Below are 57,671 nucleotides of genomic sequence, written 5' to 3'. Positions count from 1 at the left end.
CGATGTGCCTGAACACATCTACCAGAAGTACACCCTGCAGGGATGGGTCAAAACAGTCTTTTCGCGCTCATGAAATGACATCGCAGGCAGCTCCCACATTAGATCGGTGTCGTACCGTTATTCTGTGGCCGACTTCAATTCTGTAGGAGCTGCCGCAGGCTGCGATCTTCTGACCTTCAGGTACCGCGCGGTTTGGCCCGTGCGGTGGCTTCGGCCACCAGCGGATCATCCGGCCAGTAATGCTTCGGGTACCGCCCCTTCAAATCCTTCTTCACCTCGGCATAGGTGCTGCGCCAGAAGTTGGCCAGATCCTGCGTCACCTGCACCGGCCGCCGCGCTGGCGATAGCAGATGCAATTTGACCACCTGGCGCCCACCGGCAATTCGTGGCGTGTCCGCCAGCCCGAACAGTTCTTGCAAGCGCACCGCGAGAATCGGTGGAGACTCGCTGTAATCGAGTCGAATCGACGACCCCGACGGCACGCTCAGATGATGTGGCGCCAGCTCATCGAGCTTTTGCGGCAACGGCCACGGCAGCAGATTACGGACGATGCTCGACAGATCCAGATTGGCAAAATGGCTGAGCCGCGAAACCTTGCCCAGATAGGGCATCAGCCAGTCTTCGAGGGTGTTGAGCAACGTTGCATCGCTGACATCCGGCCACTGACTTTCATCCTGCGAATTCAGATCAAGCTGTCGCAACAGCGCCACCCGCGCCTGCCACTGACGCAATTCCGGCGTCCACGGCAGCAGCTCCAGACCTTTGCGCCGCACCAGATTGACCAGCGCCCGACTGCGCGCATTTTCGTCGAGACCGGTCAGCGGTTCGCGGCTGAGAATCAGCTCGCCTACTTTGCGCTGACGCTCGGCGCGCAGCACGCCTTCGCGTTCATCCCAATCGAGTTGATCGACATTGCGCACCTGTTCGGCGAGCACGGAATCGAACAGCGCCGGATCGAAATCCGCTGCCAGATAAATCCGTTCTTCGCGCTGGCCCTGACGGCTGCCGAGGTCGGCGATGACGATCCACGGCTCTTTCATCAGGCTGTCCGCCTCAGCGAACAATGCCGCGCGACCGTTGGCCAGACGATACTCAGCGCCACCGGCACGCCGCTGTTGCGCGACGCGATCGGGATAGGCCAGCGCCAGCAACGCACCGAGCCAGCGCGGATGATCAGGATCGCTGACCGGCTCGCTCGCCTTGCCACGCAGGTAACCGCGATATTGCCGCGCCAGTTGCTTAGCGCGCTGCACCCCGCCCTGCGCACCACGGGCGGCACGCTCTTCGCCAGAAAGCAGCACAAGCCGACTGTGCAAATCCGCCCCAGCACCGCGCACGATATCGCGCTCACCAAGCAATGCGGCGACGTCGCAGGCCATGTTGGCCAAACCCAACGCCTGTCCGCGCAACAGCAAATGGCCGATGCGCGGATGCGCAGGCAACTCAGCCATGGCCTGACCATGAGTGGTCAGCGCCTCACCTTCCAGCGCACCCAGCCGTTGCAGCAAATCCTGCGCCTGGGCATAAGCCGCCGCTGGCGGAACATCGAGCCAGACCAGTTCGCCCGGCGTGACGCCCCAACGTCCGAGTTGCAGGGCGAGGCTGGCGAGATCCGCCGAGAGAATTTCCGCACTGCCATACGCCGCCAATTGCTCGTGCTGATCCTGCGACCACAAGCGATAGCAAACCCCCGGCTCCAATCGCCCGGCGCGGCCTGCACGCTGGGTGGCGCTGGCCTTGGAAATCCGCTGGGTATCAAGACGCGTCATGCCGCTGCCCGGGTCAAAACGCGGCACCCGCGCCAGCCCGGCATCGATCACCACACGCACGCCGTTGATGGTCAGACTGGTCTCGGCGATGTTGGTCGCCAACACCACTTTGCGCTGGCCGGGCGGCGCCGGATCAATTGCAGCACGCTGGGCATTGAGATCGAGTTCACCGTGCAACGGGCACAGCAACACGTCGCTGCGCTCACCGATCGCGTCGGCCAATTGTTGATGCACACGACGAATTTCCGCCTGCCCCGGCAGAAACACCAACAGGCTGCCGCTTTCATCGTGCAGCGCTTCGAGCACGGTTTGCGTTACACGCTGATCGATGTATTCGCCGGGCTGAAACGGACGGCCCCAGCGCATCGTCACCGGATACATGCGGCCTTCGCTGCGCAGGATCGGCGCGTCGTCCAGCAACCCGGCCAGACGTTCACCTTCGAGCGTGGCCGACATCAGCAGAATCTTCAGCGGTTGTTCAGCCCGGAACAGCTCGCGACCGTTCAGACTTAAGGCCAACGCCAGATCGGCATCGAGGCTGCGTTCGTGGAATTCGTCGAAGATCAGCAGGCCCACGCCTTCCAGCGCCGGGTCGTCCTGCAACCGCCGGGTGAGAATGCCTTCGGTGACTACTTCGATGCGTGTGTTGGGGCCGACCTTGCTGTCGAGACGAATGCGATAACCAACGGTTTCACCGACCTTCTCGCCCAACTCACTGGCCAGACGTTCCGCCGCTGCGCGCGCGGCCAGACGGCGCGGTTCGAGCATCAGAATGGTCTGCCCGGCCAGCCACGCCTCATCGAGCAAGGCCAGCGGCACGCGGGTAGTTTTACCAGCGCCGGGCGGTGCTTCGAGCACAGCTTCGTGGCGTGTCGCTAGGGCTTCACGCAGGGCGGGTAAAACTTCATCGATTGGCAAAGAATTCATGCTGGCTCCCAAACAGAGCGGCGAGTATAACGGCGAACTGGCGGGCGTTCGTCAGGGTCTTAACTTCACACGACGACGCTTCGTTCTTAGATCAATCAGGAGATTTTCCCATGCGCTTACCTTTTCGCCTGATCGGCGGTGCACTGGTCGCCACCCTGCTCACGCAAATCACCGCGTGCGGTTCGATTTTCTACCCGGACCGTCGCGGTCAGATCGACGGCAAGATCGACCCGGCGATTGCCGTGCTCGATGCTGTGGGCCTGCTTTTCTATGTCATCCCCGGCCTGATCGCGTTCGCCGTCGACTTTGCCACCGGCGCGATCTACTTCGAACCGGGCCACACCGCGCAGATCGACCCGGCCAAACTCAAGCAAGCCATCGGCCCGGACGGTCAGGTCGATAATCACAAGCTGCAGGCTATTCTCGAAAGTGAACTTGGGCGGGACTTTCCTCTGGATGACCCGCGCCTGATTCAACACAAAGGCAGCACTCAACAACTGGCGATGTTCGGCCTGCAACCCGCCGCTTAAAAAGGAAGTTAAATGACATCCAGCCCCGAACACGCTCGCCTGCTACGTCTGGCGACCCGCGCCTCGGTGGCGGTCGCGTGCACGCTGATCGTTGCCAAAGCCATCGCCTGGTGGCTGAGCGGTTCGGTGAGCATGCTCGCCGGCCTCACCGACTCGGCGCTGGATGGCGTCACTTCGATGCTCAATCTGCTGGCGGTGCATTACGCGCTGCGCCCCGCCGATGACGATCACCGTTATGGCCACGGCAAGGCGGAATCGCTGGCGGGGATGGCGCAGGCGTTGTTCATTGGCGGCAGTGCGGTATTGATCGCGTTTCAGGCTTACGAGCGACTTCATGATCCACAACCGCTCGGGGCGCCGTGGCTGAGCATCGGTGTGATTGTGTTTTCGCTGCTGCTGACCGCGGCGCTGCTGGTGTTGCAGCATCGGGTGATCAAGCAGACCGGCTCCAACGCCGTGCGCGCGGATTCGCTGCACTATCGCTCGGACATGCTGCTCAACGGCAGCATTCTGCTTGCGCTGATCCTCGCCGGGTTTGGTTTTGAGCAACTGGATGCGTGGTTCGGTCTGGGCATTGCTGCGTACATTTTGTGGAGCGCAATCCAGATCGCCCGGGAAAGCTTTTCAGTGTTGATGGATGAAGAGCTGCCGGCGGATGTCAGTCAGCACATGCTTGAACTGGCCTGCGGTGTGCCGGGCGTGTTGGGCGCGCATGACTTGCGCACACGGATCTCCGGCAACCACTGGTTCGTGCAATTGCACCTGGAATTGCCGGGGGAATTGACCTTGTCAGTGGCGCACGGCATCAGTGATCAAGCTGCCGATGCCATTCACAAGGCCTACCCGCGAGCCGAAGTGCTGGTGCACGCCGACCCGATAAAAGCAGCTACAAGCCGCGAGCCGCAAGCTTCAAGCTTGTAGCTCGAAATTTGCAACTCGTAGCTGCTCTTACTGGACCTGATAACCGCGACTGCTCAGGCAATTGCCCTGAGCCTGGCGATACGCCTGAACCACTTCAGGCGCTGGCTGATAGGTCGCGGTGCGCGGATCGAAACCGCTTTGCTGCACGGCGTACTGATAGCACTGATAACCGTCCTGCTGCACCTGCTCCGGCGACTGGCCGTTGGCCGGGTACGCTTCGACGTCATAGCCTTGTGATTGCGGCTGCGGTTGTTGCTGCACCGGCGGCTCGACGACCACGTAATCCTGCGTCGCTTCCTGATAGGCGTAGTAGGAACCGGCGGCGAGGAATAGCAGCGCCCCCCCGATCCACACTTCACGGGCGTAATCGGGCAAATACTGGATGCGGATCCCGCGCGGTGGCTGCACGACGATGTAGCGCGGGCCTTGCGGGCGATACCAGTAGCCACCGGAGAAAAAGTAATCCTGCCCGCGATACGGCACGCGATAGTCGCGATCCGGGAAGCGGTCGATCACATGCCCCGGGCGATATTGCGGACCCGAGCCCCAACCGTTGCCGTGACCGTCCGGACGCCCAGGCCAGCGATTGTCATTGGGCCGGTTACCGGTCTGCCATTGCTGGTTGTGATAACCATTTTGTGGACGCTCGTCGCGGTAGTAGCCCTGACGCGGCTCCTGGGTCTGGCGCACGGCGTCGGGCCGTGGCTGGATCGGCAGGCTGTTGGCCGGCAGTTGTGGCGGCGGTGGCGGCTGGCGCACCGGGTTGGGATTGTAGGCTGGACGGTTCTGGTCGTGGTTTTGCCACTGACCATTATTGTTGTGCTGCTGGCCGTTGTGCTCGAACTGGCGGCTGTTGTCGCCACGAATGATCTCGTTGTTCTGCGGGCGCGGCTGATTCTGCTGTGGCTGATTATTCTGCGGACGCGGCTGATTGTTGCCGCCATGGCCCTGATTATTGCCCTGATGGTCCTGGCCATGGCCACCGCCCTCCGGCCCGCGATTCTGCGGTTCATCGGCAAGCGCTTGCGCACTGACACTCACACACAGCAAACCAACACCGGCCAGACGCCAAATGCGCGACTTCATGCTTTTTCTCACTGCGGGGCCTGTAAATGTAAGAGGACTTGTAGCTAAGACCGGGAATACACACACCGGGTTCTGCAACAGGTTATCAGTCGCGCAACTTATTTATTGAGCGTCTGGCATGAAATCGCAGGCAAGAAAAAAGGGAGACCCGTCGGCCTCCCTTCTAGAGAACTTCGTCCTGGCTCGACGCTTTTGACGTCGGCTCACCTCACGCCGTCTTCTGGACAGTGTGCAGCTCGGGGGCCGGCACAACCCCGATGGGGGTGGCGGCCGCGGCAGGCCGGATAGGGCGGGCCGCGTGGACTGTGTTACCGAGCAGTGATTCTGGTGATAAGAATAGGCCTGAGGTCGCGACAGAGGATTGCGAAGATTGCTGAAATAAACACCACTTGCGCAATTTTTAACCCTGGATAGATAATCTGCCGCAATAGTTACAACCAAGGACAGATTGATGAGCAAACTCGACCGTTACGACCTGAGTATTTTGGCGGAATTGCAGCGCGACGCCCGCATCTCCAACCAGGAATTGGCCGAGCGTATCGGTCTGTCGCCTTCCCCGTGCTCGCGCCGGGTCAAGCAACTGGAAGACGACGGGTATATTTCGCGCCAGGTGGCATTGCTCGATCGCAAAATGCTTGGGTTGAGCCTGACGGCTTATGTGCTGATCGGCATGGACCGGCATACACCGGAGCGTTTCGAGAATTTCGAAGCGGCGATTCGGACGTTGCCGCAGGTGCTGGAGTGCAGTCTGGTGACTGGGGTGGATGCCGATTACCAGTTGAAAGTGGTGGTGCCGGATATGGATCACTATCAGAAGCTGTTGCTGGGGCACCTTACCCGGATCGAGGGCGTGACCAGTGTGCGATCGAGTTTTGTGCTGAATCAGGTGCTCAACAGCACCGAACTGCCGCTGACTCATTTGCGTAGCTGATCAAAGGCACCCTCACCCCAGCCCTCTCCCGGAGGGAGAGGGAGCTGACCGAGGTGTCTGGCGTCATGCATCGACCTGAAAGATCGAGTCGATTGTGGATTCACAACAGAGCGTTCAGGTCGGCGTATTCCTTGAGCATCCCCCAATCAGTCCCCTCTCCCTCTGGGAGAGGGCTAGGGTGAGGGCAAAAGGCTTCGGATCAGACCCAGATCAATGCCACCCCACACACCTTGGCGTATACTCGCCGCGCCCTTTTAGCCGCGCGCGTGTCGGAGAAACCCAATGGATCCTGCATTATTAGAAGAGTGGATGATGACCGGTCTGGTCAGCATCCTGATCATTTTCATGGGTTTCATCGTCTGGGATCTGGCGAAGAAGTCCAAGGCCGGGCGCTTTGGCTCGTTCATTCTGTTCTTCGTGCTGGGCCTGGGCGTGGCCGCCTTTATCATCAAGAGTGTGGTGATCGGCCTGATCGAATCCGGCGCTTTATAAGCGCGCCGGCACTTCTTTCCACTGGCCCTGATCAAGGCCATCGATCGTCCAGTCGCCAATCCTGACCCGCACCAGCCGCAACGTCGGCAGACCGACCGCCGCCGTCATGCGCCGTACCTGACGGTTACGCCCCTCGCGAATCACCAGTTCCAGCCATGAAGTAGGTATGGTTGCGCGAAAGCGCACCGGCGGATTGCGCGGCCACAGCTCAGGTTCATCCAGTTGCCGCGCTTCGGCGGGCAAGGTCATGCCGTCATTTAGCTCAACGCCGTCACGTAAACGCTGCAGCTGTTCGGCCGTCGGCACGCCTTCAACCTGCACCCAATAGGTCTTCGCCAATTTGTGTTTCGGATCGGCGATGCGCGCCTGCAACTGCCCGTCGTTGGTCAGCAGCAACAAGCCTTCACTGTCGCGATCCAGGCGTCCGGCCGGATAAATGCCGGGCACATCGATGTAATCCTTGAGCGTCGCCCGCCCTTCGCCGTCGCTGAATTGCGTCAGCACATCGAACGGTTTATTGAACAGGATCAGTTTCGGCTCGCCCGGTGGTGCCTTGGCAACACGGCGCGGGGAAGCAGACTGAGGCTTCGCGCCAGGACGGCGGGAAGGTGGACGTGGAGGACGGGACATGGCGAAAAGAACATCTAACGGTCAGGGCTGCCAATGCTAGTAGCCTGACCGTTAAATGACCATCAACAAATCAGCGGAACGGCGGCTCGTCGAAGCTGCGCAGTTTGCGCGAGTGCAGCGAGTTGAGTTCGGTGCGCAGCAAATCGACCGCTTCGATGCCGATCTTCAAGTGCTGGCTGACCGCGCGCTCATAGAAGGCGTTAGCCGAACCCGGCAGCTTGATTTCGCTGTGCAGCGGTTTGTCCGAAACGCAGAGCAACGTGCCGTACGGCACTCGCAAGCGATAACCCTGCGCGGCAATCGTGCCACTCTCCATGTCCACCGCGACCGCGCGGGACAGGTTGATCAACGGCCGTTCCTGAGCCCAACGCAGTTCCCAGTTACGGTCGTCGTAGGTCAGCACGGTGCCAGTGCGCAGGCGTTTTTTCAGGTCGTCGCCCTTCTCGCCAGTGACATTGGCCGCAGCCTGTTGCAGGGCCATTTGCACTTCGGCCAAGGCCGGGATCGGAATGTTCGGCGGCACTACGCGATCAAGAATGCCGTCGCGACGCATGTACGCGTGCGCCAACACGTAGTCGCCAATGGTCTGCGACTGACGCAGGCCACCGCAGTGGCCGATCATCAGCCAGCAATGTGGACGCAGCACCGCCAAGTGGTCGGTGATGTTCTTGGCGTTGGACGGGCCGACGCCGATGTTCACCAGGGTCACGCCGTGGCCATCGCTGGCGATCAGGTGATAGGCCGGCATCTGATAGCGGTGCCAGACCACACCGGCTGCGATCGCCGACGCTTCGCCGTGATCCATGCCTTTCTCGATGATCACGTTACCCGGCAACACCATGCGCACAAAACGCGGGTCGCTGCGCAGTTGCTCCAGACCATGGACGATGAACTGGTCGACGTAGCGGTGATAGTTGGTCAGCAGAATCCACGGCTGCACATGGCGCCAGTCGCTGCCGGTGTAGTGAACCAGACGGCGCAGCGAGAAATCCACGCGCGCAGCGTCGAACAAGGCCAGCGGCAGCGGATCGGTGTTTTCCCAGTCGTAGAGACCGTCGGCGATGCCATCGGTGGCGGCGGACAGATCGGTACTCGGGAACACTCGCGCCAGCACGGCAGCGGTGACGCCGGAACCAGCGAGTTCATCGCCCTGCTCGACCACATACGGATACGGAATGTTTTGCTGGCTGACGCCGACTTCCACGGTCACGGTGAAGTCGTGCATCAACGGCACAAGCTGTTCGAGCAGATATTTGCGGAACGCTGCCGGGTGGGTGACGGTGACGCTGTAAGTGCCTGGCAGTTGCACCTTGGCGTAAGCGCGGGTGGTCTGCGGGACTTCGCCCTGGCAATGGTAGGTCAGACGCAGTTCGGGATAACGAAACAGAGCACGCTGCGCAGCGTCGGGTTCGACGCGATCTTTCAGGTAACGCTTGAGCGCCGAGTTCAGCGCAGTGGTGGCCCGCTCATGCAGCTCGGCCAGACGATCCACGGCTTGTTCGGCGGTTTGAACGACAATAAACGCTTCGGTCACGATCAGCTTCCTGTGTTCTGACTTGCAGAGCTTCATCTTGCCTGCATCGTGGCGTCACGGGAACAGTGGCATGTTGGCAACCGCACAATATATGGGTCACCCCAATCCTTGTAGGAGCTGCCGAAGGCTGCGATCTTTGGATCTTGTTGTTTAGAAGATCAAAAGATCGCAGCCTTCGGCAGCTCCTACAGGGGATGTGTGGTGGGTCAGAGAATCTGTGGGGTTGAGCGGGCGACGATGGCTTCGACGTCCAGCCCACGCGGCAAGGCGCCGTAGACCCGGCCACCACCGCTCAGACGGCTGGCAATGAAAGCATCGCTGACGGCTGAGTTTCCCCCCTCCAACAGAAGCTTGGCCTGCAAACCAAGCGCAATGTCCTCAGTCAACTGCCGCGCCCGATATTGAATGTCGCCCGTATCCTTGAACTGCGCCTGCAACTGCTGAATGTGCGCAGCCAAGCGCTTGTCGCCATGCCCATCGCCCAACTCGCTGAACAACACATCCAGCACACCCGGCTCTTTCGACAACGCGCGCAGCACGTCCAGGCATTGCACATTGCCGGAGCCTTCCCACGTCGAGTTCACCGGTGCCTCGCGGTACAGGCGCGGCAGGATGCTCTCTTCGACGTACCCGGCGCCGCCCATGCACTCCGCCGCTTCGTTGATCATCCCCGGCGCACGTTTGCAGATCCAGTATTTGCCCACCGCCGTCACCAGCCGGGCAAATTGCGCTTCATGGCGATCGTCCAGATGATCCAGTGCCTTGCCCATGCGCAGACTGAGCGCCAGTGCAGCTTCGCTTTCCAGGGCCAGATCGGCCAGCACGTTTTGCATCAGCGGCTGTTCGCTGAGCAGTTTGCCGCCGACCTTGCGATGCGCGCAGTGGTGGCTGGCCTGGGTCAGCGCCTGACGTATCAACGCGCTGGAACCGACCATGCAATCGAAGCGAGTCATTGCGACCATTTCGATGATAGTTGGCACCCCGCGCCCTTCCTCACCGACCATCCACGCCAGCGCGCCACGAAACTCCACTTCGCTGGAGGCGTTGGACTGGTTGCCGAGTTTGTTTTTCAAGCGCTGGATATAGAACTGATTGCGCGTGTCGTCCGGACGATGGCGTGGCAGCAGGAAACAGCTCAAGCCCTTGTCGGTTTGCGCCAGCGTCAGGAAGGCATCGCACATCGGTGCCGAGCAGAACCACTTGTGCCCGACCAGTTCATAGGCCTGACCCGGACCGCTGGCGCCGACCGGATAAGCCTTGGTGGTGTTGGCGCGCACGTCGGTGCCGCCCTGTTTCTCGGTCATGGCCATGCCGATGGTAACGCCGGCCTTGTGCGCCATGCCGACGTTGCGCGGATCGTATTCAGTGGCGAGGACTTTCGGCAGCCATTGCTCGGCCAGATTCGGCTGCAAACGCAGGGCTGGCACGCTGGCGAAGGTCATGGTCAACGGGCAACCGCTGCCCGCCTCGGCCTGACTGTGCAGATAAGTCATCGAGGCGCGGGCGACGTGGGCGCCATCCTGTGGATGCGCCCATGGCAGCGAAGTCAGGCCATGCTCGATCGCCGTGCGCATCAGCTCGTGATAAGCCGGGTGAAATTCCACCAGATCGATGCGATGGCCGTAGCGGTCATGGCTGGCGAACACAGGTTTGTTCTGATTGGCGAGGAACCCGGCTTCCATCAGCGGTCCACCGGCGAGCGCGCCGTAGGCATCGATTCGCGACTCGGCCCAACCGGCACCAAAGCGCCGCGACCACTCCTGCAATGGCAGGTCGATGCGGTACAGGTTGGTACCGTCCAGCGACGGTGGCTGGTTGGTGACTTCGTGGGTTTCGGCGAACTGATGCAGGTTCATGACGGGGCTCCTTAATGCAACCAAGGAACTCAGTTAAGCACCGCACTGCAACCGGTCAAAGTGTCATATCAGCCGAATTTGCGGCGCTTTTACCTTGTCAGCAGCACAGCACCCGCCGTGCCAGCGCAGATTGCAGGTCTTCGAATTTCACCGGTTTGTTCAGGTAATCGATCGCTGCACCGGTGGTGCACAGCTCTCGATCAGCGTTCAACGCCAGCATGAACACTGGCAGGTTGGCGCATCCGGGTAAGGCATGAATCTGGCAGCACAATGACGCGCCTTCATGGCTCGGCAACTGGCAGTCGATCAATACTGCATCCACCGTTTCACGCTGCAGGCATTCGAGCGCCGCCGCACCGTTGTCGGCACTGCGCACGCGGAAGCCGAGCTTGAGCAACATGCCGCGCATCACCAGTTGATTGACGCTGTTGTCGTCCACCAACAACACCGTGCAGTCCTGCGGTGCACGTACGCAATCGTGCGAAGGCGCAGAGATCGGCGCAGTTTCCACCACCGGCAGTTCGAACTCGACATCCAATTGGAAGCGGCTGCCGCGCCCAGGTTCCGAGCGATGAGTGAGTTTGCCGCCGAGCAACTCGACCAACTGTCGGCAGATCGCCAGACCGACGCCCAGCCCGCCGTATTCGCGGGTCATCGAGCCGTCGAGCTGGAAGAAGCGCTGGTACATCGTCGCTTCGCCCAAATCAGTGAACCCGATACCGGTGTCGATCACCGCAAACGACAGCGCCAGACGATTGCCCGTCGACGGTTTGCCCGTCACGCGCAACGCCAACCCACCAACACGGGTGAACTTGATCGCATTGTCGAGCAGGCATTCCAGGCATTGCGCGAGTTTGGCGCTGTCGCCGTGCAGGCGATCCGGCAGGGTTGGCAGTACTTCAACCTTGAAGTCCAGCGACTTGCTCGCCGCGTTACCGTCGAACTGTACGCGCAACGCCTCGACCACTGCGCGCAGACTGAAACTGCCCGGCGCAGCCTTGAGTTTGCCAGCCTGCAATTCAGTGAGGGTAAGGATGCCGTTGACCATACGCATCATGTCTCGCGCGGAACCGGCGGCCGTCTGCTGGTATTGCTCCAGCTCCGGATCAAGCTCGACCGTCTGCATCAATTCCAGCGAACCGATCACACCGTTCATTGGCGTGCGCAGTTCGTGGGTCAGGGTCGCCAAGAACTCATCTTTGAGCTTGTTGCTATGGGCCAGTTGCTGGTTGAGCACTTCGAGTTTCTGCCCGGCGTCGTACAGGGTCTGCGCCTGTTGCTCACGCATGGCGTTGATGCGGTCGGCCAGTGCCAGTGACAGCAATGCCACCTCAATGGCCGAACCGATCTGGCTGGCGTACATGGTCAGGAACACGTTCGGCAGCAATCCCAGCACCATCAGCGTGTTGACGATGCCGCCGAGCAGAAACGCCGACCAGGCGATGATGAAATAGCGCGCCACGCGCAAGCCGCGCCACCAGGCCAGAATCCCGGCGGCAAAAATCACCACGGTAAAGGTCAGTGCCAGCGTTGTTGCCAGGCGCAGGGCCAAGGCGTAACTGGTCATCAGCGACAGACCGATGACCAACGCACCGAATGCAATGAGTCCGATCAGCAAACGATCGAGCCAGCGGCTGTGGGTTTTGGTTTGCAGGAAACTGCGGGCGAACTGGCTGCCGAACAAGCCCGCGCAACCGATGAAGAACGGCGTGGCGGCGTTGGCCCACCATGGATTGTCCGGCCAGAAATACTCGACGGCGGCGCCATTCACCGACAACTGATAAAGGCCAAACGAGGCAATATAGAAGATGTAGTAGAGATAGCTGGTATCGCGCACGCTAAGGAAGATGAACAGGTTGTAAACCACCATCCCCAGCAGAACGCCGTAAATGATGCCGAGCACATACAAGCGCACCGGCTGATCTTCGAGGTAAGCCGTGCTTGACCATAACGTCACCGGCGCCTGGATTGACCCTTCGCTGGCCAGTCGCAGATACACGGTCTGCGTTTGATCCGGCTTGAATGAAAGGTCGAACAGATAGTTGTTCTGGCGAATCTCGCGGCTGGCGAACGGCAAGGCATCGCCGGTTTGCCGGACGAGGCGGTAGTCGCCATTGGCGTCGGCCGTATAGAGATCGAGATGGTCGAGCGGTGGATAAGCCAGTTCCAGCAGCCAGGTGCGCTGGGCGGCGGGATTGCTCGGACGATAATGCAGGTCAATCTTCAGCCAGAACGCCGAGCGTGAATAACCGGCATTGAGCGTGGCTTTATCGTGAGGTTTGAAATTGCCGGCGGCAGCTTGCGCACGAACATCGGCAATGCTCGCCTGACCGCTCGGGTCTTCGAACACTTGCAGCGACCGGCCCAGAGGGAGGCTCTGGGTAAATTCGTCGAATTCGACGGCGCTCGCCATAAGGGGCAAGCAGAACAACAACATCAGCAAATAGCGCATTGAAGCCCCAGCGTGGCTCGTCCGGTTGTGTCAGGAAGCCCCCCATTCCCTTTGAGTAGACGTAAAACCGGTATTACCTGTTATTGGTTTGGATCCAGACTAGCATAGCCGTTGATGGCCATTGAGCACCATTGAAATTTTTCCTACAAAGGCTCTAGAACGGGCGTTCCAGAGCAAAGCAGCGAGCTAGAGCTGTTGAGTTGGTCAGCTTGTGACAGAGCGGTCGGATTCTCCTGCCAGATTATCGGCCCGGGACAACGGCACTGAACCCGAAAATCAGCTTTGGTGGTAAGCTCGCGCACCATGAATATCTACAGCTCCCGCCCCGTTGTCCTCTGTCTCTCCGGCCACGACCCAAGTGGTGGCGCCGGCTTGCAGGCAGATATCGAAGCCTTGCTCGCGCAGGGTTGCCATGCGGCTCCGGCCGTCACCGCCCTGACCGTGCAAGACACCGTCAACGTCACTGACTTCCGCGTCCTCGACCGTGAGTGGGTACTGGCTCAGGCCAATGCCGTGCTCAACGACTCCGAAGTCGCTGCGGTCAAACTGGGCATGCTCGGTTCGCTGGAAATGGTCGACACCGTTGTCGAACTGCTTTCGGCGCACCCGCACTTGCCGGTGGTCTGCGACCCGGTGCTGCGCGCCGGTGGTGGCGGTCGCCTGGGCAAGGACGAGGTCGGCTATGCGATGCGCGAGCGTCTGCTGCCGCTGTCGATCATTGCCACGCCTAACCTTCCTGAAGCGCGCATCCTCGCCGAATTGCCAGAAGGCACCGCAGACGAGTGCGCTGAAAAACTCCTGCCGTTCGTCAAAAACCTGCTGATCACCGGCGGCCACGGCGACGAAACTGAAATCCATAACCGCGTGTACAGCCGCGATGGTCTGCGTGAAACCTTTATCTGTCAGCGTCTTCCGGGCAGCTATCACGGTTCCGGTTGCACGTTGGCCAGTGCTTTGGCCGGTCGCCTGGCTCAGGGCGAACACCTCGCCAGCGCCGTGCGCAGTGCATTGGATTACACCTGGCGCACCCTGCGCGATGCCGAACAACTGGGCAAAGGCCAGTTCGTCCCGCGTCGCCTGCCGCTGGATTTCTGCTCGTAACGTCGTGAGGTCTGCCCGATGAAACTACGTGGCCTGTATGCCATTACCGACAGCGCACTGCTGGCGGGCAAGTTTCTGTCTTACGTGGAGGCGGCGCTGGAAGGCGGCGTCACCCTGCTGCAATACCGCGACAAGAGCAACGACGAGGCCCGCCGTCTGCGTGAGGCCGAAGCGCTGCGTGATCTGTGTGAGCGCTACAAGACGCAGTTGATCATCAACGATGACGCTGAACTGGCGGCGCGCCTTAACGTCGGCGTGCACCTCGGCCAGACCGACGGCCCGCTATCGCCGACCCGCGCCCTGCTCGGTTCAAAAGCGATTATCGGTTCGACCTGCCACGCGCAACTCGCGCTGGCCGAACAAGCGGCCAAAGAAGGCGCGAGCTATGTCGCCTTCGGCCGCTTCTTCAACTCCAACACCAAACCCGGCGCGCCGACCTGCAGCCTCGATCTGCTCGACGACGCCAAGCGCACGCTGCACCTGCCGGTCTGCGCGATTGGCGGCATCACCCTCGACAACGCCGCACCGCTGGTGGCCCACGGGGTCGACCTGCTCGCCGTGGTTCACGGACTGTTCGGTGCCGAGAGCAGCGCCGAAGTGACCCGCCGCGCCCGCGCGTTCAATGAATTACTGAAAGTCTGATTTGAGAGCCCGATCATGTCTCGTTCCGAAACCCTGTTTGCCAATGCCCAGAAACATATCCCCGGTGGCGTGAACTCGCCCGTTCGCGCGTTCAAGAGCGTTGGCGGCACGCCGTTGTTCTTCAAGCACGCTGAAGGTGCCTACGTCACTGACGAAGACGACAAGCGTTATGTCGATTACGTCGGCTCGTGGGGTCCGATGATCCTCGGCCACAGCCACCCGGACGTGCTCGACGCGGTGCGTAATCAACTGCAACACGGCTTGTCGTACGGCGCGCCGACTGCGATGGAAACCGAGATGGCCGACCTGGTCTGCTCGCTGGTGCCGTCGATGGACATGGTGCGCATGGTCAGCTCCGGCACCGAAGCGACCATGAGCGCGATCCGTCTGGCCCGTGGCTACACCGGCCGCGACAGCATTATCAAGTTCGAAGGCTGCTACCACGGTCACTCCGACAGCCTGCTGGTCAAGGCCGGTTCCGGCGCACTGACCCAAGGCGTACCGAGTTCGGCCGGCGTGCCGGCGGCATTCGCCAAACACACCCTGACCCTGCCGTTCAACGACATCGACGCTGTGGAAAAGATGCTCGCTGAAGTGGGCGAGGACGTGGCGTGCATCATCGTTGAGCCGGTTGCCGGCAACATGAACTGCGTACCACCGGCACCAGGCTTCCTCGAAGGCCTGCGTTCGCTGTGCGACAACCATGGCGTGGTGCTGATTTTCGACGAGGTGATGACCGGTTTCCGCGTTGCCCTCGGTGGTGCTCAGGCGTACTACGGGGTCAATCCTGATTTGACCACCTTCGGCAAAATCATCGGCGGCGGCATGCCGGTCGGCTGTTTCGGCGGCAAGCGCGAAATCATGCAGCGCATCGCGCCGCTGGGCCCGGTGTATCAGGCTGGTACGCTGTCGGGTAACCCGCTGGCGATGGCCGCTGGTTTGACCACGCTGCGTCTGATCAGCCGCCCGGGTTTCCACGCCGAGCTGACTGACTACACCACGCGTCTGCTCGACGGTCTGCAACAGCGCGCTGATGCCGCTGGCATTCCGTTCGTGACCACCCAGGCTGGCGGCATGTTCGGTCTGTACTTCAGCGGCGCCGACGACATCGTCACCTTTGAAGACGTGATGGCCAGCGACGCTGCACTGTTCGGTCGCTTCTTCCACCTGATGCTGGAAGGTGGCGTGTACCTGGCACCGAGCGCCTTCGAAGCCGGTTTCACCTCGATCGCCCACGGCGAAGCCGAGTTGAAACTGACCCTGGACGCAGCCGAACGCGCCTTCGCTGCACTGAAGTAATCGCCGTACCGCTGACGTTGGCTATGGCCAGCGTCAGCATTCACCTACACCCGCGCTGTTTTTCCGATGCTCCTGCTAAAAATCTCCCCTAAAGTGGGCGATATATTCCCCGCGCAGCAGAAAAACGAGTAAAGACTTTGTAAGGTTGGCCCTGCTTATTTCATAATGCGCGCTTATTGGATCCCTCGATGGGTCCGCGTGCCCTTCAGAGGTAAGTCGATTCCCATGAACCGCACCGGCCGCACCCTTGCCTTGGGCTGCCTGTTGCTCCTTCAGCCCCTGCTCGCGCATGCACAAGCAGGCGGCAACTCGTTGTTGATCCCGGCGATGGGTCGTTGCACCCTCAATACTCAGCCGCAAGACGTCACGCAGGCACTGGCCGCCTGCCAGAAAGCGGCGGATGAAGGGGATGCGCAAGCGCAATACGAGTTGGGTGAGTTCTACTACGACGGCAAAAACGCGCCGCGCGACCTCAATCAAGCCCTGAGCTATTTCGAAAAAGCCTCGTTGCAAGGCCACGCTCAGGCTCAGTTCAAGCTCGGCACGATGTTCTTCCACGGTGAAGGCGTGCAGGCCAACAACATTCAGGCGTATATCGTGCTGAAGATGGCCGCGGTCAACGGCGCTGAAGATGCGCTGGATACGGCTGACGAAGTTTCCGAAAAAATGTCCCGCGAAGATCTCGAGACTGCCACGCAAGTGCTCGGGCAAATTTTCCGTAAATACCTGATGGAATTGCAGAGCGCCGATGGGCGTACGCCGTTTTCGCCTCTTCCCTGATTTTTGCGCCGACCTTTCCGGCCCCTTCGCGAGCAGGCTCGCTCCCACATTGGAATGCATTCCCCTGTGGGAGCGAGCCTGCTCGCGAAGAGGCGACTCGGTGTTAAGGCTTACTTCTCAGGCATCGGCATCGGAAACGGCATCACATTGCCGACCGCGCCGCGGGCTTCGCTGATTTTCGGGGTGCCCAGACGCTCCACTTCGTCGATGCGCACAATCGAATGCATCGGCACAAAGCTGCGCACCACGCCTTCGAACTGCGCCTTGAGCTTTTCTTCGCTCGGATCGACGACCACTTGCGTGCGCTCGCCAAAGACGAACTCTTCCACTTCCAGAAAGCCCCACAGATCACTTTGATAGATCTGCTTGGCGTACATTTCGAACACCTGGCCCTGGTTGAGGAAAATCACCTTATAGATTGGAGCTTCGCGTTTGGTCATGGCGGGGGGATAACATCGGGGATAAAAATGAGGGCGCAAACTATAGCATAGCCACCGGACGCGCAGCGGTAGGAACCTGAAGGCTTGTTCCCTATAATGCGCGGTTCTTTGAATCACGTGATGACCCTAATCCATGGCCAAGAAGCTTTACATCGAAACCCACGGTTGCCAGATGAACGAGTACGACAGCTCGCGCATGGTCGATCTGCTGGGTGAACATCAGGCCCTGGAAGTCACCGCACGTGCCGAAGACGCCGACGTGATTCTGCTCAACACCTGCTCGATCCGCGAGCGCGCACAAGATCGCGTGTATTCGCAGCTCGGCCGCTGGCGCGAACTGAAACTGGCCAACCCGGAGATGGTGATCGCCGTCGGCGGTTGCGTGGCCAGCCAGGAAGGCGCGGCGATCCGCGATCGCGCGCCGTACGTCGACGTGGTCTTTGGCCCGCAGACCCTGCACCGCCTGCCGGAAATGATCGACGCCGCGCGCATCACCAAGATGCCGCAGGTCGACGTCTCGTTCCCGGAAATCGAAAAATTCGACCACTTGCCCGAACCGCGCATCGATGGCCCGAGCGCCTACGTGTCGGTGATGGAAGGTTGCAGCAAATACTGCACATTCTGCGTGGTGCCTTATACCCGTGGCGAAGAAGTCAGCCGGCCGTTCGACGACGTGATCGCCGAAGTCATTCACCTCGCCGAAAACGGCGTACGTGAAGTGACGCTGCTGGGGCAGAACGTCAACGGCTATCGCGGTACGACCCATGACGGTCGTCTGGCTGATCTCGCCGAATTGATCCGTGTTGTCGCCGCCATCGACGGCATCGACCGCATTCGCTACACCACTTCGCACCCGCTGGAGTTCTCGGACAGCCTGATCCAGGCCCACGCCGATGTGCCGGAGCTGGTCAAGCACCTGCATTTGCCGGTGCAATCGGGTTCCGACCGGATTCTCGCGGCGATGAAGCGCAACCACACCGCGCTGGAATACAAATCCAAGCTGCGCAAACTGCGCGCTGCCGTGCCGGGCATTTGCATCAGCTCGGACTTCATCGTCGGTTTCCCCGGCGAGACCGAGAAAGACTTCGAACAGACCATGAAGCTGATTGCCGACGTCGGTTTCGATTTCTCTTATTCCTTCGTCTATAGCCAGCGCCCGGGCACCCCGGCTGCCGATCTGGCGGACGACACCCCGGAAGAGCTGAAGAAGGAACGCCTGAACGCGCTGCAGCACCGTCTGAATCAGCAAGGTTTCGAGATCAGCCGACAAATGGTCGGTTCGATCCAGCGCATTCTGGTGACCGATTATTCGAAGAAAGACCCGGGCGAACTGCAAGGGCGCACCGAGAATAATCGTATCGTCAACTTCCGCTGCGACAATCCGACCTTGATCGGCCAGTTCGCCGACGTGCATATCGACGCGGCGCAGCCGCATTCGCTGCGCGGCTCGCTGATCCAATAAATGCAAAAGATCGCAGCCTTCGGCAGCTCCTACATGGATTACATTCCCCTGTAGGAGCTGCCGAAGGCTGCGATCTTGACGGTCTCGACGCCAAGAATATTTAAGAGCTTTCGCACCCACGCCTCTGGCGTTATCCTTGATTTCATCTTAATTGCCCCAGGGCGGCTAAATACGACCTTGAACGCACCCATAGAACCACATCGTTTTATCCTCGAGCCCTTTGAGGCTCGCCGCTTCGCCAATCTGTGCGGGCAATTCGACGAGCATTTACGCTTGATCGAACAGCGCCTGACCATCGAGATCCGCAACCGCGGAAACCAGTTCGAGCTGATCGGCGACCCCAAACTCACCACGTCTGCGGAAAATCTGATTCGTCGCCTGTACCGGGAAACCAAGGGTTCAGAGCTGTCGCCAGATACGGTGCACCTGTTCCTGCAGGAATCGTCCGTCGTCGAGCTGGACAACCACGCCCCCGCCGAAGCCTCCGTCGCCCTGCGCACCAAGAAAGGCATGATTCGCCCGCGCGGCTTGAATCAGTTGCGCTACGTGAAGGAAATCCTCGGCAACGACATCAACTTCGGCATTGGCCCGGCCGGTACCGGCAAGACTTATCTGGCCGTTGCTTGCGCTGTCGATGCACTGGAGCGTGAGCAAATTCGCCGCATCCTGCTGGTGCGTCCGGCGGTTGAAGCGGGTGAAAAACTCGGCTTCCTGCCCGGCGACCTGTCGCAGAAGATCGACCCGTATCTGCGCCCGCTCTACGACGCGCTCTACGAAATGCTCGGCTTCGAATACGTGGCCAAACTGATCGAACGTCAGGTGATTGAAGTTGCGCCGCTGGCCTACATGCGCGGTCGTACGCTGAATAACAGCTTCATCATTCTCGACGAGAGCCAGAACACCACCGTCGAACAGATGAAGATGTTCCTGACCCGGATCGGCTTCGGTTCCACCGCCGTCATCACCGGTGACATTACCCAGGTCGACCTGCCGAAAGGCACCAAGTCGGGTCTGCACCATGTGATCGAAGTGCTCAAAGACGTGCCGGGTATCAGCTTCACTCACTTCCAGCCTAAAGACGTCGTGCGCCATCCTTTGGTCCAGCGGATCGTCGAAGCCTACGAGCGCTTCGAAAACCGAGACGAAGCCCCCAAGGACACCTCGCGAAATGCTTGAGCTAGACCTGCAAATCGCGACTGAAGCAAACGCGCCGAGTGAAGCCGACTTCCGTTTGTGGTGCGAACTGGCCCTGCGCCAGCGCACCGCCGACTCGGAAATGACCATTCGTCTGGTCGACGAGGAAGAAGGCCGCGAGCTCAATCACACCTGGCGTCACAAGGATTACGCGACCAACGTCCTGTCGTTCCCGGCCGAAGTGCCCGACGAGTTTCTCGACATCCCATTGCTTGGCGATCTAGTGATCTGCGTGGCCGTGGTCGAACGCGAAGCCGCCGAACAGGGCAAGGAACTAAAGGCCCATTGGGCGCATCTGGTCATTCACGGCTGCTTGCATCTGCTTGGTTACGACCATATGGATGACGAGGAAGCCGAAGAAATGGAAGCACTGGAACGCGAGTTGCTTGCCGAATTGGGCTATCCCGATCCGTACGCGGACGACGAAACCGAAACATCCCCTATCGTTACAACAAAGGATTCAGAGTAATCGCTATGAGCGAAGATCGATCGAGCAACGGGCAGAAGTCATGGCTGGGTAAACTGACCCAGGCTTTTGCCCACGAGCCGAAGAACCGCCAGGAGCTCCTCGAGCTGCTGCGTGATGCGCATCAGAACAAACTGCTGGACAGCGAAGCGCTGGCCATTGTCGAAGGCGCCATTCAGGTGGCTGACCTGCAAGTACGCGACATCATGGTGCCGCGCTCGCAGATGATCAGCATCAAGGCGACCCAGACACCCCGTGAATTCCTCCCCGCAGTGGTCGACTCGGCCCACTCGCGCTATCCGGTCATCGGCGAAAGCCATGACGACGTGATGGGCGTGCTGCTGGCCAAGGATCTGCTGCCGCTGATCCTCAAGGAGAATGGCGACAGCTTCAACATCAAGGACTTGCTGCGCCCGGCCACCTTCGTGCCGGAGTCCAAGCGCCTGAACGTGTTGCTGCGTGAGTTTCGCGCCAACCACAACCACATGGCCATCGTCATCGACGAATACGGCGGCGTGGCGGGCTTGGTGACCATCGAAGACGTGCTGGAACAGATCGTCGGCGACATCGAAGACGAGCACGACGTCGAAGAAGACAGCTACATCAAGCCGCTGCCCAGTGGCGACTTCCTGATCAAGGCCCTGACGCCGATCGAGAACTTCAACGAGTTCTTCGACAGCGAATTCTCCGACGATGAATTCGACACCGTCGGCGGCCTGGTTATGAGCGCGTTCGGACACTTGCCAAAACGCAACGAAATCACTGAAATCGGCGCCTATCGTTTCCGCATCCTGAACGCCGACAGTCGTCGGATCCATTTGCTGCGACTGACGCCAATCGCCCGGTAAAAAATCTAAGGACTGAAATGCGCTGGACAACCCGCCCCGGCTGGCCCGGTAACCTGCTGGCCGTGGCGGCCGGCGCAATCACCACCTTCGCTCTGGCACCGTTCAACATCTGGCCGCTGGCTTTGCTGGCGGTCGGCTTGTTCTATGCCGGCTTGCGCGAACTGAGCCCGCGTCAGGCGCTGGGCCGTGGCTGGTGCTTCGGTTTCGGCCTGTTCGGTGCCGGCACCAGTTGGATCTATTACAGCATTCACCACTTCGGCGGCGCTTCGGTGCTGCTGGCCGGGTTCCTGATGCTGCTGTTCACAGCGGCGATTGCCTGGTTCTTCGCCCTGCCCGCCTGGTTATGGGCGCGCTGGTTACGCCGTAACGAAGCGCCGCTGGCCGACGCCCTCGCGTTTGCCGCACTGTGGGTCGCTCAGGAAATGTTTCGCGGCTGGTTTCTCACCGGTTTCCCGTGGCTGTATTCGGGCTACAGTCAGCTCGACGGCCCGTTGGCCGGGCTTGCACCGCTCGGTGGCATGTGGTTGGTGGGGTTCGTGTTGGCATTGACTGCAGCACTGATCTACAACGCACCGCGCTTGCTGCAAAGCGGCCGCAAAACTTTTATTGTGGCGGGCCTGGTGCTGTTGGTCGGGCCATGGATCGCCGGTATTACGCTTAAGGGTCACGCCTGGACAAGTCCGTCGGGCGCGCCTTTGAGCGTTGCTGCGATTCAGGGCAACGTCGCGCAAAGCATGAAATGGGATCCGGCCGAGCTGAACGCGCAGTTGGCGTTGTACCGCGATCTGAGTTTCCGTTCGAAACCGGTGGATCTGCTGATCTGGCCGGAAACCGCTGTGCCGGTGCTCAAGGAGTCCGCCGAGGGCTACCTCAGCATGATGGGCAACTTCGCCGCCGAGCGTAAATCAGCGCTGATCACCGGCGTGCCGATTCGCGAAATGGTTCGTCACGAAAAACGCTTCTTCAACGGCATCACCGTCGTCGGCGAAGGCGATGGTACTTATCTGAAACAGAAACTGGTGCCGTTTGGCGAGTACGTGCCGTTGCAGGACGTCTTGCGTGGCTTGATCGCGTTCTTTGATTTGCCGATGTCTGACTTCGCCCGTGGCCCGGCCGATCAGGCGTTGTTGCAAGCCAAGGGTTATCAGATTGCGCCATTCATCTGCTACGAAGTGGTGTACCCGGACTTCGCGGCTGGTTTGTCGGCACGCAGTGATCTGCTGCTGACAATCAGCAACGACACATGGTTCGGCACCTCGATTGGTCCGCTGCAACATTTGCAGATGGCGCAAATGCGTGCACTGGAAGCCGGGCGCTGGATGATCCGCGCAACCAACAACGGCGTGACCGGGTTGATCAACCCGTTCGGGCAGATCACCGAGCAGATTCCGCAGTTCGAACAAGGGATTTTGTACGGTGAAGTGGTGCCGATGCACAACCTGACGCCGTACCTGCAATGGCGCTCGTGGCCGTTGATCATTGTCTGCTTGCTGCTGTTTGGCTGGGCACTGATGGCCAGCCGGATGTCGAAAACCCTCTAAAGCAAAAGATCGCAGCCTTCGGCAGCTCCTACATGGGATCTGTATTTTTCCCTGTAGCTGCCGCAGGCTGCGATCTTTTGCTCTTCAGCGGTAAAACAGTGAATACCCCACCTGCCCCACCGCTTCATTCAGCAACTGCCCGCTCTGCCAGATCGATTTGAATTCCGGCAGCCAGCCACCAAACGGTCTTGCATTATCGGTCCCCAGAAACCCGACCGGCGCCGGCACCACTTCAAATCCCGCCTGCTGAAAACTCCACACCGAGCGCGGCATATGCCACGCCTGTGTGACCACGACCACACGTTTGATCCCCTGCGGCAACAAGATACCAGCCGTGAATTTCGCGTTTTCCCACGTGGTACGGCTTTCACCTTCCTGCCAGCGCACCGTCACACCGAAATCATCGCGCAATGAATCCGCCATCAACTTCGCCTCGGTCGGCGGCGTTCCGTAATGCAAGCCACCGGTGGTCAGAATCGGCAAGCCCGATGCCTTGGCCAGACGCGCCGCATAACGCTGACGCTCAAGCCCCACGCCAGTCGGCTGATCCTCGCCCCACGCCAGATCGCCGCGCTCGCGTCCGGAACCCAGCACCACGATCGCATCGGCCCGTTGCGCCAGCGTCGCCCATTCTTCAAGGGCCAGCGGTGGCTCGCGCTCCAGCGCTTTCGCGCCCCATTGCACGACCACCGGCAAGCTCATCAGCCACAATCCGCCAAAGCCAAGGGCAAAACACACGCCCGCCAGGCGCGGCCGTGAGCGGCGCAGCCACCATGCAACCAGCAACAACAGCAAGAGAATGCCGGGCGGCAATAAAAGTTGTTTGATGAAATAACGAAAGGGCATCGAGCATCTCCAGAGATGCCCGAAGCCTAAGAGTGTTAATAAAGCGTTACAACCAATAGGTGGGATCCTGTTGAAAAAGATCCGGTTCTTGATCTGCCATGCGCTTACTTGGCCTGCACAGAGCGAACCTTGACGGCGTCTCTGCCGGGTGCCTTGTCCTTGAGCCAGATGATCTTGGCCGAATGTGCTGCATCGAGCTGCTTCACTGCCTGTGACAAGCATCCGTGCGATTCACGTTCACTACGATCCAGATAGGCCTTGACCAGTTTGAACTCGGCGGGACTCAAGCCACGCAATTCCAGTTCCAGGGGGCGCTCGTCGCGCAGCCGGTCAGCGGTTTTTACAGCGTCCAGGGCCATTCCCAGACGATCGATCAACCTCTCGTACAACTCGGGTTTCGTCACGTTTTTTTGCCGTTGCTCCACCATCCCTCACCTCATTGAAGATAAGACTCACTCCCCAGTTAGAGCTTAGCTTCGCTGCACAAACCGGCTGTACGCCGCGACCAACGGCCCTCGCCATGGATTTGCCGGGACAAACAGCTGTAATCAGGGTTTCCCTAGGCCAAGCGCGGTCATGTATGCTACGGCGCTTCCTGTAATTCCACTTCCAGCTCGTCCGGGCCACCCCGGAACCTGCGTTGAAGAGGATTAGGCCACCCCTATCCAGTACAAAAGTAGCCATGCACGAACAATATCAGCCCCGTGAAATCGAAGCCGCCGCCCAGTCGTTCTGGGACGAGCAAAAGTCCTTTGAAGTCAGTGAACAGCCAGGCAAGGAAACTTACTACTGCCTGTCGATGTTCCCTTACCCCAGCGGCAAGCTACACATGGGGCACGTGCGCAACTACACCATCGGCGACGTGATCTCCCGCTACCAGCGCATGCTCGGCAAAAACGTTCTGCAACCGATGGGTTGGGACGCGTTCGGCATGCCGGCGGAAAACGCCGCGATGAAGAACAACGTCGCCCCGGCCAAGTGGACCTACGAAAACATCGCCTACATGAAAACCCAGCTGCGCAGCCTGGGTCTGGCGGTCGACTGGTCGCGCGAAGTGACTACCTGCAAGCCGGATTACTACCGTTGGGAACAATGGCTGTTCACTCGCCTGTTCGAAAAAGGCCTGATCTACCGTAAAAACGGCACCGTGAACTGGGACCCGATCGATCAGACCGTTCTCGCTAACGAACAGGTGATCGACGGTCGCGGCTGGCGCTCCGGCGCGCTGATCGAAAAGCGCGAAATCCCGATGTACTACTTCAAGATCACCGCGTACGCGGATGAGCTGCTGGAGAGCCTCGACGAGCTGACTGGCTGGCCTGAACAGGTCAAGACCATGCAGCGCAACTGGATCGGCAAATCCCGCGGCATGGAAGTGCAGTTCCCGTACAACGTCGATTCCATCGGCGAAGCCGGCACTCTGAAAGTCTTCACCACCCGTCCGGACACCCTGATGGGCGCGACCTATGTCGCCGTGGCTGCCGAGCACCCACTGGCCACCCTGGCCGCAAAAAACAACACCGAGCTGCAAGCGTTCATCGCTGAATGCAAGGGCGGCAGCGTGGCTGAAGCCGACGTTGCCACACAAGAGAAGAAAGGCCTGCCAACCGGCCTGTTCGTCGAGCACCCACTGACTGGCGAAAAACTGCCGGTGTGGGTCGCCAACTACGTGCTGATGCATTACGGCGACGGCGCTGTCATGGCGGTACCGGCGCACGACGAGCGCGATTTCGAATTTGCCCACAAGTACAACCTGCCGGTGAAATCGGTAGTGCGTACCAGCTCTGGCGACAGCAACCCTGCCCCTTGGCAAGACGCCTACGGTGAGCACGGCACGCTGATCAACTCCGGCGAGTTCGACGGTCTCGACTTCGCCGGCGCGTTCGATGCCATGGAAGTCGCCCTGATCAAGAAAGAACTGGGCGCCTCGCGCACTCAGTTCCGTCTGCGCGACTGGGGCATCAGCCGCCAGCGCTACTGGGGCTGCCCGATCCCGATCATCCACTGTGATGATTGCGGTGACGTGCCGGTGCCGGAAGATCAACTGCCTGTGGTCCTGCCGGAAGACGTGGTGCCAGACGGCGCCGGTTCGCCGCTGGCGCGCATGCCAGAGTTCTACGAGTGCTCCTGCCCGAAATGCGGTCAGCCTGCCAAGCGTGAAACCGACACCATGGACACTTTCGTCGAATCGTCGTGGTACTACGCCCGTTATGCCTCGCCGCACTTTGAAGGTGGCCTGGTAGAAAAATCCGCAGCCGACCACTGGTTGCCGGTGGATCAGTACATCGGCGGTATCGAACACGCGATTCTGCACCTGCTCTACGCGCGCTTCTTCCACAAGTTGATGCGTGACGAAGGCCTGGTCAGCTCCAACGAGCCGTTCAAGAACCTGCTGACCCAAGGCATGGTGATCGCCGAGACTTACTACCGTCGCGAAGCCAACGGTGCTTACACCTGGTTCAACCCGGCGGACGTGGAACTCGAGCGCGACAGCAAAGCCAAGGTCATCAGCGCCAAGTTGACATCCGACGGCCTGCCGGTGGAAATCGGTGGCACCGAGAAAATGGCCAAGTCGAAGAACAACGGCGTCGACCCACAGTCGATGATCGATCAGTTCGGCGCCGACACCTGCCGCCTGTTCATGATGTTCGCCTCGCCACCTGACATGAGCGCCGAATGGTCCGACTCCGGCGTTGAAGGTTCGCACCGTTTCCTCAAGCGCGTCTGGCGCCTGGCGCAAGCCCACGTCAGCCAGGGTCTGCCGGGCAAACTGGACATCGCCAGCCTGAACGACGAACAAAAAGCCGTTCGCCGCTCGATCCACCTGGCCATCAAGCACGCCAGCCACGATGTCGGTCAGAACCACAAATTCAACACCGCCATCGCCCAAGTGATGACGCTGATGAATGTGCTGGAAAAAGCCGCGCAAAGCACCGAACAAGATCGCGCACTGGTTCACGAAGGTCTGGAAGCGGTGACCTTGCTGCTGGCACCGATCACCCCGCACATCAGCCACGAGCTGTGGAGTCAGTTGGGGCACGCCGGTGCCGTCATTGACGCTGGCTGGCCAGCAGTGGATGACGGTGCCTTGGTGCAGGACAGCCTGACCCTGGTTATCCAGGTCAACGGCAAGCTGCGTGGCCAGATCGACATGCCAGCCAGCGCAACCCGTGAAGAAGTGGAAGCGGCAGCGCGCGCCAACGAAAACGTACTGCGTTTCGTCGACGGTCTGACCATTCGTAAAGTGATCGTAGTGCCCGGGAAACTGGTCAATATCGTCGCCAGCTAATTGGATCGGGCGTCAGGTTCGCCTGACGCCAAGTAAAACCTTTCGGGCCGCACCGTCGGCCCACGTGGTTTCAAGGGGAGCAACACAATGATCAAACGCAATCTGCTGGTGATGGGCCTCGCCGTTCTGTTGAGCGCCTGCGGTTTCCAGCTGCGCGGCACCGGCACCAACGAGCTGTCAATCAAGGAACTTGATCTGAGCGCCCGCAACGCCTACGGCGAAACGGTCACGCAACTGCGTCAGGTGCTGGAGTCGAGCGGCGTCAAGGTTTACAGCGGCGCACCGTACAAGCTGTTCCTGGCTGACGAGCAGGAAAGCCAGCGCATCCTCAGCTACGCCGGTGCTGGCCGTACGGGTGAATATCAAGTCAATACGGTCCTGAACTACGAGATCCGTGGCGACAAAAACCTGCAACTGCTGAGCGACAAGCTGGAAGTGCAGAAAGTGTTCATTCACGACGGTAACAACCTCGTGGGCTCCGATCAGGAAGCCAATGACGCCCGCCGCGAAACCCGCCGCGAACTGGTTCAGCGCATGATGCTGCGTCTGCAGCAACTGACGCCGGGCCAACTGCAACAACTGCAGCAAGCGGCCAATGATCGCGCCAAGGCAGAAGCCGATGCACTGCAAGCGGCGCAAAAGGCTGAAGCGGAAACCCCGCGTCAGTCGCCGCTCGAAATTCCGCAGCAGTAAGACGTTCGGGGCGCTCAGGCGCCCCGTTCGACATTTCTTATGAAGCTCGCTCCCGCTCAACTCGGTAAACACCTGCAAGGTGCTCTCGGCCCCGTCTACATCATCAGCGGCGATGATCCGCTGTTGTGTCAGGAAGCCGCCGACGCCATCCGCAGTGCTGCGCGCCAGCAAGGTTTCGACGAACGCCAGGTCTTCTCTGCCGACGCCAATTTCGATTGGGGCACGCTGTTGCAGGCCGGCGCCAGCATGTCGTTGTTCGCCGAAAAGCGCCTGCTGGAACTGCGCCTGCCCTCGGGCAAACCCGGTGACAAAGGTGCTGCTGCATTCATCGAATACTGCTCGCGTCCCGCTGAAGACACGGTGCTGCTGATCAGCCTGCCCAAGATGGATGGCAGCGCGCAGAAGACCAAGTGGGGCAAGGCGTTGGTCGAAGGCCAGCAAACCCAGTTCATCCAGATCTGGCCGGTAGACGCCAATCAACTGCCGAGCTGGATTCGTCAGCGTCTGTCGCAGGCCGGTTTGTCGGCCAGCCAGGACGCGGTCGAATTGATTGCTGCACGTGTCGAGGGCAACTTGCTCGCCGCTGCGCAGGAAATCGAAAAGCTCAAGCTGATGGCTGAAGGTGGGCAAATCACCGTTGAAACCGTGCAGGCTGCCGTAGCCGACAGTGCGCGATTCGACGTGTTTGGCTTGACTGATGCCGTGCTCAATGGCGAGCCCGCTCACGCATTGCGCATGCTGGAAGGCTTGCGCGGTGAAGGTGTCGAACCGCCGGTGATTCTCTGGGCGCTGGCACGGGAGTTGCGCCTGCTGGCCAACATCTCGTTGCAATACAGCCAGGGCACCCCGCTGGACAAGTGCTTCAGTCAGGCGAAACCGCCGGTCTGGGACAAGCGCAAACCACTGATGAGCAAAGCCCTGCAGCGCTATTCGGCGCAACGCTGGGCGCAATTGTTGCTCGAAGCGCAGCGTATTGATGCGCAGATCAAAGGCCAGGCTGCCGGTTCGCCGTGGATGAGCCTGAGTCGCTTGGCATTGTTGATGTCCGGCCAGCGTCTGACACTCCCCGCCGAATAATCTGTTGTAGCGCATAACGGCCATTCGCTAGCAGGCTCGCTCCCACATTGAAATGCCATTCCAAATGTGGGAACGAGCCTGCTCGCGAAAGCGCCAGAACATTCCCACACAACAGGCACTGGACAGACGCCCGACATCGGCAGATTATTTCCCCCGCAAAACCCACTCACTCGAGAGAATCCTCATGAGCAAAAAGCCATCGAAACATGGCCCCAACAAGGCCAAATCCATCGTCGCCCAACCCCTGTTCCGCAGTCGTCAGGAACGACCAACCAAGGGTAAAGGCAGCTACCGCCGCGAAGCCTTCCAGTCTGACAGCTGGGAGGCTTCTTACTTTCTGGCCGCTTAAAGCGCAGTACCCCCTGGTCATGTTAAGGTCTGCACCTGATTCGTTTTCCTGGAACTGTGCATGCCCCTAAGTCTTTCCCGTCGTTGGCCTGTTCGCCAATTGATCGCTGCCTCCAGCTTCATTCTGCTTGTCGCCTGTGCGGAAAAACCCACCGCCGCCGATGCGCAACCCCTTCAAGCCGCGCCTGTCGCCACGGCCCCAGCGATCATCCCGCCGGTAGTGCCGTCCGCCGACCCACTTGATCTTCAGCCGACCCAGACTTTTGCCGAATGGCAGGCAGGCTTTCGCAAAGATGCACTGGCCGCCGGGATTCGCGCCGACCTGTTCGATCGCGCCTTTGCCAATGTCAGCTTCGACGCCAGTGTGATTCGTGCCGACCGCAGTCAGCCGGAATTCTCCCGCCCGGTGTGGGAATACCTCGACGGCGCGCTGTCGCCTCTGCGCGTGCGCAAGGGCCAGGCACTGATCAGCCAGTACGCCGATATTCTGCAAAGCATCGAACAGCGTTATGGCGTTGACCGCCAGGCGCTGGTCTCGGTGTGGGGCATGGAAAGCAACTTCGGCCAGTTCCAGGGCAGCAAGTCGGTGATCAACTCGCTGGCCACCCTCGCCTACGAGGGCCGCCGTCCGGGCTTTGCCCACGCTCAATTGATCGCCGCCCTGCAGATCCTGCAACAGGGCGATATCACGCCGGAGAAGATGCTCGGCTCGTGGGCTGGCGCGATGGGTCAGACCCAGTTCATTCCGACCACCTACAATACCCATGCCGTGGACTTTGACGGCGATGGCCGCCGCGATATCTGGGGCAGCCCTGCCGATGCGCTGGCATCAACTGCGCATTACCTGCAAAGTTCCGGCTGGCAGCGTGGCCAGCCATGGGGTTTTGAGGTGCAATTGCCGAGCAGTTTCAATTACACGCTGGCTGATGGCGCGATTCGCAAGAGCGTCGCCGAATGGCGTCTGTTGGGCGTGACTCTGCCGAATGGCGGTCAGGTGCCAGCAGGCTCTGAACAGCTGTCTGCCGCCCTGCTACTGCCGGCTGGTTATCGTGGGCCGGCGTTCCTGATCCTCGACAACTTCCGCGCGATCCTCAAGTACAACAACTCGTCGTCGTACGCGCTGGCAGTGAGCCTGTTGTCCGAGCGTTTCAGCGGTGGCGGCTTGATCAACGGCAGTTGGCCGAAAGATGACCTGCCGCTGAGCCGCACCGAGCGTATGGAATTGCAGACCTTGCTGAGCGCACGCAATTACGATGCCGGCACAGCGGACGGGATCATTGGTGCCAATACGCGTAAAGCGATTCGCAGTGCCCAGCAATCGTTTGGCTGGCCGGCGGACGGGTATCCGACGCACAAGTTGCTGGAAAGCCTGCGAGGACAATAAAGCAAGATCAAAAGATCGCAGCCTGCGGCAGCTCCTACAGGGATCGCATTCCAATGTAGGAGCTGCCACAGGCTGCGATCTTTTGCTTTATCGGGTCACTACATCCTGCTCAAGCATCAATTCCTGCTTCCCCGCATCCAGCCGCACCAACGCACCCATCGGCAGCGTCAGGTTCGGATCGCAATGGCCGCTGCGCCACCCTGACAACACCGGAATCCGCAACGGCTCGAAGGTCTGCTTGAGCAAGCGGTTCAGCGCTTCAATATCCACTCCCGCAACATCCCCGACCAACACGCCACGCAACTTCGCCAACTTGCCGGCCAGACGCATCTGGGTCAGCAGGCGGTCGATGCGATACAGCGGCTCGTTGATGTCTTCGATCAGCAGAATCACCCCCTCGACATCGATTTCGTAAGGCGTACCCAACGTCGAAGCGATCATCGCCAGATTACCGCCGAGCAAGCGTCCGTGCGCGATGCCAGGTTCGACGGTAGTCAACGGATAAGCCACCGGATGGCTCAGCACACTCCCCGCCTTCAATTGCCCGCGCAGCATGGCGAAGAACGAAGTAACGGTCGGCGGCTCTTTGTCGCCCAACAGGTCGGCGTTGAGCAGCGGCCCGTGAAAGGTCACGAATGCGGCATAACGACTGATGGCCAGATGCAGCGCAGTGATATCGCTGTAGCCGACGAAGGGCTTGGCGTTGCGGCTCAGCAGGTCGTAATCGATCCGGTCGAGCAATCGCGGCGTGCCGTAGCCACCGCGCAGGCAAATGATCGCATCGACCTCGGGATCAGCGAACGCAGCGTGCAGGTCACGCAGGCGTACATCGTCACTACCGGCCAGATAGCCATCCTTTTCATAGACACCGGGAAACACCTTCAGCCCATAGCCACGGGCGCGCATCCATTGCAGCGCCTTGTCGGTGTCCAGAGTACCGGGACCGGCAGGTGCAATAACGCCGATCAGTCCCTCTGAAGGCAGTGCGGGCACGGCTCTGTGCGGACAAAGTGTGTGGGTCGGTCGAACGGTCATCCTTGGATCTCCCTGTGAAGTCATGCACACACAGTAGTCAGGAACGGCGGCAAACAGAAGAGGGTCAGGCACGCCGTGGATTGAAGGAAAAATCAGCAGAGAAGGTAATCCGGGCAAAAAAATGCCCGCCGGGCATTAAAGCCTCGGCGGGCATTTTTTCATTCAGCGCGGGATCAGGAACCCAGCAGCTCAGCCTTGACCAGCTTGGCCTGCTCGTCGGCGTGGTACGAAGAACGCACCAACGGGCCCGACGCAACGTTCTTGAAGCCCATCTTGTAACCTTCCTCGGCGAACCAGGCGAAAGTGTCCGGGTGCACGAATCGCTGCACCGGCAAGTGGCTGCGCGAAGGCTGCAGGTACTGACCGAGGGTCAGCATGTCGATGTCGTGTTCGCGCATGCGCTTCATGACTTCGATGACTTCCTCGTCGGTCTCGCCCAGCCCCAGCATCAGGCCGGATTTGGTCGGAATGTGCGGCATCATCTGCTTGAAGCGCTGCAGCAGGGTCAGCGACCACTGGTAATCCGAACCCGGACGCGCAGCCTTGTACAGGCGCGGCACGGTTTCCAGGTTGTGGTTGAACACATCCGGCGGCTCGGCTGCGGTGATTTCCAGGGCAACATCCATGCGACCACGGTAGTCCGGAACCAGAGTTTCCAGCTGCACGTTCGGCGACAGTTTGCGGATTTCGCGGATGCAATCGGCAAAGTGCTGGGCACCGCCGTCACGCAGGTCGTCGCGGTCAACCGAAGTGATCACCACGTACTTGAGCTTGAGGTCGGCAATGGCGATGGCCAGGCTTTCCGGCTCGTTGACGTCCAGTGGCTTCGGACGACCGTGGCCAACGTCGCAGAACGGGCAGCGACGGGTGCAGATGTCACCCATGATCATGAAGGTCGCGGTGCCGCCGGAGAAGCACTCGCCGAGGTTCGGGCAGGACGCTTCTTCGCAAACGCTGTGCAGCTTGTGCTTGCGCAGCAGGCTCTTGATCCGGTCGACTTCCGGCGAAACCGGGATGCGGACGCGAATCCAGTCAGGCTTTTTCGGCAGCTCGGTGGTCGGAATGATCTTTACCGGGATGCGTGCAACCTTCTCGGCGCCGCGCAGCTTGACGCCGGCTTCTACCTTGGGACGCGGGGCCGGGCGCTCGGTCACGTCGAGCGTCGGGATCATGGTTTGCACTGCATCAGTAGTCATATCAGTCGATTCCGCCCGTCAGGGTCGTCTGCTCAGCATAGTCGAGGTGTTTGACGAGCTGCGCGCGCAGCCGGGCACTTACCTCGGCAAATTCAATCGATCCTGCGTGATCGCTCAGCTGGGTCATCGCCAGCCCGGCATAGCCGCAGGGATTAATCCGTCGAAACGGTTCCAGGTTCATATCCACGTTCAGGGCCAGGCCATGAAAGGAACAACCGTGGCGAATCCGCAAACCCAGAGAAGCGATTTTCGCTCCATCGACATAGACGCCGGGAGCATCTGGCTTGGCTGCAGCGGTTACGCCGTAGCTGGCCAGCAGTTCAATCAGGCAAAGCTCCATGCGGCTGACCAGATCACGCACGCCGAAACCCAGCTTGCGCACATCCAGCAGCAGATAGGCCACCAACTGGCCGGGACCATGATAAGTCACCTGCCCGCCGCGATCGACCTGCACCACCGGGATATCGCCCGGCAGCAACAGGTGTTCGGCCTTGCCGGCCTGGCCCTGAGTGAACACCGGTGGGTGCTCGACGAGCCAGATTTCGTCGGCGGCATCGCTGCCGCGTTCGTTGGTGAAGCGCTGCATGGCATGCCAGACCGGCTCGTAGGCCATCTGGCCGAGCTCACGAAAGCCCAGCGTGCCCGGCATCACAACACCATATGCACGAAGCCGGTCGCCCGCAGTTCGCTGTTGATGTTGTACAGCTGATCCTGGTCGGTCGCGACGATGTGCAACTGAATGGTGGTGTACTTGCCGTTGGTACTTTGACGCTCGTCGATGCGCTCATCATTGATGGTCGCATGTTTTTTGACGATGTCGATGATCTTGTCTTTGTTGCCCACACCGGTATCGCTGATCACCTTAACGGGATAATCCGTGACAGGGAATTCGATCTTTGGCGCCTTTACTTCGGTATCGGTCATGGCGTAACGGCCTCTTGAGCGCAAGCCGTGATAACGCGCATGGCCCCGCACCGGATCGGGGCGGGGCCATGCAGGTCAACACAAATCAGTTGAACAAGCCGTAGAAGAATAGACGGATGCTATCCCACATGCGGCGGAAGATACCACCCTCCTCGACGCCATCCAGAGCGATCAGGTCAGCGCTGTGCACGACCTTGTCTTCCAGTTTGACTTCGACTTTACCGATCACGTCGCCCTTGGCGATTGGCGCGGTCAGTTGCGGGTTCATGGTCATGCTCGCAGCAAGCTTCTTCAGCTGGCCTTTTGGCAGGGTCATGGTCAGGTCTTCAGCCAGGCCGGCCTTGACTTGATTGGTGGTGCCTTTCCACACCGGGGCCTGAGCCAGTTCGGTGCCCTTCTGATAGAAGGTCTGGGTTTCGAAGAAGCGGAAGCCGTAGGTCAGCAGCTTCTGGGTTTCAGCGGCGCGAGCCACTTCGCTGTTGGTGCCGAACACCACCGCGATCAGGCGCTGGCCGTCACGTACCGCCGAGGACACCATGCAGTAGCCGGCTTCGTCGGTGTGACCGGTTTTCAGACCGTCAACGGTCTTGTCGCGCCACAGCAGCAGGTTGCGGTTAGGCTGCTTGATGCCGTTCCAGAAGAACTCTTTCTGCGAGTAGATCGCGTAGTGAGCCGGATCTTCATGGATGATCGCACGGGCCAGGATCGCCATGTCGTGAGCCGACGAGTAGTGCTCAGGGTTTGGCAGACCGGTCGGGTTCATGAAGTGGGAATTGGTCATGCCCAGATCAGTCACAGTCTTGTTCATCAGGTCGGCAAATGCATCTTCGCTGCCGGCGATGTGCTCGGAGAGCGCCACGCTGGCGTCGTTGCCGGACTGGATGATGATGCCGTGCAGCAGGTCGCTGACAGTCACCTGCGAGCCGACTTTGATGAACATCCGCGAACCGCCGGTACGCCAGGCGTTTTCGCTGACGGTCACCGGATCGTTTTCACCGATCTGGCCACGACGGATTTCCAGGGTCGCGATGTACGCGGTCATCAGCTTGGTCAGGCTGGCCGGTGGCAGACGCTGGTCGCCATTGTTCTCGACCAGCACGTTGCCGCTGCTGGCATCCATCAGAACGTAGGCTTTGGCGGCCAGTTGCGGTGGCGACGGCATCATCTCGGCCGCGAAGGCGGCTGGCGAGAGGAGCAGCGGGACTAGCAGACACAGGCGTTTGGCAAAGGTGGTGATGTTCATCCGTCTCTCGAAATCGCTAATGGAAACTGTCCTTGCGGACAAAATTTAATCAGATGACTTTCTAACGAGCCATCGCGTGTTCAGTTGCTCACTCCAGTCACCCTTGCCGGGCTTTTGTTCTTCGACGAGCCAACAACCTGATTCGCCCCCCAATCGCTGGCGAATCGTCAATCAAGTTCTACGTATTACTCGGTAACCACACTTGGCGAACCAAGGTTGGCCAGGCGCACGCTGTTCTGCACTTGGGCAATTTCACCCGGCGAGCCGATCGGCCCCAGGCGAACCCGGTGCAGGGTCTGCTGATTGCGCACGATCGAGCTGATGAACACCGGAGCGCTCACCATCCCGCTGAGCTTCGACCTCAGGAGTTCTGCAGCGTCCGGGTTGGCGAACGCGCCCACCTGCAGATACTGGCCAGTTGCTGTTGCAGAAGCGTTTTTTTTTGCACTCATCGGCACAGGGACGGTGTCGGAGGCATGTTGCTGCGGCGGTGGCGTCCATTGCTCGACGGTGCCGGCCGACGCCGTGATCACCGGAGCGCTGTTCTGCGCGACCTGCGGCTCGTTGAGCATCAACGGTGCCGGACGGCCCTTGGCTGCCCAGTATTGCTGCGGATCGATGCCTTCAACCTTGACGCGCGCGGTGCCGGTTTCGGCGTAACCGAGTTTTTTCGCGGCGGCGTAGGACAAGTCGATGATGCGATCGGAATAGAACGGCCCACGGTCGTTGACGCGCAGGATCACTGTTCGGTTGTTGTCCAGGTTGGTTACCCGAACGTAACTTGGCAGTGGCAATGTCTTGTGTGCGGCACTCATGCCGTACAGGTCGTAAACCTCGCCATTGGCGGTGTTCTGACCGTGAAACTTGGTGCCGTACCAGGACGCCGTGCCGGAAGCGACATAGGTCTTGGATTCCTGCAACGGGAAGTAGGTCTTGCCCAGTACAGTGTACGGGTTGGCCTTGTACGGGCCGGTGTGCAGGGTTGGCGTGGCATCCGGGATGCGCGACACATCGACGTCCCACCAAGGCGCGCCGTCTTTGTGCGCGCGATTGATGTCCAGGCCAGGCTGCGCCCGCACGGCGGTATTGGAGGTTTTCGGCGTCGGGGAACGGCTGGTCGTGCAGCTGGCGACCAATACCGCCAACGCAGCGAATGCCACCAGCTTCAGGGGTTTATTGTTAGGCAATGCCCGCATTACTTGACGCCCCGTGCTTGTACCAGCTGTTCAGACAGTTGATGTACGGCCATGGCGTACATCACGCTGCGGTTATAACGCGTGATCGCGTAGAAATTCTTCAGGCCCATCCAGTATTCAGGGCCGTTCTCGCCTTCGAGGCGAAATGCAGTAACCGGCATATCATCGCGCAGCGCATCATGACTTGACCAGCCCAGCGCCCGCAACTCTCCAACCGTTTTCGTCGGTTCGATGCCGGTGGTCAGGCCTTCATCGACCTGCTCGCCACGGACATCGGCGCGACTGACCACAGGTTCACCCGCGACCCAGCCGTGCCGCTTGAAATAGCTCGCTACGCTGCCAATCGCATCATCCGGGTTGTTCCAGATATTGATGTGGCCATCACCGTCGAAATCCACCGCATACGCGCGAAAGCTGCTCGGCATGAACTGCGGCAGGCCCATCGCCCCGGCGTACGAGCCTTTGAGGGTCAGCGGGTCGACCTGATCTTCGCGCGCCAGCAGCAGGAACTCACGCAGTTCCTTGCGGAAAAATTCGGCACGGGGAGGATAGTCGAAACCGAGCGTCGACAAGGCATCGATCACCCGGTAATTACCGGTATTACGTCCGAAAAAGGTTTCAACACCGATGATCGACACGATGACTTGTGCCGGTACGCCGTATTCCTGCTCGGCACGGGCCAGTGTCGCCTCGTGCTGACGCCAGAAATCCACACCACGGGCGATACGCGCGTCGGTGATGAACATCGGACGGTATTCTTTCCACTGCTTGACGCGCTCTGCAGGTCTGGAAATGGCGTCGAGAATCGCCTGTTTGCGCTGAGCCTCGCGGAACACCGCCATCAATTGCTCACCGGCGAAACCGTAGTCGCGGGTCATTTCACCGACGAACTCGGCCACCTGAGGCGAGCCTTCGTATTCGCCGGCCAGCGCTTCCTGCACACCGCCCAGGAGGCCCATCAGGCCTACCACTGGCGCGCATCGAGTCGCCCAGCCACGCATTACTTGCATTGCACTCTTCACCTTATTCAAACCTGTGCGATCCACTTGCGATGGGTATGGATCGACATCAAAACCCCAAACGCTGACAGCAGCGTCACCAGCGAAGTTCCGCCGTAGCTAATGAACGGCAACGGCACCCCTACGACCGGCAACAGGCCACTGACCATACCGATGTTGACGAAAACGTAAACAAAAAACGTCATGGTCAACGCACCGGCGAGCAATTTGCCGAATAGCGTTTGCGCCTGAGCGGTGATCACCAGCCCCCGGCCAATTAACAATAGATAGATCAGCAGCAGCGCGCAGATGCCCACCAGACCGAATTCTTCGCCGAGTACAGCGATGATGAAGTCGGTATGGCTTTCCGGCAGGAAGTCCAGGTGTGACTGGGTGCCGAGCAGCCAGCCCTTGCCGAACACGCCGCCGGAACCGATCGCGGCTTTCGACTGAATGATGTTCCAGCCGGTACCGAGCGGATCGCTTTCCGGGTCGAGGAAGGTCAGGATTCGCTGCTTCTGGTAGTCGTGCATGATGAAAAACCACATCGCCACCGACACCGGAATCGCGGCGGCCAGCACGCTGAGAATCCAGCGCCAGCGCAGCCCGCCCATGAACAAGACGAATGCACCGCCCGCCAGAATCAGCAGCGAAGTGCCCAGATCGGGCTGGCGCACGATCAGCGCGAACGGCACGCCGATCAGCATCAGGCTGATGCCGACATGCTTGAGTTGCGGCGGCAACGTGCGCTTGGACAGATACCAGGCGATGGTCGCCGGCATCAGGATCTTCATGAACTCCGAGGGCTGAAAGCGGATTACCCCGGGGATGTTGATCCAGCGCGTCGCACCCATGGCGTTGTGGCCCATGATGTCCACCACCAACAGCAGCACCACGCCGATCACATAGCCGAGCGGCACCCAACGCGCCATGAAACGCGGCTCGAACTGGGCGATGATGATCATCGAGACCAGACCGATACCGAACGAAGTGGCCTGTTTGGCCAGCAGGTCCCAGCTTTTGCCGCTGGCGGAATACAGCACAAACAGACTGCCGGCGGCGAGGATCAGCAGCAGGATCAACAAGGGACCATCGATATGCAGTCTTTGCAGCAACGTCGCGCGGCGACGCATCACATCCTCACTGGAGAGCATGCGATCAAAGTTATTCATCACGGGCCGTAGCCTCCGCACTGATTGGGCTGGCGTATTCGGCCTTCAAACGTCCGTCCTGATCGAGCAGCCAGGCGTCCATGACCTGACGCACCACTGGCGCCGCGACGCCGGAGCCGGACTCACCGTTCTCGACCATCACCGATACGACGATTTTCGGGTCATCAGCCGGGGCAAAACCTACGAACAAGGCGTGGTCGCGGTGGCGCTCCTGAACCTTGGAGCGGTCGTATTTCTCGCCTTGCTTGATCGCCACGACCTGCGCCGTGCCGGACTTGCCGGCGATGCGATATTGCGCGCCGATCGCCGCTTTGCGCGCAGTACCTCGAGCGCCGTGCATCACCTGCTGCATGCCGTGGTTGACCTTGTTCCAGTCGGACGGATCGCGCAGGACAATGTCCGGCATCGGATTCTCGTCAACCGGTTTCACCCCTTCGAGGGATTTGGCCAGATGCGGACGATTCCAGATGCCTTTGTTGGCGACCAGCGCCGTGGCCTGAGCCAGTTGCAGCGGAGTTGATTGCATGTAGCCCTGGCCGATCCCGAGGATCAGGGTTTCACCCGGGAACCACGCCTGTTTACGCGTCGCCCGTTTCCATTCGCGGGACGGCATCAGGCCGGGGGATTCTTCGAACATGTCCAGCGAGACCTTCTGGCCGATGCCGAACTTGTTCATGTAGGTGGACAACCGATCGATGCCGAGCTTGTGCGCCAGGTCATAGAAGTAGGTGTCGTTGGACCGCATGATCGCCGTGTCGAGGTCGACGAAGCCGTCACCGGTGCGGTTCCAGTTACGGTATTTGTGATCGTAGTTGGGCAGCATGTAGTAGCCCGGGTCGAACACCCGGCTGGATGCCGTGACCACGCCGGAATCGAGACCGGCAATTGCCACCGCCGGTTTGATCGTCGAGCCTGGCGGGTACAGACCGCGCAGTACACGGTTGAACAATGGCCGGTCGATGGAATCACGCAATTCGGCATACGCCTTGAAGCTGATCCCGGTGACGAACAGGTTCGGGTCGAAACTCGGCTGGCTGACCATCGCCAGCACTTCGCCGGTCTTCGGGTCCAGCGCAACCACCGCACCACGACGCCCGCCGAGGGCAGCCTCGGCCGCTTCCTGCAGTTTGATGTCCAGGCTCAGTACAATGTCCTTGCCGGGAATCGGATCGGTACGCTTGAGCACGCGCAACACACGGCCACGGGCGTTGGTCTCGACTTCTTCGTAACCGACCTGACCGTGCAATTCCGGCTCGTAGAAACGCTCGATGCCGGTTTTGCCGATGTGGTGGGTGCCGCTGTAGTTGACCGGATCGAGGCTCTTCAGCTCTTTCTCGTTGATCCGCCCCATGTAACCGACCGAGTGCGCAAAATGCGCGCCCTGCGGATAGTGACGAACCAGCTGCGCGACCACTTCCACGCCCGGCAGGCGGAACTGGTTGACCGCGATGCGGGCGATCTGCTCTTCGCTCAGCTCGAACAGGATCGGCACCGGCTCGAATGGCCGGCGCCCCTGACGCATGCGCTTCTCGAAAATCACCCGGTCCTCGGGCGTCAGCTCCAGCACTTCGACGATGACGTCGAGCACTTGCTGCCAGTCGCCGGAGCGCTCGCGGGTCATGCTCAGGCTGAAGCTCGGACGGTTGTCCGCCACCACCACGCCATTACGGTCGAAAATCAGCCCGCGCGTCGGCGGAATCGGCTGCACGTGAACGCGGTTGTTTTCCGAGAGCGTCGAGTGGTACTCGTACTGGATCACCTGCAAGTAATACAGCCGCGCGATCAGCACACCGATCAACAGCATGATCGCAATGGCCCCGAACACGACGCGGCTACGCACCAGGCGTGCGTCCTTTTCGTGGTCCTTGATGCGGATCGGCTGAGACATGAGGGCTGGATTACTTGTGGTAAGGGTGACCGGACAACACGGTCCAGGCACGATACAACTGTTCGCCGATCAGGATCCGCACCAGCGGGTGCGGCAACGTCAGCGGCGACAACGACCAGCGCTGGTCGGCACGGGCACAGACTTCCGGCGCCAGCCCTTCCGGGCCACCGACCATGAAATTGACCGTGCGCGAATCCAGCCGCCAACGGTCGAGTTCGACCGCCAGCTTCTCGGTGCTCCAGGGTTTGCCGTGGACTTCCAGCGTGACGATCCGCTCGTTCGGCCCGACCTTGGCCAACATGGCTTCGCCTTCCTGGCGGATGAAACGGGCCACGTCGGCATTCTTGCCACGGGTATTGAGCGGTATTTCCACCAGTTCCAGCGCCAGCTCGGACGGAAGACGCTTGGCATATTCATGCCAGCCTTCTTCCACCCATTTGGGCATGCGTGAACCGACGGCGATCAGGCGCAGTCGCACAGCAATCCCTTACAGCTGGTCTTTGTTGAGCTTGGTGAAATGCTCGTGGGTGTTTTCCGGGCTGTGGTGCTTGGCGTCGGCCGCACGGCTCTGCTCGGCACCGGCCCACAGGCGCTCCAGATCGTAGAACTGACGTGCCGAGGCGGTCATCATGTGCACGATCACCAGGTCAAGGTCGAGCAGCACCCAATCGCTGTCGCCCTTGCCTTCTTCGCCCAGCGGCTTGGCGCCCTGCTTTTTGACTTCTTCGCGAACCTTGTCGAGCATCGCGTTGATCTGGCGGTTGGACGTACCGGTGGCGATGATCATGTAGTCAGTGATGCTCTGCTTGTCGCGAACATCAATGATCTGGATATCTTGTGCCTTGACGTCTTCCAGCGCAGCTACAGCCAGCTTGACCAGCTCGTCGCCCTTCAGCGGCTCATTGGTGTTGACCGGTTCTGGCAGCGGGGCGCTCTTGAACGTGCCTTTGCGCTTAACTTTGCTTACGTCTTTGTTAGTCATATAAAACTCGTTTTGCTCGTATATTCGGCGGCTTGGCGACACGTGGATTCGTATCAGTGAAGCACGCCTTGTTCAGTTCGACGCACGGTACAGACCGTGCGCATCGATGTAGGCCAGGACCGCGTCGGGCACCAGGAAACGTACCGACTTACCGCTGGCCAGCAGTTGACGGATCTGGGTGGCGGAAACCGCGAGCGGTGTCTGCCAGACGAATGCAATCTGTCCGCTCGGCCCCTTCAGGGCCAGCGGGTCGCTCACCGAGCGCGCTGCCAGCAGGTTGCGCAAGGCATCCGGCGGTTCGCTGTCGGCGTCCGGGCGCTGTAGCACCAGGATGTGGCAATGCTGGAGCAACTCTTCCCAGCGGTGCCAAGTGGGCAGGCCGCAAAATGCGTCCCAGCCCAAAAGCAGAAAAACCTGGGTCTCGGCGGGCATTTCAGCGCGCATCGACTCCAGGGTATCAATGGTCCAGGACGGCTTGTCCCGCTGCAATTCGCGGGCGTCCACCACCAGTGGCGGCATTCCGGCCACCGCACACTCGACCATCGCCAGCCGATCCTGCGCCGACACCTGCGGTGTACCGCGATGTGGCGGCCGCGCATTCGGCATCAGGCGCAACTCATCGAGCGCCAACGCTTCGGCGACTTCCAGCCCACCGCGCAAATGGCCGATGTGCACCGGGTCGAACGTGCCGCCCAGAACGCCGATGCGCTGCGGACGGGTTTCGCTGCCGGTTTGCGGCGCTGTCAGGTCGAGGTCGGTCAAGTCAGACCGGCGCCTGGCCGCGCAACTGGCCATCACCGACCACGATGTACTTCTCGCAGGTCAGTCCTTCGAGACCCACCGGGCCGCGGGCGTGCAGCTTATCAGTAGAAATGCCGATCTCGGCACCCAATCCGTATTCAAATCCATCAGCGAAGCAGGTCGGGGTGTTGATCATCACCGACGCCGAGTCGACTTCCGCCACAAAACGCCGGGTGTCGGCGAGGTTTTCGCTGACGATCGAGTCGGTGTGATGGGAGCCGTAATGGTTGATGTGTTCGATGGCTTGATCCAGACCGTCGACCACACGGATCGACAGGATCGGCGCCAGATATTCGGTGCTCCAGTCGTCTTCGCTGGCGGCAACGGCGTCGATGATCGCCCGGGTGCGCTCGCAGCCGCGCAGTTCGACGCCTTTTTCGCGGAACTGCGCCGCCATCGACGGCAGGAAATCTTGCGCAACCGTGTGATCGACCAGCAACGTCTCCATCGCACCGCAGATGCCATAACGATAAGTCTTGGCATTGAAAGCGATGCGCTGGGCTTTCGCCAGATCGGCGTGGGCACTGACGTAAACGTGACAGATGCCGTCCAGATGCTTGATCACCGGTACGCGGGCATCGCGGCTGATGCGTTCGATCAGGCCACGGCCACCGCGCGGCACGATCACGTCGACGTACTCGGGCATGGTGATCATCGCGCCAACGGCGGCACGGTCGGTGGTTTCGACCACTTGCACCACGGCGCCGGGCAACTCGGCCTCGGCCAGACCGCGTTGGATGCACGCGGCAATTGCCCGGTTGGAGTGAATCGCTTCGGAGCCACCGCGCAGGATGGTCGCGTTGCCGGACTTCAGGCACAGACTCGCAGCATCGATGGTCACGTTGGGACGAGCTTCATAGATGATCCCGATCACGCCCAGCGGCACGCGCATCTTGCCGACCTGAATCCCCGACGGACGGAAGCTCATGTCACGGATCGCACCGACCGGGTCCGGCAGTGCCGCGACCTGACGCAAACCGACGATCATGCCGTCGATGCGCGCCGGGGTCAGCTCCAGACGCTCCAGCAGTGCCGGCTCCAGACCATTGGCGCGACCGGCAGCCAGATCCTGTTCATTGGCTGCAGCAAGCTCGGCACGCGCGGCGTCCAAGGCATTGGCAGCGGCCTGCAGGGCGCGGTTTTTCTGCGCGGTGCTGGCACGGCCGATGACGCGGGAGGCTTCGCGGGCGGCGCGACCCAATCGGGTCATGTAGTCAAGAACGGACTCAGTCATGGTCTGCTGGGGTCTTGGCAAAGAGGAAAGCGGCAGATTATAGCTGTCGCGTCCCGGGACTAACAGCGGTGACGGGCGGATGGTCAAAATGAACGCAGATTCACCAGCGTTCAGGCCCAATTAAGCCGTGCGTTGTTATCATCACGACCTCCTGAGTCTGGATAAACGTTGCCTGCCATGTCCAACCTGACCGTTCGCCACCGCGCCGAACGCCTCCCGCTGGGGCTGCCGGACGCCTTTTTCGACCGAGATGCGCAAGTGCTGGCGCAGGATCTGCTCGGCAAAGTCATTCGCCACCGGGTTGGGGATCTGTGGCTGAGCGCGCGAATCATTGAAACCGAAGCCTATTACTGCGCAGAAAAGGGCAGCCACGCGTCCCTCGGCTACACAGAAAAGCGTAAGGCTTTGTTTCTGGATGGCGGGCACATCTATATGTACTACGCCCGTGGCGGTGATTCGCTGAACTTCAGTGCGCAGGGCCCGGGCAATGCGGTATTGATCAAATCCGCCTATCCGTGGGTCGATGAAATCAGCGGGCCGGCGAGTCTGGCGCAGATGCTGTTGAACAATCCCGATGCTCAGGGACGTGCGCGCCCTTCGCAAAAGCTTTGCGCCGGGCAGACCCTGCTGTGCAAGGCGCTGGGGCTGAAAGTACCAGTGTGGGATGCCAAACGTTTCGATCATGAAGTCCTTCTGGTAGAAGACACCGGGCCTGCGCCCTCGCACATCATTCAGACCACCCGCCTGGGTATCCCCCATGGCCGGGACGAACACTTGATGTACCGCTTCGTCGATGCGACTTACGCGCAATGGTGCACGCGGAACCCGCTGCGACGCGGTCAGGTCGAAGGCCGGGATTATTTTCTGCTGTAAACACACGCCCCTGCGGGCTGCCGACGGCTGCGCCTGCCGGGTTAATCAATGATTGGAGTTTTTTGGTATGGGCCCATGGCTCGATAGCGTGACCGGGTGGCTGGCGGCCAATCCACAATGGCTGGCTGCTGCGGTGTTCATTGTTGCTATGGTGGAATGCCTGGCGATTGCCGGCTTGATCGTACCGGGCACGGTGCTGCTGTTTGCCATCGCCGTTCTGGCCGGTAGCGGCGCACTGTCGCTGAGCGAGACCCTGTTGCTGGGGTTTCTAGGCGGGATTCTCGGCGACGCCGTTTCGTATTTCCTCGGCCGCCACTTTCACCAGAACATCCGTCGTCTGCCGGGACTGCGTCATCATCCAGAATGGATGGCTGGCGCCGAGTCGTATTTCCAGCGCTACGGCATCGCCAGCCTGCTGGTCGGTCGCTTTATCGGACCGTTGCGGCCGATGCTGCCCATGGTCGCCGGCATGTGCGACATGCCCTTCCCCCGCTTCGCCGCTGTCAGCCTGCTGGCCGCCGCTGGCTGGAGCCTAGCCTATCTGCTGCCGGGCTGGGCCACCGGCGCGGCCTTCCGGCTGCCATTGCCTGAGGGGTTCTGGCTGCAAGCCGGGATTGTCGCCGGCAGTATTGCGGCAATGGTCGGCCTCAGTGTGAACAGCAGCCTGCGCCGTCACCGCCGCGCAACGATCTGGATCAGCAGCATGAGCCTGTTGATTCTGATCGGGCTGTTCATCGGCTATCCGTATTTGACAGCGCTTGATCAAGGCGTGATGACGCTGGTGCAGGAGCATCGCCAGCCGGTACTGGACGAAGTGGCCGTCACGCTGACGTTGATCGGCGAATTCCGCAACATGCTGATGTTCAGCGCGCTGCTCGTCGCCCTGCTGTTAGTGTGCCGCCAATGGCGCCAAGCGCTGTTCGCGGTGGGCACGCTGTTGGTGACCGCGCTGGCCAACACCGGGACGAAGTATTTCTTCGCTAGGGTGCGCCCGGAAGTGCTGACCGATCCGCTGACCACTTACAGCATGCCCAGCGGCCATGCCTCAGGTTCCTTCGCACTGTTTCTGACCTTGGCCGTACTCGCGGGCCGTGGCCAGCCGCCGCGTATGCGCCTGACCTGGCTGCTGATCGGCTGCATCCCTGCACTGGCCATCGCCTTGTCGCGGGTCTACCTGGGCGCGCACTGGCCGACCGACGTATTGGCTGGTGCCATGCTGGCCAGTTGCGTCTGCGCCGCCAGCCTGTGGCTGAGCCAGCGCTCGACGGCCCTTAATCCCATGCCATTCAAAGTGTGGTGGTTGATTTTGCCGGCCATGGTGGCGATGTTCGGTTTCTTTGTGCTTCGACACTTGCCTCACACGCTGTTGCGCTATGCCTATTAATTAAGCGCTAACAACCCTTAATGTCTCCACGCTGCTCTTTTAGGAAGTTTCCGACGAGAGCAGCGCTATTACCTCACTCCAACTTTCTCTTCCACGGTAACTTTTCCCTAGTTACCCGATGAAAAAACCCCGTTCAATACGCCCTAAAAATCCAAGTTACACATTTAACGCAACGCAAGGTACTCACTGCTTTCACTCATCTGAAAAACCATTAGATTGACTCGCTCACCCTTCAACTTAATGACTGTTCATAAAAACCCTAAGACAGTTTTACAAACTTTCGGGGATTTATTGATCAGTTGATTTCGAGTCAGTCATGAGTCCGAAAATACCGCGTAAACGTCCATATTCCACACTTCAACAATCAGACCCGATCAGCAGCCCCGACACACCGCTCACCACCGGAGCGGCCGCCGGCTATCGACTGTCCGGTTTGCCTGATTACGCAACGCCGCTCCAGCCCGGCAGCGCCCGCACGGGAGCGGATACGCCCCAGACGCCCGCCGTGGTTATCCGCGACATGCCAATGCAAAGCCAGACCATTGCCGCCGGGTCGCTGGACAATTACTGGCTGAACGAAAACTTTTTGCGCGGGATGAAACCGGCGGACGACGACGGCATTCGCTGGATCGTCGGGCGTCGATTCGCCGACGTCGAATGGGAAGGCAGCCTGCACACGACCCATGTCGACCTTGACGCGTCCGGCGTCTACCGCAGCAAACTGCTGACCGAACGCCAGCCTTCCGGCCCGCGTCTGTACAAGAATGAGGGTCGGCCGACCTGGCGCTTGACCGAACAGCCCGTCAAACGACCTCGCCCGGCGCGCCTGCCGACCTACTTTGATAAAAGCCGCTACACCGTCTCGTCACGTTCGCCGGATGCCCAAGGCTATTACGAGTTCACCCCGACGCGCAGTACCAGCCAGTCCGACATCCGGTTTGCGTTCAAGGACAGCTCCGCCAACTGGTTCGAAGTGGATCCCCCCGTCGCAGGATTCGGTGCAGAACCCACGCACTTGAAACACTGGACCGATCAGGAGATTTGGCTGCTGTACGACATTAAAGGTGCGGATATCCCACGGTTACGCGCCGAGGCACACGCCATCGGCAAAGCGCCGCCCTGGGTCGAATCGGTTTCCAGCGACTCTCCGCCCAAAGAACTCGCGAACAATGCCTTGCGCTGGCTGCATCCGGACATGACCCTGAAACAACGCAAGACATTACTGCAGTCCTACAATTTGCTGCCCAGCCAATTGCTGCGCCTGCAGCAGGAGATGACGAGCGGGCAAGGTTTCCCGCAGTGGGCTCAGGCGCACAAACGCCTGACTGAAGAGGTCAACAATCCCCAGCGCCTCGAGCAGTGGAGCCAGACCGCCGTCGAGGACCTCAACCTCAAACGCGATGCCCGGCATGACTGGTACAGCCCAAAGGCCAGCCTGACGCGCGAGGTGCGTGAAGCACTCCTGAACAGGCTCGGCTATTTACGCAACCAGAACAATTGCCTGTACCGCACAGACATTCCGGCGCTGTTTCGCGGCGATGAACGCACGCCCTTCGAGCTCGCCAAGGACGGTTTCATGCTGCCGCGCTATCACCACAAGCCCGGCGCCACGACGCACAAGCCGATGAGCGCTACCTTCAGTCTCAAAGAAGGAAAGATGTATGCCAGCGCCCCGGATCCTGAGTACTTGCGCTTCAACCGTCAGACCAACAAATACCCCGGACGCGAAAGGCACGAATCGTCCTCGGACAGTGACTCAAATGATGCCAACAACGCCAGTGACACCGACAGCATCGACTCTTCCGATTGGTCTGACCCGGGCACTTCGGTCCCATGGAATTACGAACGAAATTACAGACGCACCCGCGAAAAGCAGAACGAAATGTTTCTGTACGTCCTGGATACACGCCAACTGGAAGTCGTCCCCCACGAAGAAAACATGAGTTTCAATTCAGAGGCCATCAAGACACCCACGACCTGGTTTCCGTCCGATGACTTCGAAGGATTGGTTTCGGTGACCCGCAGCGGTCTGGAGTCAGATCGTATCTGGCTGCTGAACTCCTCCCTTACCAAAGCGGTGCAGATCGACCACCTCCTGGAGCAGGCCGGCGCAAGCGCCAAGCGCATCAAAGCCGCCACCCATGCAGGACACCGCAACAAATTCGAATACGACCAATTGATCGACAAGACCGAGGCCGCAGGCAAGCCCGTGCTCAGGCTGTCGGGCAACGGTAACGAATTTGCCTACGACATCAGCTGGCCAGACGTGCATACGCCGACGACTCAGAACCCGTAAAAAACCGGTACGGACACCGGAATCAACACACCTCATTAAAGGATTAATGACATGTCAAAAATGCTTTCCCCGCCCCTGCAGATGTCCAGCGTCAGCCCCATTCAGGTCACCCCTGTCAGTGCTTCGGACAATGCCCATGCACCTGCGGCCGGCACGCTCAACGCCGCAACGCCGGCCACTGACACTGACACTGACGCCGGCGCGTCCTGGCGGCGCACGCTCAAATCCCTCGACAAACACTTCGGCCCTTTGCGCATCGGCGAGGTGATGACCAGCCGGGTCGAACTCCAGGCCATGGGCGCAACGATCAATGGCCAGCCCATCAGCCCGGCGAATGCCGGTCTGCAACGAGCGGATCAAGCGTTTCTCGACGGGCTCAACTTCGACGCGGACAAGGTGCAGGCGCGCTTGAAATCCGTGGACATTGCCGACAGCGGCGAGGCGGCCATGCTGTTCTATGAAATCGCCTGCAAGCGCTCCGTCGATGCCGCGCCGCTGTTCGTCGCCGACACCGTCATCGATCCCGGCAGCGCCATGGATCGCCTGAATCAATTGGGCAAGGCTGCGCAAAAACTGGATATCCATCGTGTCGACGCACTGGCAAACGCGCCAGGCTGGATCAGCAAAAACAAAAGCTATCTGATGAGCGGCGCCGGCGTGGGCATGCAGGCGTTTGGCATCTACAGCGGTTACAGAGCCATGATTGATGCGATCAAGGCCGGCGAAAAGCTGGAAGCGCTTTTCCAGGGCGGCTCCATCGCCGCCGAATTCGGCTCGTTGATCATCGAGCGAGGGCTGGCCAAGGGCGGTGAATACATGCTCAGAAATGGCGGCAATACGCTGAAGTACTTCCCGCGTACATCCGTCGGCAAATACATGAGCCGGGGCGCCGGAATGTTCGCCAGCGCAATCACTTTGCCCTTTGATATCACCGACGCCGTCAAATCGTTCAATGCCGCCGCTGCGTCGCAGGGAAAAGTAGCTCAGGACCACTATGTCAGCGGCGGCTTGAGCGTAGCGGGAGCGAGCATCAGCCTCGTGCTGGGTGTCGCCGCGCTGGCGGGATTCGGTAGCGTCGCCGGCCCTGTCGGCCTAGTCGCCGCCGGTTTGCTCATCGCCGCCTCGATCATCTATCAAGCCGCCCGGGTGGTGGACGACATCGATGACTACATTGAGCTGACTTTCGAAGAACGCACGCGCTCGGGCTGGTTCGCCTTCACCGGCAAGGAACTGGACAAGGAGGTCATGGATCGCTTCAAACTCTCCAAGGGCTTTGATGATTACCAGAAGCAGCTCGACGTGTCGGCCAAGGACATGCTGCAAGGCGCGTACAAGCACTCCATCGAACACGTGATCAACGGCGCGTTCCAGGTTGAACTCAAGCCGGTGAAACTCTGGCGCTACCGATGGGATGAAAGCGCAGGCGAACAGCCATTCAAACTCGACAGCCAGGCAGCCATTGTCGAGGGCGACGATGTGATCGATGCCGGCAACGGTTTGCCCGCCGGCCTCAAAGGCAAAATATCCGGTAGCGCCGGTGACGACAAAGGCGTGTTCTGGCGCCTGGGCAGCGGCAATGACCGGGTCATCGGTGTCGGCAACAAACCCAACCTGTTCACCTATCGCGACGATCACAAAGCGCTGACCGGGGGTGACAAGAACGATGCGTTTTACCAGGACGTCAGCGAAAAAGAGTTGAACCGCACCGGCAAACCGGCGCACCTCAGCGTGCTCGATGGTGGTGCCGGCTCCGACACACTGGCCTTCGAAGGCAGTCGCCCGATCAGCGATACACGAAACATCGGCCACGACATCAACCTGCACAGCGGCAAACTGGCCCTGCGTGGTCTTGATTCCGCCGTCGATACCGTTGACGTCGCGCAACTCACCTCGATTGAAAACGTTTCGACACTGCGCAGAGGCACCAGCCGGGTAACCGGCAACGCCGAGGCCAACCGGATTACCGCCAACGGTTACGACCGCATCTCCACCGGCGCTGGCGACGACACGATTGCCATCTACGGACTCGACTGTCGGGTGGAGGGCGGCAGTGGCGCGGACCGCTATTACATCGCGAGCAGCAATGCGCGCACGACCCTCGTCGAGGACGGCGAGCAGTCGAGCCTGATCGAATTCGGCTGGCCGGCGGACATCATTCAGCGCTGGCAGATCATCGGCACGTCATTGGTGGTCAGCTCCCTGCGCGGCAAGGACGGTGACGATCCCGAGCATGAGTTGACCGTCGAAAATGTCTATCAGTGGATCGACGGCAAGCGCCAACTGAAGAATGCTCAGTTCACGTTCAGAACCCAGGATGGCTTTGAGCTTCTGGCTCAGCTGCCGAGGCAACTGGACGATGCATCGACTCACACGATCGAACCCGCTGTGACCGTGATTGGCCAGCCCGCCCCCGCCGTACACATCGTCAACGGTGGCACTGTCGAGATTGCGGAAGAAGGTATGAAGCGACATTACGTCTCACACACGGCTCGTCCGGTGGCGTTTGTTGCGCGGCGCAATACAGCCGAAACATCGCGCTCGGTTTTTCTGGCCTACAACGACGCCGACATTGTCGACGCCCTGCTCACCTATGAAGTGGAGGTGCGCAAAGGTGTCTCGGGCAATACTCATCTGTACTACCGGGACATCAACCTGTCTGTGCTGTTGCCGTCGAAAGTGCTGACCTTCAAAAGTGTCGTTCAACCCCTCTCGGCTGCCACCGGTTACAGCGGCAGAAACAGCCTGAAAGTCACGACGCCACAGCTGATGCAAGACGTGGTGTTGATCATGCAGGATCAGGTTTCGTACCGACTGCAAGTTCCGCAGATGGACTATGAAGACGATGCAAAAAATCCCGGCACTCGCGTGCGCAGCACCCGCAGTTTCCTCAAGCGACGCAATGGCAGTTATCGCTTTGTCAGACCGCTGGCGAGCGTCAAGCCAGCGCTGACTGCACAGCCCAGCCGGATCACCATTGAAGCCGGATCGCATACCGGAATTTATGTGCTTGAGGGCCAGAGTTCGACCTATGACGTGCATCTCGCCAGCAACTCGATCGTTCGTCTTTCGACACCAGGCGCCACGGCAAAAACCGCCGACGCCTCCATCTGGAATCTGTATACCCGCACATTGAAAGAACGGGTCGTGCGCGAAGATATTCAACTGGAGGGCAACCGCCTGCACATCGCCAGCGTGACCATCGAATTGCCCGAGGTCGACGATGACGCCCCGGTGGAATCCATCAGCGTGGTGACGTCGGCAGGCAACGTTTATGAAGTCTCCCTGCTGTTTGAAGTGCTTCAGTTGTACGTCATCGATGCCCGTGGGTATGCCAGTGTCGAAGCGCTGGTGGCCGACATCGATCTGCACCTGCAGCGCAACGAACTGGCGGCGAAAGTTCATGTCACGAACATTGGTTTTGCCCCCGGGAAATCCGGCACGGTGTTTTACAACTCCGTGAGAAAGTACTGGGGCATCGACAGTGCCCCTGTGGCGCGACTCAAGCCGCAAGATCTTCAGATCTCGCCCGCCGCCAAAGCCTGAGCGGCCAGACGCCAATAACCGAGCGTCGGTGTGAGTGGATACTCACACCGACGCATGTTCAATTCAGCCAATGGATGGCTGACGAATCCACAGGGAGTGACAGCCGATGCGACAAAAACCGGGCCCACGGCCCAAGTCTCCCCCCGTCGAGTCCTCGACCCGCGCATCGCCGCCGCGAGACCGCTCAACCGACACCCCGCTGCTGCCTGCCCGCGGCAGCGCGCTCTCGCCCGATGTGCCCTCGTCGCCGAAACGACCGCGCCAGGATGAGCCGGGCACGTCCCGATCAATATCCCGGGCAATCGAAGTCAGCACTTCACCGGTTACCGGCACGGACACGCGATTTTTTTCGGCAAGTTCACTTGAGGATTACGCCCATCCGTACTTCGGCGACATGCCAGCGCCGAATGCGGACGGCCTGCGCAGTTACCTCGCCAGGGACTGGGTCGATGTGCAACTCCCCGGCACTGAGGGCAGGCATCACGTGTGTGTCCAATACGATGCGCAACTCAAAACGTACCGAGTCATGTCGTTCAGGGTTTTAGCGCCGGGCCCGCCGGTTTATCGAACGATCCACGACAATCTCTGGAGCCTGGATCGACACCTGACTTATCTCAATGCCGACGATTATTCATTTTCCGCACAAGCCAGTGCCGATGGGCTTCATGAATTTCGTCGCCGGTCCTCGAGCGAAGAATTGCCGACATTGGGTTACGCCTACAAGGATCAAAGCCATCACTGGATCGCCGTCGACCCGACGCGAGCAAGCACTCCGATGCCGCCAGCACTGAAGCTCGCACACTGGACCGATCAGGACATTCAGCAGATGTACATCGTGGATGACGCGCGTCTGGCTGACTTCCGCGAGCAGGCACAAACGTCCGGCCAGCCACCGTCGTGGGCGCTGCGAGCGCAGAACACCGAAGACTACCAACATGTCGCCGAATCACTGAAGTGGCGGCATCCACTGCTGACATTCGCACAGCGCCTGACGTTACTGCGCAGCTATAACCTGAGCAAAGCCCAGTTGCGCCAGCTTCGCACAGAACTGATCAACCGCCAGATGCCGCAGTGGGCGGAACAACATAAACGGCTCACCCTCGACACGAGCAATGAACAGCGTTTCAAACTGATCGGCGAAGAATTGGAAAACTATGTTCAAGACTTGCGAACCCAAGGGCTGGCGCTCAATCATCATTGGCCTGCCAGCCGCTACAGCGAGGCTTTTTTAGCCGACTATGCGACCCACCTCGGCTACCAGCGAACCCGGCACAACATGCTGTACCGCACCGACATCCCGGCGATGTTCCGAGGCGAAACCCGCATACCGTTCGAATTGGCCCGGGACGGCCGGATGATGTACCGCAAAGGCAACCCCACGGGCACCACGAACAAGCGCGCCTTGAGTGCAACGTTCGGACTGCACGACGCCACCGCCTACGCGGCGACCAAGGGCGGCTTCTATCACGAGCTGCATTACAACTCGCAGGCCAACCGTTTTCCCGGCGTGAATCCGCAGTCGTCCAAAGGACGTAGCGGGGAGTCTTCCGATTCGGGCGGCAGTTCGGTGTCGGAGGGCAAACGAACCGGCGACGAGGCCGACTCCGACAGTTCTTTTGTTTTCGATGATTCGAAAGGCTATGAGTCCAGACGTCGCCAGCAAACGACATCCTTTGTCTACGCCATCGATACCCGAGGCCTGGAAGTGGTGCCGGGGGCGGAGAACAAGGCGTTCAATCCCGGCAATGGCAAGTTTCTCTTCGATGATATGGAAGGACATATCTCCACACCTACACGCGGCATCAGCGCCGAGCGGATCTGGCTGGTGCGTTCCGACCTGACGAGCGCTGCCAGAGTCAACGATGTACTGGCGCAAGCGGGTGACCGTGTAGCGTCTATTGAGCAGGCCACCTGGGCGGGAACCGACAGTCGAGCCGCCGGGCACTTTGGCAGTAACGCTTATGACAGCCTGATCGACGAAATCAAAGGTTCAGGCGGCGTGATACTGGATCTGCCCAAAGGCGACACGACGTTCGCTAATGACATCACCTGGCCGGTTGCCGAGCATGACCGGCCTTGAACACAATTCAGCCAAGGGATGGCTGACTCAATCACATGGAGTGACTTTTATGCGCCAGAAACCCGGGCCTCTGCGCCCCTCCCCTACAACTGAAATACCCGGCACATCGACACCCCGCCCTGCGCCCTACGATCGGCCATTCGATCTGGATTCACGTTTGCCTGGCCGCCTCAGAACGGCCAGTTCGAGCGAGTTACCGGGCATGAACACCGACGGTTCTCCCAGCAGCACCGCGAGCGTCGAGCCCAGCATTACGATTACACGGATGCCCGATGCGCAGACGCCTGCGCGTTCGCCAACAAAATCGCCTCTGGAACCGTACTTCCAGCATGTCGACGCCTCTTTGCCCCACGAGGCAGACGGACTGAAGACCTACAAAGGGCGACAGTTCGCGGACGTCGCCAACGAAGATGGATCAGCCTCCGGGCTGACGGTGATGGTGGCATTCCACGATTTGATCAAGACCTGGCGGGCCAGGTTGCCCAGTGAGCGGACTCCCTCAGGGCCACCGCTTTATCGAGTGTCCGACAGTAATCTCTGGAGCCTGAAGAAACCCATTGAATACTATGACCCCCGGCAATACGTCCCGTCTCATACCGCCGATGCACAAGGGTACTACTCCGTTCACCAACAGGTGGCGTTGCAGCACTCCGGCCCGTATGGCAATTGGACTGAATTCAAAGTAACGGCCAGAGATGCAGGTTTCGCCTTCACCGATGAAAAAAGGCGTTTGATTCGCGTTGATCCCATTGAGGCACGGGGAGACAGCGCCATTCCCTTGAAACTGGCACATTGGAGCGATGGCGATATCTGGAGCGTCTATCGCCTGGAAGGTGCGCAGGCCCTGGCATTTCGAATCGAAGCTGAATCTTCAGGAAAAGCACCCGACTGGGCCACGCGCTACAACGAACCGGATATCCACACCTTTTTGACCGACTCACTGAGATGGTCTTATCCGCAAAAAACCAAAGATGAGCGTTCGCAAATCCTGCGCAGCTACAACTTGAGCATTGCTCAGCAAAACCGCCTGCGACTGGACATGGAGCACGGCCACTTCCCTGAATGGGCCGAACACCACAAACGATTGACTCAGAACACGCTGGATGACAAGCGGTTTGCCCTGATAGCACAAGAACTGGGCCCTTTCAGTCTCAGACTCCGAGAGGAAGGCGAAAGCTATACCTATGACTTGCCTCCCGTCGAACAACGTTATGAGGAAAGCTTCCTGAAAGGCTATCTGGAACATGCCGGCTACCAGCGCAATCAGCATGACTATCTTTACCGAACAGACATCCCGGCCATGTTCCGCGCTGATATGCGAACGCCTTTTGAACTGGCTCGAGACAAACGCTTGGTAAAGTTGAGGGGCAACCCTTCTGACTCCACGACCAAATCGGCTTTCAGCGCGACCTTCGGTGCAGCCAATGGTTTGACCTACATGGGGTTTGATTACTATTCCAACCCTCGGCACTACAACAGCCAGGCCAACCGCTATCCGGGGCATTTCTCTGACAGTGATTCGTCGAGCGGAAACCGACACAGTTCGGCTAACGAATCAGAAACATCGTTTGAAATGGACAACTCGCGCGACTATCCATTGCTCCGACGCAGACAACTGCTTGGCTTCCTTTATGTCATCGACACGCGCGGCATCGAAGTGGTACCCCGGGTGGAAAATATCTACCTGAACGACAGGGATTTTGACGGGGATGTACTGGAGGGTCGGATATCAATGCCAACGCGAGGTATCAGCGCAGAACGGATCTGGCTGGTGAGTTCGGACCTGAGCCGCGCGGCCAGAGTCGAAGATATTTTAGTGCAGGCCGGTGACCGCGCTGAGGCGATCGAGAAAGCCACGTGGGCGGGAACCGATGCGTACGACGCCTACACGCATGGGACCACGCCTTATGACGACTTGATAAATCAGATAGCCCGCTCCGGTGGCGTCGTGTTGACGTTGGCCAAAGGCAAAAACACATTTTCCAACGATGTGACCTGGCCCGTGGCCGAACATTACCGAGCGTGAAAAAGGCGCCATTCATTTTAGTGATGAATGGCGCCTTTTACTGAACAGCGGATTTACGCTACTTGAGTACCTTGATCACGAATTTTGCGGGTTTGTTATTGAACGCATTATGCTCCGTCTGATTGGGATCTTTATTCAGGAAGGTGCTCATACCGCTGCTTGTATTTCGATATAAAGGCTTGTCATTCGGCTCGCTGATCAATTCGAGATACGCCGGCCCCGGTTCGATATGCCGCAGAGAAGCCTTGCTCACACCATAGGTACTGAATGAAAAGTACTGCGCGGGGGCACTGGTGCTGGCCAACAGGTTATGTGTCTTGTCCTCAATGAATAACCGTGCGCCATCGAACGTCCCCGACTGCACAAGGCTGATGGCATATTGGTCGCCCTGAGGGACGAACTTCAACAACAGCGGTTTATCCTCCTCATGGTCGGCCAGCGTTATGAAACTGGAAACCCGCAGATCTGCCAGCCCTACTTCGGCATCCAGTTTTTCGCTCTGGGTTATGCGCAGGTCGCGCAGAACCTGCTGCAGACGTTGTTGATTAAGCACCACGGGGCGGCCATCAAGATAAAGATGCGCCGTGAATGCGTTGCTGTTTATGTTTGCTAAAGACATTAAGTTGCCCACCTGTAAACGCCCTGTCATCACCAGATTGCAACGACAGGCAAAGTTGAAAAAGGAAAATGATCAGACGGCGATAGCGGCGGTTACCGACATCCGCGAAACATCACCGACGGGGACTTTTTCAGATTTTCGTTTACGCCGGGCCAACACCATCCGGTCGGCATACGTTGAGGCAGCTTCAATGACGTGGTCGACGTTATGGTCAGTTTCGGCATGTTTCAAAATATACTTGCCGGCGATGTCATCCCAAAACGCCCGTTCATCTTCATAGACAGTCATGTGTTTATCCTTGTTGTTATTCAAATTGCCCGCGTCCTGCGGGGCAACTTGAAGTTAAGACAAAGACAACAGCAAGACAATGCTGGCAACGTCGGCCAGTTAATTCAAAGTACAACTAGGCAAACAGCTCGCCTTGCAACTCATCAAGCAATGCCTGAATCGCATCCAGCCGCTGTTGTGGGTCGTCGAGTTGCAGCAGATCGACCTTGTCCTCTTCGGCGAATGGCAGCAGATAGGCCAACTGATTGGCCAGCGACTGCTGACCGAGCGCATCCGTGCCCATGTTCAGCGCTTCAACCATCGGATGCTCGGCCAAGGCTTTGAGCAGCGCCACCAGGTCAGCGTCTTCGTCCTGTAGCGGTTGCTCGGGTTCGTCATCCAGCCACTCGACATCGGCGAGGATCAACTGATCGCGCTGCACTTCAGTACGCAACACCTGGAAGCGCCGCCCACCCTGCACGCGAATCCCCAACAAGCCATTGTCCTGCTGCTGGAAATCAGTAATCCGTGCTTCGCAGCCGACCAGCGCGAAACCCTCAGGCGCGACACCGACTTCGTGGCCGTCAAGGATGCACACCACGCCGAAGCCACCACCCTGTTTCATGCAGCGGCCGATCATGTCGAGGTAACGCGCCTCGAAGATCTGCAGATCGAGGTTGCAGCCGGGAAACAGCACTGTGTTCAACGGGAAAAGCGGCAGACTCATAGACATTTCCTTACACCACCATCGACACCGCCAACGGCAGGAACACCGCCGTGGCCACGCCCATCAGACTCATCGCCAGCGCCGCGAAGGCGCCGCACTCATCGTTTTCCTGCATGGCCACCGCCGTGCCGACCGCGTGGGCGGTCATGCCCAGCGCCATGCCTCGCGCTTCGGGACTGTGCACGCCGAGGCGGGTCAGCAGCGCGGGGCCGAAGATCGCGCCGATCACCCCGGTGATCAGCACGAACACCGCCGCCAGCGCCGCAACGCCGCCGATTTGTTCGGCCACCAGCATGGCAATCGGCGAGGTCACCGACTTCGGCGCCATGGTCATCAGAATCATGTGCTCGGCACCGAACCACCAGCCCAGCAGCACGCCCATGCCCGTGGCGACCACCCCGCCTATCACCAGCGTAGTAAAAATCGGCCAGAACAATTGCCGAATACGTCGCAGGTTGAGATACAGCGGTACCGCCAGCGCCACGGTGGCCGGGCCGAGCAGAATGCTCAGGATCTCGGTGCTCTTGCGGTACTCGGCGTAGGTCAGGCCGCAGCCGACCAGCACGCCGATCACCAACAACATGGAGACCAGCACCGGTTGCAGAAAGATCCAGCGGGTTTTCTCGAACGCCGCCAGCACCAGTTGATA

Annotated in this window: 51 protein-coding genes (2 of these 51 running past the window's edge); 25 read left to right on the top strand and 26 right to left on the bottom strand. The window is 59.8% G+C overall.

Going from position 1 to position 57,671, the window contains the following annotated elements:
* Positions 1–73 carry the end of a hypothetical protein gene (locus ACI514_RS29320; RefSeq protein WP_160059522.1) on the top strand. The gene continues 848 nt to the left of window position 1, outside the view, so the window shows 73 of its 921 coding nt (coding positions 849–921); the start codon falls outside the window, past its left edge; it ends in the stop codon at positions 71–73.
* Positions 74–176: 103 nt separating this feature from the next.
* On the opposite strand, the gene hrpB is transcribed toward ACI514_RS29320, so the two are convergent.
* Entirely contained in the window at positions 177–2,696 is a 2,520-nt protein-coding gene (gene hrpB, locus ACI514_RS29315; RefSeq protein WP_160059523.1) for an ATP-dependent helicase HrpB, read from the bottom strand.
* A 110-nt stretch (positions 2,697–2,806) separates the two neighbouring features.
* Here hrpB and ACI514_RS29310 point away from each other — a divergent pair, with 110 nt between their 5' ends.
* Together ACI514_RS29310 and ACI514_RS29305 are read left to right on the top strand one after the other, a co-directional pair.
* The gene (locus ACI514_RS29310) at positions 2,807–3,226 is read left to right on the top strand and encodes a polyribonucleotide nucleotidyltransferase (protein WP_160059524.1); all 420 of its coding nucleotides are present in this window, start codon (positions 2,807–2,809) and stop codon (positions 3,224–3,226) included.
* A 12-nt stretch (positions 3,227–3,238) separates the two neighbouring features.
* Positions 3,239–4,147 (top strand): cation diffusion facilitator family transporter, encoded by a 909-nt coding sequence (locus ACI514_RS29305; protein ID WP_405122820.1) that lies wholly within the window; start codon positions 3,239–3,241, stop codon positions 4,145–4,147.
* Between the two features lie 27 nt (positions 4,148–4,174).
* On the opposite strand, the gene ACI514_RS29300 is transcribed toward ACI514_RS29305, so the two are convergent.
* Positions 4,175–5,233, bottom strand: coding sequence for a DUF6515 family protein (locus tag ACI514_RS29300; protein ID WP_405122819.1), 1,059 nt, complete (start codon positions 5,231–5,233; stop codon positions 4,175–4,177).
* 451 nt (positions 5,234–5,684) lie between these two features.
* On the opposite strand from ACI514_RS29300, the gene ACI514_RS29295 reads away from it, so the two are divergent.
* Together ACI514_RS29295 and ACI514_RS29290 are read left to right on the top strand one after the other, a co-directional pair.
* Positions 5,685–6,164, top strand: coding sequence for an Lrp/AsnC family transcriptional regulator (locus tag ACI514_RS29295; protein WP_007909658.1), 480 nt, complete (start codon positions 5,685–5,687; stop codon positions 6,162–6,164).
* 282 nt (positions 6,165–6,446) lie between these two features.
* Entirely contained in the window at positions 6,447–6,656 is a 210-nt protein-coding gene (locus ACI514_RS29290) for a DUF2788 domain-containing protein (RefSeq protein WP_007909655.1), read from the top strand.
* Here the strand turns inward: ACI514_RS29290 and ACI514_RS29285 are convergent.
* From ACI514_RS29285 to ACI514_RS29270, 4 genes are all read right to left on the bottom strand, one after another.
* Positions 6,651–7,286, bottom strand: a complete 636-nt coding sequence (locus tag ACI514_RS29285) for a pseudouridine synthase (protein ID WP_160059527.1) — start codon at positions 7,284–7,286, stop codon at positions 6,651–6,653. The two genes, ACI514_RS29290 and ACI514_RS29285, sit on opposite strands and share 6 nt — an antisense overlap.
* Positions 7,287–7,356: 70 nt before the next feature.
* Complete coding sequence (gene amn / locus ACI514_RS29280) at positions 7,357–8,856, bottom strand: AMP nucleosidase (protein WP_161986511.1); 1,500 nt, start codon at positions 8,854–8,856, stop codon at positions 7,357–7,359.
* Positions 8,857–9,026: 170 nt separating this feature from the next.
* Complete coding sequence (locus ACI514_RS29275) at positions 9,027–10,676, bottom strand: acyl-CoA dehydrogenase family protein (RefSeq protein WP_405122818.1); 1,650 nt, start codon at positions 10,674–10,676, stop codon at positions 9,027–9,029.
* A gap of 97 nt (positions 10,677–10,773) precedes the next feature.
* Entirely contained in the window at positions 10,774–13,128 is a 2,355-nt protein-coding gene (locus ACI514_RS29270; RefSeq protein ID WP_405122817.1) for a 7TM diverse intracellular signaling domain-containing protein, read from the bottom strand.
* A 303-nt stretch (positions 13,129–13,431) separates the two neighbouring features.
* On the opposite strand from ACI514_RS29270, the gene ACI514_RS29265 reads away from it, so the two are divergent.
* The 4 genes from ACI514_RS29265 (at position 13,432) to ACI514_RS29250 (ending at position 16,950) form a co-directional block, all read left to right on the top strand.
* A complete protein-coding gene (locus tag ACI514_RS29265) occupies positions 13,432–14,229 on the top strand; it encodes a hydroxymethylpyrimidine/phosphomethylpyrimidine kinase (RefSeq protein ID WP_007909650.1) in 798 nt (265 codons plus the stop codon).
* Positions 14,230–14,247: 18 nt separating this feature from the next.
* Positions 14,248–14,871: a thiamine phosphate synthase gene (thiE, locus tag ACI514_RS29260; protein ID WP_160059530.1), complete on the top strand. Its 624-nt coding sequence runs from the start codon at positions 14,248–14,250 to the stop codon at positions 14,869–14,871.
* 15 nt (positions 14,872–14,886) lie between these two features.
* Complete coding sequence (hemL, locus tag ACI514_RS29255) at positions 14,887–16,170, top strand: glutamate-1-semialdehyde 2,1-aminomutase (protein ID WP_160059531.1); 1,284 nt, start codon at positions 14,887–14,889, stop codon at positions 16,168–16,170.
* Between the two features lie 225 nt (positions 16,171–16,395).
* Positions 16,396–16,950, top strand: coding sequence for a tetratricopeptide repeat protein (locus ACI514_RS29250; protein ID WP_003228518.1), 555 nt, complete (start codon positions 16,396–16,398; stop codon positions 16,948–16,950).
* 110 nt (positions 16,951–17,060) lie between these two features.
* Here the strand turns inward: ACI514_RS29250 and ACI514_RS29245 are convergent, their stop codons facing one another.
* Positions 17,061–17,390, bottom strand: a complete 330-nt coding sequence (locus ACI514_RS29245; RefSeq protein ID WP_003185742.1) for a DUF1820 family protein — start codon at positions 17,388–17,390, stop codon at positions 17,061–17,063.
* A gap of 133 nt (positions 17,391–17,523) precedes the next feature.
* On the opposite strand from ACI514_RS29245, the gene miaB reads away from it, so the two are divergent.
* From miaB to lnt, 5 genes are all read left to right on the top strand, one after another.
* Entirely contained in the window at positions 17,524–18,852 is a 1,329-nt protein-coding gene (gene miaB / locus ACI514_RS29240; protein ID WP_160059532.1) for a tRNA (N6-isopentenyl adenosine(37)-C2)-methylthiotransferase MiaB, read from the top strand.
* A 177-nt stretch (positions 18,853–19,029) separates the two neighbouring features.
* A complete protein-coding gene (locus tag ACI514_RS29235; RefSeq protein ID WP_034153779.1) occupies positions 19,030–20,028 on the top strand; it encodes a PhoH family protein in 999 nt (332 codons plus the stop codon).
* Complete coding sequence (gene ybeY / locus ACI514_RS29230; RefSeq protein WP_160059534.1) at positions 20,021–20,515, top strand: rRNA maturation RNase YbeY; 495 nt, start codon at positions 20,021–20,023, stop codon at positions 20,513–20,515. The genes ACI514_RS29235 and ybeY overlap by 8 nt, the downstream gene beginning before the upstream one ends.
* 5 nt (positions 20,516–20,520) lie before the next feature.
* Complete coding sequence (locus tag ACI514_RS29225) at positions 20,521–21,360, top strand: HlyC/CorC family transporter (protein WP_007909641.1); 840 nt, start codon at positions 20,521–20,523, stop codon at positions 21,358–21,360.
* Positions 21,361–21,377: 17 nt separating this feature from the next.
* Positions 21,378–22,901 carry an apolipoprotein N-acyltransferase gene (gene lnt / locus ACI514_RS29220; RefSeq protein WP_405122816.1) on the top strand — a complete coding sequence of 508 codons (1,524 nt, stop codon included), beginning with the start codon at positions 21,378–21,380 and terminating at the stop codon, positions 22,899–22,901.
* A gap of 84 nt (positions 22,902–22,985) precedes the next feature.
* Here lnt and ACI514_RS29215 read toward each other — a convergent pair whose 3' ends face one another.
* A complete protein-coding gene (locus tag ACI514_RS29215; protein WP_160059536.1) occupies positions 22,986–23,747 on the bottom strand; it encodes a YdcF family protein in 762 nt (253 codons plus the stop codon).
* A gap of 104 nt (positions 23,748–23,851) precedes the next feature.
* On the bottom strand, positions 23,852–24,175 hold the full coding sequence (locus ACI514_RS29210) for a hypothetical protein (RefSeq protein ID WP_160059537.1): 324 nt from the start codon (positions 24,173–24,175) through the stop codon (positions 23,852–23,854).
* Between the two features lie 254 nt (positions 24,176–24,429).
* Here ACI514_RS29210 and leuS point away from each other — a divergent pair, with 254 nt between their 5' ends.
* The 5 genes from leuS (at position 24,430) to ACI514_RS29185 (ending at position 30,538) form a co-directional block, all read left to right on the top strand.
* Positions 24,430–27,036 (top strand): leucine--tRNA ligase, encoded by a 2,607-nt coding sequence (leuS, locus tag ACI514_RS29205; RefSeq protein ID WP_405122815.1) that lies wholly within the window; start codon positions 24,430–24,432, stop codon positions 27,034–27,036.
* 87 nt (positions 27,037–27,123) lie between these two features.
* Entirely contained in the window at positions 27,124–27,729 is a 606-nt protein-coding gene (lptE, locus tag ACI514_RS29200) for an LPS assembly lipoprotein LptE (protein ID WP_007909616.1), read from the top strand.
* Between the two features lie 39 nt (positions 27,730–27,768).
* Positions 27,769–28,806: a DNA polymerase III subunit delta gene (gene holA, locus ACI514_RS29195; protein WP_160059539.1), complete on the top strand. Its 1,038-nt coding sequence runs from the start codon at positions 27,769–27,771 to the stop codon at positions 28,804–28,806.
* A 184-nt stretch (positions 28,807–28,990) separates the two neighbouring features.
* Positions 28,991–29,155: an alternative ribosome rescue factor ArfA gene (gene arfA, locus ACI514_RS29190; protein WP_016986126.1), complete on the top strand. Its 165-nt coding sequence runs from the start codon at positions 28,991–28,993 to the stop codon at positions 29,153–29,155.
* Between the two features lie 60 nt (positions 29,156–29,215).
* The gene (locus ACI514_RS29185) at positions 29,216–30,538 is read left to right on the top strand and encodes a lytic murein transglycosylase (RefSeq protein WP_160059540.1); all 1,323 of its coding nucleotides are present in this window, start codon (positions 29,216–29,218) and stop codon (positions 30,536–30,538) included.
* Positions 30,539–30,625: 87 nt separating this feature from the next.
* Here ACI514_RS29185 and ACI514_RS29180 read toward each other — a convergent pair whose 3' ends face one another.
* From ACI514_RS29180 to ACI514_RS29120, 13 genes are all read right to left on the bottom strand, one after another.
* A complete protein-coding gene (locus ACI514_RS29180; protein WP_405122814.1) occupies positions 30,626–31,573 on the bottom strand; it encodes an LD-carboxypeptidase in 948 nt (315 codons plus the stop codon).
* 173 nt (positions 31,574–31,746) lie between these two features.
* Complete coding sequence (gene lipA / locus ACI514_RS29175; protein WP_161986515.1) at positions 31,747–32,745, bottom strand: lipoyl synthase; 999 nt, start codon at positions 32,743–32,745, stop codon at positions 31,747–31,749.
* Positions 32,746–32,770: 25 nt separating this feature from the next.
* Positions 32,771–33,418: a lipoyl(octanoyl) transferase LipB gene (lipB, locus tag ACI514_RS29170; RefSeq protein WP_008087909.1), complete on the bottom strand. Its 648-nt coding sequence runs from the start codon at positions 33,416–33,418 to the stop codon at positions 32,771–32,773.
* Positions 33,418–33,693 (bottom strand): DUF493 domain-containing protein, encoded by a 276-nt coding sequence (locus ACI514_RS29165; RefSeq protein WP_039761816.1) that lies wholly within the window; start codon positions 33,691–33,693, stop codon positions 33,418–33,420. Before ACI514_RS29165 ends, lipB begins: the two co-directional genes overlap by 1 nt.
* An 85-nt stretch (positions 33,694–33,778) precedes the next feature.
* Positions 33,779–34,936 carry a D-alanyl-D-alanine carboxypeptidase family protein gene (locus ACI514_RS29160; protein WP_038361911.1) on the bottom strand — a complete coding sequence of 386 codons (1,158 nt, stop codon included), beginning with the start codon at positions 34,934–34,936 and terminating at the stop codon, positions 33,779–33,781.
* 185 nt (positions 34,937–35,121) lie between these two features.
* Entirely contained in the window at positions 35,122–36,132 is a 1,011-nt protein-coding gene (locus tag ACI514_RS29155) for a septal ring lytic transglycosylase RlpA family protein (protein ID WP_007909599.1), read from the bottom strand.
* Positions 36,132–37,142, bottom strand: a complete 1,011-nt coding sequence (mltB, locus tag ACI514_RS29150) for a lytic murein transglycosylase B (RefSeq protein ID WP_405122813.1) — start codon at positions 37,140–37,142, stop codon at positions 36,132–36,134. Before mltB ends, ACI514_RS29155 begins: the two co-directional genes overlap by 1 nt.
* 17 nt (positions 37,143–37,159) lie before the next feature.
* Positions 37,160–38,263: a rod shape-determining protein RodA gene (rodA, locus tag ACI514_RS29145; protein ID WP_049802149.1), complete on the bottom strand. Its 1,104-nt coding sequence runs from the start codon at positions 38,261–38,263 to the stop codon at positions 37,160–37,162.
* A 31-nt stretch (positions 38,264–38,294) separates the two neighbouring features.
* Complete coding sequence (gene mrdA / locus ACI514_RS29140; protein WP_077574667.1) at positions 38,295–40,190, bottom strand: penicillin-binding protein 2; 1,896 nt, start codon at positions 40,188–40,190, stop codon at positions 38,295–38,297.
* 10 nt (positions 40,191–40,200) lie between these two features.
* Positions 40,201–40,668 carry a 23S rRNA (pseudouridine(1915)-N(3))-methyltransferase RlmH gene (gene rlmH / locus ACI514_RS29135; RefSeq protein WP_160059544.1) on the bottom strand — a complete coding sequence of 156 codons (468 nt, stop codon included), beginning with the start codon at positions 40,666–40,668 and terminating at the stop codon, positions 40,201–40,203.
* 9 nt (positions 40,669–40,677) lie between these two features.
* Positions 40,678–41,172, bottom strand: coding sequence for a ribosome silencing factor (gene rsfS, locus ACI514_RS29130; RefSeq protein WP_160059545.1), 495 nt, complete (start codon positions 41,170–41,172; stop codon positions 40,678–40,680).
* Positions 41,173–41,244: 72 nt separating this feature from the next.
* A complete protein-coding gene (nadD, locus tag ACI514_RS29125) occupies positions 41,245–41,967 on the bottom strand; it encodes a nicotinate-nucleotide adenylyltransferase (RefSeq protein WP_160059546.1) in 723 nt (240 codons plus the stop codon).
* The gene (locus ACI514_RS29120) at positions 41,936–43,207 is read right to left on the bottom strand and encodes a glutamate-5-semialdehyde dehydrogenase (protein ID WP_405122812.1); all 1,272 of its coding nucleotides are present in this window, start codon (positions 43,205–43,207) and stop codon (positions 41,936–41,938) included. Before ACI514_RS29120 ends, nadD begins: the two co-directional genes overlap by 32 nt.
* Before the next feature lie 177 nt (positions 43,208–43,384).
* Here ACI514_RS29120 and ACI514_RS29115 point away from each other — a divergent pair, with 177 nt between their 5' ends.
* From ACI514_RS29115 to ACI514_RS29090, 6 genes are all read left to right on the top strand, one after another.
* Positions 43,385–44,080 carry a DNA-3-methyladenine glycosylase gene (locus ACI514_RS29115; protein WP_405122811.1) on the top strand — a complete coding sequence of 232 codons (696 nt, stop codon included), beginning with the start codon at positions 43,385–43,387 and terminating at the stop codon, positions 44,078–44,080.
* Between the two features lie 67 nt (positions 44,081–44,147).
* Positions 44,148–45,464 (top strand): bifunctional DedA family/phosphatase PAP2 family protein, encoded by a 1,317-nt coding sequence (locus tag ACI514_RS29110; protein ID WP_160059549.1) that lies wholly within the window; start codon positions 44,148–44,150, stop codon positions 45,462–45,464.
* Between the two features lie 316 nt (positions 45,465–45,780).
* On the top strand, positions 45,781–47,760 hold the full coding sequence (locus ACI514_RS29105) for a hypothetical protein (RefSeq protein ID WP_405122810.1): 1,980 nt from the start codon (positions 45,781–45,783) through the stop codon (positions 47,758–47,760).
* A gap of 51 nt (positions 47,761–47,811) precedes the next feature.
* Complete coding sequence (locus tag ACI514_RS29100) at positions 47,812–51,303, top strand: calcium-binding protein (RefSeq protein ID WP_405122809.1); 3,492 nt, start codon at positions 47,812–47,814, stop codon at positions 51,301–51,303.
* A 106-nt stretch (positions 51,304–51,409) separates the two neighbouring features.
* Positions 51,410–53,383 (top strand): hypothetical protein, encoded by a 1,974-nt coding sequence (locus ACI514_RS29095; protein WP_405122808.1) that lies wholly within the window; start codon positions 51,410–51,412, stop codon positions 53,381–53,383.
* A 202-nt stretch (positions 53,384–53,585) separates the two neighbouring features.
* Complete coding sequence (locus ACI514_RS29090; RefSeq protein WP_405122807.1) at positions 53,586–55,409, top strand: hypothetical protein; 1,824 nt, start codon at positions 53,586–53,588, stop codon at positions 55,407–55,409.
* A gap of 58 nt (positions 55,410–55,467) precedes the next feature.
* Here the strand turns inward: ACI514_RS29090 and ACI514_RS29085 are convergent, their stop codons facing one another.
* From ACI514_RS29085 to ACI514_RS29070, 4 genes are all read right to left on the bottom strand, one after another.
* Entirely contained in the window at positions 55,468–56,028 is a 561-nt protein-coding gene (locus ACI514_RS29085) for a hypothetical protein (RefSeq protein WP_405122806.1), read from the bottom strand.
* A 72-nt stretch (positions 56,029–56,100) separates the two neighbouring features.
* A complete protein-coding gene (locus ACI514_RS29080) occupies positions 56,101–56,316 on the bottom strand; it encodes a hypothetical protein (protein WP_160059555.1) in 216 nt (71 codons plus the stop codon).
* 115 nt (positions 56,317–56,431) lie between these two features.
* Positions 56,432–57,022 carry an LON peptidase substrate-binding domain-containing protein gene (locus ACI514_RS29075; RefSeq protein ID WP_160059556.1) on the bottom strand — a complete coding sequence of 197 codons (591 nt, stop codon included), beginning with the start codon at positions 57,020–57,022 and terminating at the stop codon, positions 56,432–56,434.
* A gap of 10 nt (positions 57,023–57,032) precedes the next feature.
* Positions 57,033–57,671, bottom strand: the 3' portion of a protein-coding gene (locus ACI514_RS29070; protein WP_077574679.1) for an LrgB family protein. It continues 78 nt past the right edge of the window; the window shows 639 of its 717 coding nt (coding positions 79–717); its start codon lies off the right edge, out of view; its stop codon occupies positions 57,033–57,035.

This window comes from Pseudomonas sp. M20 (assembly GCF_045037865.1).
Classification (GTDB): domain Bacteria; phylum Pseudomonadota; class Gammaproteobacteria; order Pseudomonadales; family Pseudomonadaceae; genus Aquipseudomonas.
The sequence above is the reverse complement of the archived record's forward strand: the minus strand, read 5'-3'. Positions and strand labels throughout refer to the sequence as shown.

What these genes read in the sequence shown, in the direction of transcription:
- hrpB (WP_160059523.1), bottom strand. Translation starts at nt 2,696, where the DNA reads ATGAATTCTTTGCCAATCGATGAAGTTTTACCCGCCCTGCGTGAAGCC.
- ACI514_RS29310 (WP_160059524.1), top strand. Translation starts at nt 2,807, where the DNA reads ATGCGCTTACCTTTTCGCCTGATCGGCGGTGCACTGGTCGCCACCCTG.
- ACI514_RS29305 (WP_405122820.1), top strand. Translation starts at nt 3,239, where the DNA reads ATGACATCCAGCCCCGAACACGCTCGCCTGCTACGTCTGGCGACCCGC.
- ACI514_RS29300 (WP_405122819.1), bottom strand. Translation starts at nt 5,233, where the DNA reads ATGAAGTCGCGCATTTGGCGTCTGGCCGGTGTTGGTTTGCTGTGTGTG.
- ACI514_RS29295 (WP_007909658.1), top strand. Translation starts at nt 5,685, where the DNA reads ATGAGCAAACTCGACCGTTACGACCTGAGTATTTTGGCGGAATTGCAG.
- ACI514_RS29290 (WP_007909655.1), top strand. Translation starts at nt 6,447, where the DNA reads ATGGATCCTGCATTATTAGAAGAGTGGATGATGACCGGTCTGGTCAGC.
- ACI514_RS29285 (WP_160059527.1), bottom strand. Translation starts at nt 7,286, where the DNA reads ATGTCCCGTCCTCCACGTCCACCTTCCCGCCGTCCTGGCGCGAAGCCT.
- amn (WP_161986511.1), bottom strand. Translation starts at nt 8,856, where the DNA reads ATGAAGCTCTGCAAGTCAGAACACAGGAAGCTGATCGTGACCGAAGCG.
- ACI514_RS29275 (WP_405122818.1), bottom strand. Translation starts at nt 10,676, where the DNA reads ATGAACCTGCATCAGTTCGCCGAAACCCACGAAGTCACCAACCAGCCA.
- ACI514_RS29270 (WP_405122817.1), bottom strand. Translation starts at nt 13,128, where the DNA reads ATGCGCTATTTGCTGATGTTGTTGTTCTGCTTGCCCCTTATGGCGAGC.
- ACI514_RS29265 (WP_007909650.1), top strand. Translation starts at nt 13,432, where the DNA reads ATGAATATCTACAGCTCCCGCCCCGTTGTCCTCTGTCTCTCCGGCCAC.
- thiE (WP_160059530.1), top strand. Translation starts at nt 14,248, where the DNA reads ATGAAACTACGTGGCCTGTATGCCATTACCGACAGCGCACTGCTGGCG.
- hemL (WP_160059531.1), top strand. Translation starts at nt 14,887, where the DNA reads ATGTCTCGTTCCGAAACCCTGTTTGCCAATGCCCAGAAACATATCCCC.
- ACI514_RS29250 (WP_003228518.1), top strand. Translation starts at nt 16,396, where the DNA reads ATGAACCGCACCGGCCGCACCCTTGCCTTGGGCTGCCTGTTGCTCCTT.
- ACI514_RS29245 (WP_003185742.1), bottom strand. Translation starts at nt 17,390, where the DNA reads ATGACCAAACGCGAAGCTCCAATCTATAAGGTGATTTTCCTCAACCAG.
- miaB (WP_160059532.1), top strand. Translation starts at nt 17,524, where the DNA reads ATGGCCAAGAAGCTTTACATCGAAACCCACGGTTGCCAGATGAACGAG.
- ybeY (WP_160059534.1), top strand. Translation starts at nt 20,021, where the DNA reads ATGCTTGAGCTAGACCTGCAAATCGCGACTGAAGCAAACGCGCCGAGT.
- ACI514_RS29225 (WP_007909641.1), top strand. Translation starts at nt 20,521, where the DNA reads ATGAGCGAAGATCGATCGAGCAACGGGCAGAAGTCATGGCTGGGTAAA.
- lnt (WP_405122816.1), top strand. Translation starts at nt 21,378, where the DNA reads ATGCGCTGGACAACCCGCCCCGGCTGGCCCGGTAACCTGCTGGCCGTG.
- ACI514_RS29215 (WP_160059536.1), bottom strand. Translation starts at nt 23,747, where the DNA reads ATGCCCTTTCGTTATTTCATCAAACAACTTTTATTGCCGCCCGGCATT.
- ACI514_RS29210 (WP_160059537.1), bottom strand. Translation starts at nt 24,175, where the DNA reads ATGGTGGAGCAACGGCAAAAAAACGTGACGAAACCCGAGTTGTACGAG.
- leuS (WP_405122815.1), top strand. Translation starts at nt 24,430, where the DNA reads ATGCACGAACAATATCAGCCCCGTGAAATCGAAGCCGCCGCCCAGTCG.
- lptE (WP_007909616.1), top strand. Translation starts at nt 27,124, where the DNA reads ATGATCAAACGCAATCTGCTGGTGATGGGCCTCGCCGTTCTGTTGAGC.
- holA (WP_160059539.1), top strand. Translation starts at nt 27,769, where the DNA reads ATGAAGCTCGCTCCCGCTCAACTCGGTAAACACCTGCAAGGTGCTCTC.
- arfA (WP_016986126.1), top strand. Translation starts at nt 28,991, where the DNA reads ATGAGCAAAAAGCCATCGAAACATGGCCCCAACAAGGCCAAATCCATC.
- ACI514_RS29185 (WP_160059540.1), top strand. Translation starts at nt 29,216, where the DNA reads ATGCCCCTAAGTCTTTCCCGTCGTTGGCCTGTTCGCCAATTGATCGCT.
- ACI514_RS29180 (WP_405122814.1), bottom strand. Translation starts at nt 31,573, where the DNA reads ATGACCGTTCGACCGACCCACACACTTTGTCCGCACAGAGCCGTGCCC.
- lipA (WP_161986515.1), bottom strand. Translation starts at nt 32,745, where the DNA reads ATGATCCCGACGCTCGACGTGACCGAGCGCCCGGCCCCGCGTCCCAAG.
- lipB (WP_008087909.1), bottom strand. Translation starts at nt 33,418, where the DNA reads ATGCCGGGCACGCTGGGCTTTCGTGAGCTCGGCCAGATGGCCTACGAG.
- ACI514_RS29165 (WP_039761816.1), bottom strand. Translation starts at nt 33,693, where the DNA reads ATGACCGATACCGAAGTAAAGGCGCCAAAGATCGAATTCCCTGTCACG.
- ACI514_RS29160 (WP_038361911.1), bottom strand. Translation starts at nt 34,936, where the DNA reads ATGAACATCACCACCTTTGCCAAACGCCTGTGTCTGCTAGTCCCGCTG.
- ACI514_RS29155 (WP_007909599.1), bottom strand. Translation starts at nt 36,132, where the DNA reads ATGCGGGCATTGCCTAACAATAAACCCCTGAAGCTGGTGGCATTCGCT.
- mltB (WP_405122813.1), bottom strand. Translation starts at nt 37,142, where the DNA reads ATGCAAGTAATGCGTGGCTGGGCGACTCGATGCGCGCCAGTGGTAGGC.
- rodA (WP_049802149.1), bottom strand. Translation starts at nt 38,263, where the DNA reads ATGCGTCGCCGCGCGACGTTGCTGCAAAGACTGCATATCGATGGTCCC.
- mrdA (WP_077574667.1), bottom strand. Translation starts at nt 40,190, where the DNA reads ATGTCTCAGCCGATCCGCATCAAGGACCACGAAAAGGACGCACGCCTG.
- rsfS (WP_160059545.1), bottom strand. Translation starts at nt 41,172, where the DNA reads ATGACTAACAAAGACGTAAGCAAAGTTAAGCGCAAAGGCACGTTCAAG.
- nadD (WP_160059546.1), bottom strand. Translation starts at nt 41,967, where the DNA reads ATGGCCAGTTGCGCGGCCAGGCGCCGGTCTGACTTGACCGACCTCGAC.
- ACI514_RS29120 (WP_405122812.1), bottom strand. Translation starts at nt 43,207, where the DNA reads ATGACTGAGTCCGTTCTTGACTACATGACCCGATTGGGTCGCGCCGCC.
- ACI514_RS29115 (WP_405122811.1), top strand. Translation starts at nt 43,385, where the DNA reads ATGTCCAACCTGACCGTTCGCCACCGCGCCGAACGCCTCCCGCTGGGG.
- ACI514_RS29110 (WP_160059549.1), top strand. Translation starts at nt 44,148, where the DNA reads ATGGGCCCATGGCTCGATAGCGTGACCGGGTGGCTGGCGGCCAATCCA.
- ACI514_RS29105 (WP_405122810.1), top strand. Translation starts at nt 45,781, where the DNA reads ATGAGTCCGAAAATACCGCGTAAACGTCCATATTCCACACTTCAACAA.
- ACI514_RS29100 (WP_405122809.1), top strand. Translation starts at nt 47,812, where the DNA reads ATGTCAAAAATGCTTTCCCCGCCCCTGCAGATGTCCAGCGTCAGCCCC.
- ACI514_RS29095 (WP_405122808.1), top strand. Translation starts at nt 51,410, where the DNA reads ATGCGACAAAAACCGGGCCCACGGCCCAAGTCTCCCCCCGTCGAGTCC.
- ACI514_RS29090 (WP_405122807.1), top strand. Translation starts at nt 53,586, where the DNA reads ATGAACACCGACGGTTCTCCCAGCAGCACCGCGAGCGTCGAGCCCAGC.
- ACI514_RS29085 (WP_405122806.1), bottom strand. Translation starts at nt 56,028, where the DNA reads ATGTCTTTAGCAAACATAAACAGCAACGCATTCACGGCGCATCTTTAT.
- ACI514_RS29080 (WP_160059555.1), bottom strand. Translation starts at nt 56,316, where the DNA reads ATGACTGTCTATGAAGATGAACGGGCGTTTTGGGATGACATCGCCGGC.
- ACI514_RS29075 (WP_160059556.1), bottom strand. Translation starts at nt 57,022, where the DNA reads ATGAGTCTGCCGCTTTTCCCGTTGAACACAGTGCTGTTTCCCGGCTGC.